This is a genomic window from Marinobacter sp. CP1, assembly GCF_001266795.1.
GTDB lineage: Bacteria > Pseudomonadota > Gammaproteobacteria > Pseudomonadales > Oleiphilaceae > Marinobacter > Marinobacter flavimaris.
The window spans coordinates 3,660,405-3,718,075 of sequence record NZ_CP011929.1 but is presented as its reverse complement, the minus strand read 5'-3'; the positions used below and the strand labels follow the sequence as shown (position 1 = coordinate 3,718,075).

At 53.8% G+C, this 57,671-nt stretch carries 45 protein-coding genes and 1 tRNA gene (1 of these 46 only partly in view); 23 read left to right on the top strand and 23 right to left on the bottom strand.

Annotation, left to right across the window (positions count from 1 at the left end; genetic code table 11):
• Positions 1-2,277, bottom strand: partial view of a GNAT family N-acetyltransferase gene (locus ACP86_RS17095; RefSeq protein ID WP_008171442.1) — the 5' portion only. 468 nt of this gene lie to the left of the window's left edge; only the first 2,277 of its 2,745 coding nucleotides appear in the window; it begins with the start codon at positions 2,275-2,277; its stop codon lies beyond the left edge, outside the window.
• 208 nt (positions 2,278-2,485) lie between these two features.
• On the opposite strand from ACP86_RS17095, the gene ACP86_RS17090 reads away from it, so the two are divergent.
• Positions 2,486-3,412, top strand: a complete 927-nt coding sequence (locus ACP86_RS17090; RefSeq protein WP_053114886.1) for a histone deacetylase family protein — start codon at positions 2,486-2,488, stop codon at positions 3,410-3,412.
• A 6-nt stretch (positions 3,413-3,418) separates the two neighbouring features.
• Here ACP86_RS17090 and ACP86_RS17085 read toward each other — a convergent pair whose 3' ends face one another.
• Positions 3,419-4,336, bottom strand: a complete 918-nt coding sequence (locus ACP86_RS17085) for a flagellar protein MotY (protein WP_053114885.1) — start codon at positions 4,334-4,336, stop codon at positions 3,419-3,421.
• 183 nt (positions 4,337-4,519) lie between these two features.
• Here ACP86_RS17085 and pyrC point away from each other — a divergent pair, with 183 nt between their 5' ends.
• Positions 4,520-5,551, top strand: coding sequence for a dihydroorotase (pyrC, locus tag ACP86_RS17080; RefSeq protein WP_053114884.1), 1,032 nt, complete (start codon positions 4,520-4,522; stop codon positions 5,549-5,551).
• 44 nt (positions 5,552-5,595) lie between these two features.
• Positions 5,596-6,252 carry a ribonuclease T gene (gene rnt / locus ACP86_RS17075; RefSeq protein WP_075267700.1) on the top strand — a complete coding sequence of 219 codons (657 nt, stop codon included), beginning with the start codon at positions 5,596-5,598 and terminating at the stop codon, positions 6,250-6,252.
• Positions 6,253-6,326: 74 nt separating this feature from the next.
• Here the strand turns inward: rnt and ACP86_RS17070 are convergent, their stop codons facing one another.
• Positions 6,327-8,573 carry a methyl-accepting chemotaxis protein gene (locus ACP86_RS17070; RefSeq protein ID WP_053114883.1) on the bottom strand — a complete coding sequence of 749 codons (2,247 nt, stop codon included), beginning with the start codon at positions 8,571-8,573 and terminating at the stop codon, positions 6,327-6,329.
• 157 nt (positions 8,574-8,730) lie between these two features.
• On the bottom strand, positions 8,731-10,716 hold the full coding sequence (locus tag ACP86_RS17065; protein ID WP_053114882.1) for an SDR family oxidoreductase: 1,986 nt from the start codon (positions 10,714-10,716) through the stop codon (positions 8,731-8,733).
• A 385-nt stretch (positions 10,717-11,101) separates the two neighbouring features.
• Here ACP86_RS17065 and ACP86_RS17060 point away from each other — a divergent pair, with 385 nt between their 5' ends.
• Positions 11,102-11,401, top strand: a complete 300-nt coding sequence (locus tag ACP86_RS17060; protein WP_008171428.1) for a hypothetical protein — start codon at positions 11,102-11,104, stop codon at positions 11,399-11,401.
• Positions 11,402-11,465: 64 nt separating this feature from the next.
• On the top strand, positions 11,466-14,288 hold the full coding sequence (locus tag ACP86_RS17055; RefSeq protein WP_053114881.1) for an insulinase family protein: 2,823 nt from the start codon (positions 11,466-11,468) through the stop codon (positions 14,286-14,288).
• Positions 14,289-14,293: 5 nt separating this feature from the next.
• On the opposite strand, the gene ACP86_RS17050 is transcribed toward ACP86_RS17055, so the two are convergent.
• Both ACP86_RS17050 and ACP86_RS17045 read right to left on the bottom strand, forming a co-directional pair.
• Entirely contained in the window at positions 14,294-14,926 is a 633-nt protein-coding gene (locus ACP86_RS17050) for a TIGR04282 family arsenosugar biosynthesis glycosyltransferase (protein ID WP_053114880.1), read from the bottom strand.
• Positions 14,913-15,620 (bottom strand): TIGR04283 family arsenosugar biosynthesis glycosyltransferase, encoded by a 708-nt coding sequence (locus tag ACP86_RS17045; protein ID WP_075267689.1) that lies wholly within the window; start codon positions 15,618-15,620, stop codon positions 14,913-14,915. Before ACP86_RS17045 ends, ACP86_RS17050 begins: the two co-directional genes overlap by 14 nt.
• A gap of 87 nt (positions 15,621-15,707) precedes the next feature.
• Between ACP86_RS17045 and ACP86_RS17040 the strand changes: the two genes are divergently transcribed.
• Positions 15,708-15,784 (top strand) — tRNA-Arg (locus ACP86_RS17040).
• A gap of 192 nt (positions 15,785-15,976) precedes the next feature.
• On the top strand, positions 15,977-17,203 hold the full coding sequence (locus ACP86_RS17035; RefSeq protein ID WP_082220580.1) for a tyrosine-type recombinase/integrase: 1,227 nt from the start codon (positions 15,977-15,979) through the stop codon (positions 17,201-17,203).
• Here ACP86_RS17035 and ACP86_RS17030 read toward each other — a convergent pair.
• On the bottom strand, positions 17,173-17,949 hold the full coding sequence (locus ACP86_RS17030) for a hypothetical protein (RefSeq protein WP_053114879.1): 777 nt from the start codon (positions 17,947-17,949) through the stop codon (positions 17,173-17,175). The genes ACP86_RS17035 and ACP86_RS17030 overlap by 31 nt on opposite strands.
• A 179-nt stretch (positions 17,950-18,128) precedes the next feature.
• Between ACP86_RS17030 and ACP86_RS17025 the strand changes: the two genes are divergently transcribed.
• From ACP86_RS17025 to ACP86_RS16965, 13 genes are all read left to right on the top strand, one after another.
• Complete coding sequence (locus tag ACP86_RS17025; RefSeq protein ID WP_144422725.1) at positions 18,129-19,445, top strand: hypothetical protein; 1,317 nt, start codon at positions 18,129-18,131, stop codon at positions 19,443-19,445.
• Positions 19,446-19,553: 108 nt separating this feature from the next.
• Positions 19,554-20,030 carry an AlpA family phage regulatory protein gene (locus tag ACP86_RS22490; protein WP_053114877.1) on the top strand — a complete coding sequence of 159 codons (477 nt, stop codon included), beginning with the start codon at positions 19,554-19,556 and terminating at the stop codon, positions 20,028-20,030.
• A 181-nt stretch (positions 20,031-20,211) separates the two neighbouring features.
• Positions 20,212-21,123: a protein rep gene (locus ACP86_RS17015; RefSeq protein ID WP_053114876.1), complete on the top strand. Its 912-nt coding sequence runs from the start codon at positions 20,212-20,214 to the stop codon at positions 21,121-21,123.
• Between the two features lie 177 nt (positions 21,124-21,300).
• Positions 21,301-21,510 (top strand): helix-turn-helix transcriptional regulator, encoded by a 210-nt coding sequence (locus ACP86_RS17010; RefSeq protein ID WP_053114875.1) that lies wholly within the window; start codon positions 21,301-21,303, stop codon positions 21,508-21,510.
• A 742-nt stretch (positions 21,511-22,252) separates the two neighbouring features.
• Complete coding sequence (locus ACP86_RS17000; RefSeq protein ID WP_053114873.1) at positions 22,253-22,927, top strand: TerB family tellurite resistance protein; 675 nt, start codon at positions 22,253-22,255, stop codon at positions 22,925-22,927.
• On the top strand, positions 22,927-24,285 hold the full coding sequence (locus ACP86_RS16995; protein WP_053113251.1) for an IS1182 family transposase: 1,359 nt from the start codon (positions 22,927-22,929) through the stop codon (positions 24,283-24,285). The genes ACP86_RS17000 and ACP86_RS16995 overlap by 1 nt, the downstream gene beginning before the upstream one ends.
• 44 nt (positions 24,286-24,329) lie before the next feature.
• Entirely contained in the window at positions 24,330-24,596 is a 267-nt protein-coding gene (locus ACP86_RS22710) for a J domain-containing protein (RefSeq protein WP_082220579.1), read from the top strand.
• Positions 24,589-25,527 carry a hypothetical protein gene (locus tag ACP86_RS16990; protein WP_053114872.1) on the top strand — a complete coding sequence of 313 codons (939 nt, stop codon included), beginning with the start codon at positions 24,589-24,591 and terminating at the stop codon, positions 25,525-25,527. The genes ACP86_RS22710 and ACP86_RS16990 overlap by 8 nt, the downstream gene beginning before the upstream one ends.
• 166 nt (positions 25,528-25,693) lie before the next feature.
• A complete protein-coding gene (gene mads1, locus ACP86_RS16985) occupies positions 25,694-25,882 on the top strand; it encodes a methylation-associated defense system helix-turn-helix domain-containing protein MAD1 (protein ID WP_053115558.1) in 189 nt (62 codons plus the stop codon).
• Between the two features lie 12 nt (positions 25,883-25,894).
• Positions 25,895-29,467, top strand: coding sequence for a helicase-related protein (locus ACP86_RS16980; RefSeq protein ID WP_053114871.1), 3,573 nt, complete (start codon positions 25,895-25,897; stop codon positions 29,465-29,467).
• Positions 29,464-30,828, top strand: coding sequence for an AAA family ATPase (locus ACP86_RS16975; protein ID WP_053114870.1), 1,365 nt, complete (start codon positions 29,464-29,466; stop codon positions 30,826-30,828). Before ACP86_RS16980 ends, ACP86_RS16975 begins: the two co-directional genes overlap by 4 nt.
• A gap of 1 nt (position 30,829) precedes the next feature.
• Positions 30,830-31,465: a retron Ec78 anti-phage system effector HNH endonuclease PtuB gene (gene ptuB / locus ACP86_RS16970; protein WP_053114869.1), complete on the top strand. Its 636-nt coding sequence runs from the start codon at positions 30,830-30,832 to the stop codon at positions 31,463-31,465.
• Between the two features lie 9 nt (positions 31,466-31,474).
• On the top strand, positions 31,475-33,838 hold the full coding sequence (locus ACP86_RS16965) for a DUF1156 domain-containing protein (protein ID WP_053114868.1): 2,364 nt from the start codon (positions 31,475-31,477) through the stop codon (positions 33,836-33,838).
• A 142-nt stretch (positions 33,839-33,980) separates the two neighbouring features.
• Here the strand turns inward: ACP86_RS16965 and ACP86_RS16960 are convergent, their stop codons facing one another.
• A complete protein-coding gene (locus ACP86_RS16960) occupies positions 33,981-35,297 on the bottom strand; it encodes an IS1380 family transposase (RefSeq protein WP_053113071.1) in 1,317 nt (438 codons plus the stop codon).
• Between the two features lie 139 nt (positions 35,298-35,436).
• Between ACP86_RS16960 and ACP86_RS16955 the strand changes: the two genes are divergently transcribed.
• Both ACP86_RS16955 and ACP86_RS16950 read left to right on the top strand, forming a co-directional pair.
• A complete protein-coding gene (locus ACP86_RS16955; RefSeq protein ID WP_053114867.1) occupies positions 35,437-35,985 on the top strand; it encodes a hypothetical protein in 549 nt (182 codons plus the stop codon).
• 58 nt (positions 35,986-36,043) lie between these two features.
• Positions 36,044-38,851: an ATP-binding protein gene (locus ACP86_RS16950; protein ID WP_200905073.1), complete on the top strand. Its 2,808-nt coding sequence runs from the start codon at positions 36,044-36,046 to the stop codon at positions 38,849-38,851.
• A 61-nt stretch (positions 38,852-38,912) separates the two neighbouring features.
• On the opposite strand, the gene ACP86_RS16945 is transcribed toward ACP86_RS16950, so the two are convergent.
• The 8 genes from ACP86_RS16945 to ACP86_RS16915 form a co-directional block, all read right to left on the bottom strand.
• A complete protein-coding gene (locus tag ACP86_RS16945) occupies positions 38,913-40,688 on the bottom strand; it encodes an ATP-binding protein (RefSeq protein ID WP_053114865.1) in 1,776 nt (591 codons plus the stop codon).
• Positions 40,675-40,833 carry a hypothetical protein gene (locus tag ACP86_RS22870; protein ID WP_158499464.1) on the bottom strand — a complete coding sequence of 53 codons (159 nt, stop codon included), beginning with the start codon at positions 40,831-40,833 and terminating at the stop codon, positions 40,675-40,677. The genes ACP86_RS16945 and ACP86_RS22870 overlap by 14 nt, the downstream gene beginning before the upstream one ends.
• Before the next feature lie 95 nt (positions 40,834-40,928).
• Positions 40,929-42,230 carry an IS1380 family transposase gene (locus ACP86_RS16940; protein ID WP_053113920.1) on the bottom strand — a complete coding sequence of 434 codons (1,302 nt, stop codon included), beginning with the start codon at positions 42,228-42,230 and terminating at the stop codon, positions 40,929-40,931.
• Between the two features lie 59 nt (positions 42,231-42,289).
• On the bottom strand, positions 42,290-43,444 hold the full coding sequence (locus tag ACP86_RS16935; protein ID WP_053114864.1) for a hypothetical protein: 1,155 nt from the start codon (positions 43,442-43,444) through the stop codon (positions 42,290-42,292).
• Between the two features lie 74 nt (positions 43,445-43,518).
• Positions 43,519-44,202 carry a hypothetical protein gene (locus tag ACP86_RS16930; protein WP_053114863.1) on the bottom strand — a complete coding sequence of 228 codons (684 nt, stop codon included), beginning with the start codon at positions 44,200-44,202 and terminating at the stop codon, positions 43,519-43,521.
• 360 nt (positions 44,203-44,562) lie between these two features.
• Entirely contained in the window at positions 44,563-44,925 is a 363-nt protein-coding gene (locus ACP86_RS16925; protein ID WP_053114862.1) for a hypothetical protein, read from the bottom strand.
• A gap of 286 nt (positions 44,926-45,211) precedes the next feature.
• Complete coding sequence (locus ACP86_RS16920; RefSeq protein WP_053114861.1) at positions 45,212-46,099, bottom strand: hypothetical protein; 888 nt, start codon at positions 46,097-46,099, stop codon at positions 45,212-45,214.
• Between the two features lie 62 nt (positions 46,100-46,161).
• A complete protein-coding gene (locus ACP86_RS16915) occupies positions 46,162-47,157 on the bottom strand; it encodes a YqaJ viral recombinase family protein (protein ID WP_176443097.1) in 996 nt (331 codons plus the stop codon).
• A gap of 202 nt (positions 47,158-47,359) precedes the next feature.
• Between ACP86_RS16915 and ACP86_RS16910 the strand changes: the two genes are divergently transcribed.
• Positions 47,360-48,661 (top strand): IS1380 family transposase, encoded by a 1,302-nt coding sequence (locus ACP86_RS16910; RefSeq protein WP_053114403.1) that lies wholly within the window; start codon positions 47,360-47,362, stop codon positions 48,659-48,661.
• A gap of 161 nt (positions 48,662-48,822) precedes the next feature.
• Here the strand turns inward: ACP86_RS16910 and ACP86_RS16905 are convergent, their stop codons facing one another.
• From ACP86_RS16905 to ACP86_RS16875, 7 genes are all read right to left on the bottom strand, one after another.
• Entirely contained in the window at positions 48,823-49,785 is a 963-nt protein-coding gene (locus tag ACP86_RS16905) for a DUF932 domain-containing protein (RefSeq protein WP_053114859.1), read from the bottom strand.
• A gap of 31 nt (positions 49,786-49,816) precedes the next feature.
• The gene (locus ACP86_RS16900) at positions 49,817-50,167 is read right to left on the bottom strand and encodes a hypothetical protein (RefSeq protein ID WP_053114858.1); all 351 of its coding nucleotides are present in this window, start codon (positions 50,165-50,167) and stop codon (positions 49,817-49,819) included.
• Positions 50,168-50,380: 213 nt separating this feature from the next.
• Entirely contained in the window at positions 50,381-51,058 is a 678-nt protein-coding gene (locus ACP86_RS16895; RefSeq protein WP_053114857.1) for a histidine phosphatase family protein, read from the bottom strand.
• Complete coding sequence (locus tag ACP86_RS16890; protein ID WP_053114856.1) at positions 51,055-52,731, bottom strand: methyltransferase; 1,677 nt, start codon at positions 52,729-52,731, stop codon at positions 51,055-51,057. The genes ACP86_RS16895 and ACP86_RS16890 overlap by 4 nt, the downstream gene beginning before the upstream one ends.
• The gene (locus tag ACP86_RS16885) at positions 52,724-53,755 is read right to left on the bottom strand and encodes a phytanoyl-CoA dioxygenase family protein (RefSeq protein WP_075267685.1); all 1,032 of its coding nucleotides are present in this window, start codon (positions 53,753-53,755) and stop codon (positions 52,724-52,726) included. The genes ACP86_RS16890 and ACP86_RS16885 overlap by 8 nt, the downstream gene beginning before the upstream one ends.
• Positions 53,752-56,103 (bottom strand): glycosyltransferase, encoded by a 2,352-nt coding sequence (locus tag ACP86_RS16880; RefSeq protein WP_053114854.1) that lies wholly within the window; start codon positions 56,101-56,103, stop codon positions 53,752-53,754. Before ACP86_RS16880 ends, ACP86_RS16885 begins: the two co-directional genes overlap by 4 nt.
• Positions 56,103-57,026 carry an NAD-dependent epimerase/dehydratase family protein gene (locus tag ACP86_RS16875; protein ID WP_053115557.1) on the bottom strand — a complete coding sequence of 308 codons (924 nt, stop codon included), beginning with the start codon at positions 57,024-57,026 and terminating at the stop codon, positions 56,103-56,105. The genes ACP86_RS16880 and ACP86_RS16875 overlap by 1 nt, the downstream gene beginning before the upstream one ends.
• Positions 57,027-57,671: the final 645 nt, after the last annotated feature.

Here is a 57,671-nt window from a genome sequence, read left to right as displayed (position 1 = left end):
CTCATGGAACGCCCGGTGGGCAGGCTCATCTTCCGCCAGTACCGGTCGAATGATGACCCGGCGCCCGGATTTGGGCAAAACAATCCATTCCTCCAGTTCCCGCGGGTAAGGCTGAATAATCGGCCGCCCCGGCTTGTCGGCCAGATTGATGGCAATATTGACAGCCACGGCCCCCTGCTCGTTGAACAGCAAGGGCGAGATCTCAAGCCCCTTGATTTCCGGAATGTCGATAACGATCTGTGAGAGGGTGACCAGGGTCTCGGACACCGCGCGGATATCCTCCTCCGGCTTCAGGCTGTGTTCTTTCAGCAGCTTGTACATGTAGGTACGGCGCAGAAGCTCACGGGCCAACACCATGTTCAATGGCGGCAGTGCGATCTGACGATCGGTCATCACGTTGATCTGGGCGCCAGCTGCACCACAAACCACCAGGGGCCCAAACAATGCGTCCCGGGTAATGCCGACACTGAACTCGATCCCACCCACGTGCTGGTAGGAACGCTGAACCGCAAACCCGAGAAATCCACTTTCCGGGAAATGGCTCTTGTATTCCTCCATCAGGTAGCGGCACGAATCCATGATGGCCGCCTCGCTGTTCAGTTTCTGGACCGTACCCTTGTACCGACGCTGGGTCGGACTCAGGTCCAGAAAAGGATGGCACGCCTGCTCATGAATGATGGTGATGTCGATGGGGCGCCGCTCAACCGCAAACACCTCCAGCACCTCTTCCATATCGTCGCAGTACATGGTTTCGATGGTGCTGATCCCGTAGTCCCGCACCAGATCCCGCGCTTCCCGGTTCGACAGGTGATACCGACCTGCCCGAAGGGCCCTGTTGACCACATGACGGGTATGGGTGCGGTCTGCAAAGTGGTCGGTAAAGGATTCCGGCGTTTCCGTAAGCAGCCGCTGAACCCGCTGGTGACGAACATGCTGCATGAATGCCATCACGGCTTTTTCGGGATTGAAGAACGACGGCAGCCCGGCCCGGTAAAACTCTTCCCGAGCATCCATGACCGTACTCTGGCCGAGCCAGCAGGTGAACACATTCAGACGTGTGCCCTTGGACGCCTGCACAACCGCGTCCGCAATCTGGAGGCTGTCCTCCGTCAGACTCGGGGCATACATCACCAGAACGTTTGCCACTTCCGGATCCTTTGCCAGGATCTTGATGGCCTGGCCGTAAAGTTCCGGCGAGGCATCGTAGTTAAGGTCAATGGGGTTTTTGCGGGTCCAGTAAGGTGGCAGCAGCTCGGCCAGGTTCTCAATGCTGGATTTCGACAGCTCTGCCAGTTCACCACCAAGATCCGCCAACCGGTCCACGGCCAACACCCCGGGGCCGACCCCATTGGCCATGATCGCCAGGGTTTCGCGGCGCAAGGGACGCATCCGCGTCAATGTCTCGAGCGCATCAAACATCTGGCCAAGGCCATCCACCCGGAGCACACCTGCCCTCTGAAGCATGGCGTCGTAAATCGGATCGCTGCGTTTCAGGCCATCAGGGAGGTCGTGGGGAAACCACTCCGACTCCGGCACCCGACCGGACTTCACCGCAATCACCGGCTTGGTGCGGGACGCCACCCGCACCGCCGACATGAAGCGGCGGGCATTGGGAATGTTTTCGATGTGCAGGAGAATCGCACGTGTCTGTGTATCCTGCGCCAGGTAGTCGATCAGGTCGTCGTGATCGATATCCATGCCATCGCCCAGGGTCAGGAAGTAGGAAAACCCCACACCACGGGCGAATGCCCAGTCGATGACCGAACTGGCGATGGTGCCGGACTGGCCAACGAAGGCAACCCGGCCAGGGATGGCGCCCATATGGGCGTAGGTAGCGTTCAGGCTGCGTGCCGGGACCATCAGGCCAATGGTGTTGGGGCCCAGAACCCGGATTCCGGTCTCCCGGGCCGCTTCACGAACGGAATACATCAGGGGCTGGCCGGTTTTACTGTGAGTACGTGACATGCCACCGGTCATAACGATCGCGGTGCGCACCCCGGCCTCCCCCAGCCGCTTGATGGTCTTGGCCACGGTATCCGGCGGCGTACAGATGATTGCCAGGTCCGGGGAAAATTCCATTTTCGAGACTTTCTTGACGCAGGGCACCCCGTGCACGTTGTCGTAATCGTTCTGGTTAACCACCAGTAACCGGCCGGGATAACCGCCCCCCATCAGGTTCCGCAACACCATACCGCCAAGGTTGTCTGCCCGCTCCGACGCACCGATCACCGCAATGGACGCGGGATTAAACAGGCTCTCCAGATACCGGGTGCTCAAGCTGACTCTCCTTTGTATGCGGCCGGCAGACCGTTGGGAAATAAATGTAATAAAACAGGTTACTTATGAGTGTAACTCTTATCTTAGGCCTTGATACCCCGATGTGAAATGACTATCGCCGTTATAAGACCAAAGAAACACGGCATCGTGCAGTTTTCCCTGATAAGCTTGAAGAAAATATAAGCATATCGAAGGCAGTCCGAGACGTATGACCACGGCATTCTTTTCCCACGATGACTTCATGAAACACAACATGGGGCCGGAACATCCGGAAAGCCCTGAGCGGCTGGCGGCCATCATCAGCTACCTTGCTGATACTGGCCTGGACCAGAAGCTGGACTGGGTGCGGCCGGAAGAAATCACCCGTGATCAGCTTCTGATGGTGCATCCGGAAAAATATCTCCATCAACTGGACCTGATGCAACCGACCCGCGGCCGCGTGTTTACCGACCCGGACACGGCCATGATGCCCGACACCCTTCGAGCCGCTCGTCTGGCAGCTGGTGCCAATATCCAGGCCGTGGATATGGTCATGAGCAGCCAGGTTACTAACGCGTTTGTGTGTGCCCGGCCGCCCGGGCACCATGCCGAGCGGGCGAAATCCATGGGGTTCTGTTTTTACAACAACGTTGCCCTGGCCGCCATGCGCGCCCTCACCTTTCATCATTTGGAGCGGGTCGCGATCATCGATTTTGACGTGCACCAGGGCAATGGCACCGTAGACATTGTCAGTGGCGACGAGCGTATCCTGATGTGCTCAAGCTTCCAGCATCCCTTCTATCCGCACTCCCACGTGCACCGGCAGGCCGACAACATCGTGAATATTCCGATTGAGGCAAACTGTTCGTCTGAAGAGTACCGGAAGCAGGTGGAGGCGGGATGGCTGAAGCGCCTGAATGAATTCAAACCGCAGTTGATCCTGATTTCGGCGGGTTTTGATGCCCACCGGCTGGATCCGATGGCAGAACTGAATCTGGATACGGAAGATTATCGCTGGCTAACAGAAATGATTGTGAGTGTCGCCAGTGAGCACAGCAATGACCGGATCATTTCAACCCTGGAGGGCGGGTACCATCTGCGGGCCCTGGCGGAAAGCGTCAATGCCCACCTGGAAGTACTGGATTCGGTTTACTGACGCCAATCAGCCCCTGGGTTCGCCGCCATAACCGTTAGCCTGCTGCAGTTCCGGGCGGTCACCGGCCCGTTGCAGGCGGATATTGGTGCGCCGGTTATCGGCGGGCCGGTTGGATACCGGGTACTGGTCGCCGTGAGCCCGAACGGTAATCATGTTTTCATCAATACCGCTCGCCTTGAGGTAGTCGGCCACCACATTGGCGCGATCTTCGGAAAGCGCACGGTTGTCGATCCGGCTTCCAATACTGTCACTATGACCATCCACGAAAATCCGCTCAACCGTGGAATCTGCGTTCACATAGGCCACGATGTTATCCAGTAGTTGCCTGTCGGCATCGGATAATTGCGTGCTGCCGCTGGCAAAGGGCACCCTCGAGCGCTGGATCTGATCAAAGTTTACCGGCAGTAGATTGGACGTACAGCGCTGATAACGCTGGTACTCGCCGGCGAAGTTAATGTTGGAGACCTGAACCCGCACCGGGCGGCCATCAAACCACGATTCCCTGGTTACCGTCGGGCGCATCCCGTCCAGAAGTCCATGGGCGACCACGAACGCCTGACGGGTATCCAGCGAGACCTGACGGCGATCATCCGAGACATTGACCGTTCCCAGGGGCTTCGGCGCCACACCCGGACGCCAGGCCGGTGCCTCGACCACAAGGCTGCCGCGCCCTGGTCGCATCAATGCGGAATCAGACTCCAGGAAAAAGCTGAGACTTTCACCGGCGCGATGATTGAACACCGCCCGACCGTAGCCGGGAACTTCGTGCACCAGCCGGCATTCAAATACCGACTCGGCGAGATACCACTGGCTGTTCTCGATTCCGGCGCCATAGCTGGCAGCCTGCGCGGTTGCCGGCAGAAGCACCACGGGCAACGTGGCAACCAGCAGAGTATTCAGGAGTTGTCCGGGGCGAAATCCCATAGAGCTAGCCATCAGTGTCCGGAGTTAGCAGAGTCAGACTGTTTAACGGCCTGAGCCGGAAGTTCTTTAGCCACCAACCGGAAAACAATCACCCGCGCCTTCTGGTATAATTCGCCAAATTTTTTCGGCTCCCAGAGAACCGGGCACAAGCTCGCCCCGCCAAAGGTATTTCGGACAAACGCCATGACAGACAAGCTCACGCTCACACGCCCCGACGACTGGCACCTTCACGTACGGGACGGCGACATTCTCAACGACGTGGTACCGGCTACGGCCGCCTGCTTCGCTCGCGCCATCATCATGCCTAACCTGGTACCGCCAGTTACCACCGCAGCCGATGCCACAGCCTACCGGGAACGCATTCTGGCGGCTGCCAATGGCACCGAGTTCGAGCCGTTGATGACGCTGTATCTGACCGAGAGCATGACGGCGCAGACCATCCGGGATGCCAGGGCTGCCGGCGTTGTGGCTGCCAAGCTTTACCCCGCCGGAGCAACGACCAATTCCGACTCCGGCGTGAAGGATATCCGCAACATCTACCCGGTTCTGGAAGCCATGGCCAATTGTGGCATGCTGCTGCTGGTACACGGCGAGGTAACCGATGCCGATATCGACATTTTTGACCGGGAAAAGGTATTTCTGGAGCGTGTCCTGGCACCCACTCTCGAGGCTTTCCCGAACCTGAAGGTTGTACTGGAACATATCACCACGGCCGATTCCGCAGAATTTGTCCGGCAGCACGCCGGTGACAACCTCGGTGCGACTCTGACGCCCCAGCACCTGATGTACAACCGCAACCACATGCTGGTAGGCGGCATTCGACCGCATCTCTATTGCCTGCCAATCCTGAAGCGTAACCGCCATCAACAGGCGCTCAGGGACGCGGTGGCCAGCGGCGACAAACGCTTTTTCCTGGGCACGGATTCCGCCCCCCATTCAAAGGATCGCAAAGAGGCAGCCTGCGGTTGCGCTGGCTGTTACTCGGCCTACGGCGCAATCGGTCTGTATGCGGACATTTTCGAAGAGCTTGGCATCCTGGATAAACTTGAAGCATTCGCCAGTTTCAACGGGCCGGATTTCTATGGCCTACCGCGGAATACCGATACCATCACCCTGATTCGTGACCCCTGGACCATGCCGGCAGAGCTGCCGCTGGCTGACGGAACCATCGTGCCCCTCAAGGCTGGTGAAACCGTTCACTGGAAACTGGCGTAAACCTGACTTATTCCTTCTCACACACGGCCAAGACCGGAGCTTGAGTGACTGACGAAAACAAACCACCGCATCCCATGTCCCGCCGCTTTCGCGGGTTTCTGCCTGTTGTAGTCGACGTGGAAACCGCTGGCTTCAATCCCGAGCGGGACGCCCTGCTGGAAGTGGCGGCAGTGATACTGACCATGGACGACGATGGCTGGGTGCGGCGCGCTGAAACCCACGTTCAGCAGATCGATCCTTTCGAAGGCGCGAATCTGGAGCAGTCCGCGCTTGATTTCACGGGTATTGATCCGTGGAATCCGGAGCGAGAAGCGGTACCCGAGCGGGAAGGACTCAGCGAGATCTTCAGCCCCATTCGCAAGGCGGTGAAGAACCACGATTGCAAGCGAGCCGTCCTGGTGGGCCACAATGCCACCTTTGACCATAACTTCATCTTTGCAGCCGCGCTGCGGGCCGACATCCGTCGTAACCCGTTCCATCCTTTCTCAACCTTCGATACCGCCACGCTGGCCGGCCTGGCCTATGGCCACACGGTTCTGGCCCAGGCCTGCAAACTCGCGGGCATTCCGTTCAGCAACAAGGAAGCCCATTCCGCCGCCTATGACGCGGAAAAAACCGCAGACCTGTTCTGTGGCATTGTGAATCGCTGGAAAGAACTGGGCGGCTTTCCGCCTCCGGTGATCCCCGAAGAGACCGAATAACCGCCATAAAAAAACCCGCCGCAGCGGGTTTTTTTCTGTGTGCCAGGCCTAAGTGTTGAAGGCACGCCTCATACTCAGCTGACTTTAAAGCGGGACAGAGAATCCCTGAGCTGATGAGACAACTCCGCCAAGTCACCACTGGCTTCGGAGATCTGGACCATGGCCTGTTTGGTCTCCAAGGACTTTTCAGCAATTGTGGATACGTTGCGCGTTACTTCTTCGGCCGTGGCTGATTGCTCTTCGGAAGCCGTAGCAATCTGCTCCGCCATACCGGACATCCGGGCAACCTCTTCCACTGCCTCGCGAAGCTGCAACACTACGGTTCCTGCCCGCTCAGAAATACCTCTGGCCTGGGTGCTGCAGCGGGTAACCACCTTTGAAGCACGCTCCGAAGAATTAACCAGAGTTTCGATGGAACTACTGATCTCCTCGGTCGCCTTCTGGCTGTTCTGGGCCAGGCTGCGCACCTCATCCGCGACCACCGCGAAGCCCCTGCCCTGTTCACCGGCCCGGGCCGCTTCAATAGCGGCATTCAAAGCCAGCAAGTTAGTCTGGTCGGCGATGGACTTTATCGAATCCAGAACCCTGGTGATGGATTCCATATTCTTTCGCAAGTCCTCTATGCCGGCTTCTGCTTCCTCCAGTTCCCTGGCCATAGCACGGGTGTCCTCAGCGGAGGATTCCACCTCGGTGGCGCTGCGGCTGACCGCCTCATCAGTGCGCCGGGCGGCGGCTGCCGATTCCGAGGTATTCTGGGACACCTCGCTGATGGCAGAGGACATTTCTTCAATGGCCGACGCCACCTGCTCAGTCTGCTCTGCCTGCTGATTCACACTGTCCAGAGTCTGCGAGGTGGTACCGGACAACTGTTCAGATGCACTGGCCTGGCGCTGGGACGCTTCTTCAACCTTGAAGATCACTTCTTTCAGGTCTGACACCATCTTGAGCATGGAGCCGTATACGCCCGTGGCCTTGTCACTGTCGGACGAATCAATGACCAGGTTACCTGCAGCTACCTGTTCCGCCAGTGCCTGCAATTCGGACGGGTCTTTGCCGAGGGGTTTCATGATCCGCACTGCGGTCCAGACCGCGACGGCCGCCACGGCCAAGAGCACAATAGCAATGGCTATCGCCGCCAGCGTCCACATTTCACGCACCGGCGCCAGGGCCTCGTCTTCGCTGATCTCCGCCACCAGCGCCCAGTTCAGCCCGCCTACGGTAACTGGCCTGTGGGCGGAAAACACTGGCTCGCCACGGTAGGACGTAACCACGCCTTCACCGGAATTTCCGGCCAGGGCCTCATCCACCGATGTCGAACTAATGCGTCCATTCTCCGGGTCGGCAAAGGAAGCGACAACACTGCGGTTTTCCGGATCCAGGTAGGAGTCTGACCGCATCAGGTTATCCGGCCCCACCAGATAGGCATCCCCGGTTTCGCCCATGCCATCTCGTTCCATCATGATGTTGTTCAGGCTGTCGATGGGGAACTGGAAGGCCAGCACGGCCAGCCGCTCATCTTTTTCGGAATATATGGGGGTTGCCACAAATCCGGCGGGCGCACCGTAGGACGGTACATACCGAGTAAAATCAACAAAAGTCGGCGCAGTATCCTGTCCGTCAGACATCGCCTGACGATAAGCTGCCGCCAGGCCAGAATCCGCGTAGGGACCGTCTTTCAGGGAGGTAGCAAAATCCACCTCTTTGGCTACGGAATAGATAACATGGCCTGTATCGGCATCAATCAGATAAATATCGTAGTAGCCGAACGCCTCCTGAAACTCCTTGAACGAGGTGTGCCACTGTTTGTGAAGAGTGTTATAAAACTGCGCGATATGGACGTCAGCCGATACCAATTCGTCTTTCTGCCCCACAGGATTCGGGTTGTCCACGATGTAACCCATCTGCAGAGCCAGGCTGTTTTTGCTGAGGGATGCAACGAAGTCCGAGGCTGAACGTCCGTTAGCACCACCATTTTGCTGCAAGGGTGGCAAAAAATTCTGCTGATAATAAGCCTCGACGTTTTCTCGTAAGGTCGACTGCTCCTCTTGTACCAGTTTTTCATAATTCTGGAATGCCAAACCAAACCCCTGGGCCGCCGTTCGGGTCCCGCGATTATTGGCCATGGCTTTCAGCTGCCGGGCAATAGTGCTGAGATAATCTTCAACACTATGCTGCTTATTGGTAGCCGCAATAGAGAGTTGTTGCAACGCCTGTTCCGTCAGGCTCTGTCGGGCAATTTCGGCGTTAAAAAACGAGATGGCAATGACGGGAAGCAGGCCAACCAGCAGCAAAGTCAGCAAAAGACGTTTCTTGAGAGTCATCAATAGCCCTTCTTTTATATTGTTCTTATGTTAACCATCGGCTATCGGCTGGTTTTCTTTAGCCCAGAACACTTTATAAAAGAGGCGAATCTCGTTTAACCCATTAATATGGGAGGGGAAATAACTCCCCCTCCCACTCGATTCGGGGGCAACTGCGTTACCAGTAGATGCCCCGCATGATGGCGGCGAAAGCCACCTGCTCGCTGGACACCTTCGGCTTCTCCCCGGAACGGCTACCAGCGGCGGCCGGTGAATCCGGGAACATCCGGTAACCGGTGTTCATGACGATCTCGGCCATCTTGGGCGCCAGGGCATGAAGCACTTGGGCAGAGATACCCAAACGGGTAGCGATTCGCTTCGGCCGGTAGACGATGGCATCAGCAACCATGGTTGCAGCCTCGTCCGGCGTTAGCGTGGGGACAGAATCGTAGATCTTTGTTGGCGCAATCATCGGCGTTTTCACCAGAGGCATGTTAATGGTGGTGAACGTGACATTGCGATCCGACCATTCCGAAGCGGCGCAGCGGCTGAAGGCATCCAGCGCGGATTTGGAAGCCACGTAAGCCGAGAACCTGGGAGCGTTGGTCAGCACACCGATGGACGAGATGTTGACCACGTGACCGCGGCGATTCTCCAGCATCTTGGGCGCAAAGCCCATGATCAGACGAACGGAACCAAAGTAGTTCAGTTGCATGGTGCGCTCGAAATCGTGGAAGCGGTCGAACGACAGATCCAGTGAACGGCGAATCGAGCGCCCGGCGTTGTTGACCAGCACGTCGACCTGGCCATGGTTATCCAACACGGTCTTCACGAACTCGTCGCAGGCATCCATATCGGAAAAATCGCAGGGATAGGCGTGTACGCTTGCGCCCCGGGACTCCAACTCTGCGGCCACTTCCTTCAGGCGCTCGAGTTTGCGGGCACCGATCACGAGGATCGCGCCGGCGTCTGCCAGTTTCTGGGCAGTTGCAAGACCAATACCGGACGTAGCACCGGTCACCACGCAGACGCGACCTTCAACCGTGCCCTTGAGCGTGCGGTCCTTGAACAGGTCCGGATCCAGATTGCGCTCCCAGTAATCCCAGATCACCGGCGCGTAGTCCGGCAGGCGGGGCACTTCAATGCCGGTGCCTTTCAGAACGCGCTCGGTTTCGCGGGCGTCAAAACGGGTCGGGTAATTGATGAACGACATCACGGATGGCGGAATGCCCATGTCATCAAGAATGGCCGACGTCAGACGCTTCACCGGTGGCAGGTTCTTCAAGCTCTGGCGAATGAATGGCGGAATAAAGCCGAACATGCGGGAATCGATCCGCATCCCCATCCGGGGTGCGTGACCAGCCTCGCTGAAGATGTTGAGAATTTCGCCAACCTTGTACGGATCGGTATCCACCAGGTGGAAGCACTTGCCGTCTTCACCCTCGAGATGAGCAATGTGATCCATGGCGTTAACCACGAAATCCACCGGCACAATGTTCAGACGCCCACCCTCGACACCAATGGTCGGAACCCACTGGGGCAGCGCGTGGCGGATTTTCTGGATCATTTTGAAGAAATAGTAGGGGCCATCCACCTTGTCCATTTCACCGGTAGCGGTATGCCCAATCACCATGCCCGGGCGGTAGATGCGGAAGGGAACCTTGCATTCCTCACGAACGACCTTTTCAGATTCGTGCTTGGTCCGCAGGTACGGATGATCCAGCTTCTCGGCTTCCTCGAACATGTCTTCGCGGAAGATTCCCTTGAACAGACCGGCAGCCGCAATGGAAGAAACGTGATGGAAGTGCTTGGCGCCCATCGCTTCCGCAGCATTCACCGCAGCGCGGGTGCCCTCGATATTGGTTGCCTGCTGGGCTTCTTCATCTGCGCCCATATCGTACACGGCGGCGAGGTGAAAGAAGTGGTCGATTTTCCCTTTCAGGGCTTTCATCGTCTTGGCGTCGATGCCCAGATTCTTGCTGGTCAGGTCGCCTATGAAGGCCTTCACCTGGGTTTCATCCGCGCCCCAGCGCTCACGCAATTTGTCCAGCTTGTCCTGGGATTGTTCACGTACCAGTACGTGGACAGTGCCACCACGTGCCAGAAGCTTCTCCACCAGGAAACGGCCAATAAATCCGGTGCCACCCGTCAGGAAATAATTCATCAATCTTCCACCCTGCCTGTTGCTCTGTTGTTGTCTATCCATGCCGGCACCCATACGACTAACGTCTTAGAGTTTTCCGGAAACGCCGGCATTGTACTTAATTGCAACCTTCATGTATCGAACTTTTTTAGAGCTTTTACTCTGTAAGCCTTTGTTTTGTATAGAGCTATTACTCTAAATTTTTGACCCGACAAGCGGGACATGCCTGTCCGGTTCGTCGACACAATGTTTTTGAGACTAGCACAGGAATTGCCCCGTGCATGCTCAATTTCCGGATTACCACAATGCAATGAAAGCGCCCGCCAGCAATGACATAATCGGGAACTTATCGCGCCTTTTGGCATCTCTTGTTTTCACAGGAACACCGACCTCCGGAACCCCTACTATGCAGAAAGACAATCCCAACGCGGAACGCTACATTTCGATTGCCCGGGCCTGCCTGAAGGCCATCAACGACACAGCCGATAACGCTGGTTCACGGGAAGAGAAAATTCAGGCGGTCTACGAGGCCATCGACAAGGCCTTCCAGGCCGAGTTCGCAGATTATCGCCAGTCCGTCGCCATCATGGCGACTGTTCTGGAGCGTATTGCCTCGGGCCAGCTGGACAGTGAGAAAGCCGCCGACCTGGCACGTAAAACACTTGACCAGCAGCCTGAAAGCACCCGCAACGCGCTGATGCACTGATTCGCAAACGTCTTCTCCGGATCCCAGAGGGCCTATGAACACACGTACCGTCAGGAAGAACTCCATGCAGAACCCGATCTCACGCCTGTTTTCCCTGCTCATACTTTTGCTGTTCAGCACCCTTGCTCTTTCTGCGCAGATTCCCGAGAAGAGCCCCAATGACGACAACCAGTACCGGTTTATCGAACTGGACAACGGCCTGAAGGTCATTCTGGTGTCTGATGAGGATGCAGACAAAGCGGCGGCCTCAATGAACGTTGCTGTTGGTAGCGGAGATGATCCGGCGGAGCGCGAAGGCCTCTCCCACTTCCTCGAGCACATGCTGTTCCTCGGGACCGAGAAATACCCCGATCCGGGCGAGTACCAGCAGTTCATCAAGAGCCACGGTGGCCAGCACAATGCCTTCACCGCGTTCCAGGACACGAACTACTTCTTCGATGTTCAGGCCGAATTTCTGGAACCGGCACTGGATCGGTTCGCCCAGCAATTTTCCGCGCCCCTATTTACCGCCGAACTGGTGGATCGTGAGCGCAACGCTGTGCACTCGGAGTTCAGCGCCAAACAGAAAGACGATGGTCGACGCTTCTATTCCGTCAAGAAGGCCGTTAGCAATCCGGATCACGCCTTCAGTCACTTTGCCGTCGGAAACCTGAGCACCCTTGAGAATACGGAAGCAAATCCCCTTCGGCCGGATCTGATCGAGTTCTGGAAGCAGCATTACTCCTCGAACATCATGAGCCTGGCGGTTTACGGGCCCCAAAGCCTGGACGAACTGGAATCCATGGTGCGAGGGCGGTTCGATGCCATTGAAAACCGCAACCTTGAGACCAAGCGTCACGTCGCCAGCCTGTACCGCTCAGATGAGCTGCCAGCCAAGGTCACAGCAGAAGCACTGAAGGACGTTCGAAGCCTGTCGCTCACGTTCCCTATTCCGTCCCAGGAAGCGAACTACCGCACCAAACCCGCCAGCTACGTGGCCAACCTGCTCGGCCACGAGGGCCCAGGCAGCCTGTTCGACGTTCTGAAACGGGCCGGTCTGGCGGAAAGCCTTTCCGCAGGTCTGGGCATGGATACCGGCGAGAACGCCACCCTCGAAATCAGCATTTCCCTGACACCGGAAGGACTGGCTCGCCATGAGGACATCCTGCCGCTGGTATTCGATTACATCGAGAAGATTCGCCAGAAAGGTATCAGCGAGCAGCGTTTCCTGGAAATGCAGAACCTGGCTCGCATCGATTTTCGATTCCGCGAACAGGGTAACCCCCTGCACGAAGCCATGCGCCTTTCTCGTTACCTCCAGGACTATCCCGCCGAAGACGTTTTGCGGGCGCCCTGGCTGGTTGAGCGCTTCGCGCCGGAACAGTACCGCGACATTCTGGACAGGCTGACGCCGGACAACCTCCTTACTTTTGTTCTGGCACCGGAGCCTGAACTTGAAAATCCGAACCGAACCGACTGGTACGAAGCGGCGTGGGCCCGAAAACCACTCGACCCGGCAACACTGAGGACCCAGTTCCTGCCAGAACTCGCTGCCCAGCTGCGCCTGCCGCCGGAGAATCCATTTGTGCCGGAAGATCTGGCGATGGTGCCCGGAAAAACCATGGCGCAGCCGACACAACTGGCAACCATCGAGGGAATGGATGTCTGGTTTGCCCGGGATACCCGGTTTGATACCCCGAAAGCCAACGTGTTTGTGGGCCTTCGTACGCCTGCCACCCGAGCGTCGGCACGCAGCTACGTGCTCACTCAGCTGCTGGTGGACGCTATCAATGCCAATCTGAACGCCTGGGCTTACTCCGCCAGTCTTGCGGGCCTGGATTACAGCGTCTATCCGCATCTCAGGGGTATCACGGTCCGGGTCGGCGGTTACGACGACAAACTCCATACCCTGATGAACCGGATTCTGCTCCAGGTGGCTGCACCGGAACTGACCGAACAACGTTTCGAGATCGCCCGGCAGCAGCTGATTGACGGCCTGCAGAACAAGGCCAAGGATCGCCCCGTCGAACAGACCTCTGAGTTTATCCAGACGTCCCTCATCGAAGGCGCCTGGCCCACCGACGCCAAGCTGAGAGCCGCCCGGGAAGTTAGCTTCGAGGAACTGCAGTCCTTCTCTGAAGCCCTGCTGTCACAGGTTGACCCGGTTATGATGGCGCACGGAAACCTTACCGAGGCCTCGACTCTTAACCTCGCGCGGCAAATTGACGCCATTGTTCTGGGCAACAGCGAGCTGGTCCGGGTAGCACGAAGCCAGGTGCGCCAGCTGCCAGATAATGAAACCCTCGTCTCCATCGACGTGGACCATCCAGACACGGGCTATACCCTCTACATGCAGGGAGACAACACCAGCTTTGAGGAACGGGCCCGATTCCGGCTGCTGGCCCAGATTATCAGCAGCCCGTTCTACGAAGAGATCCGAACCACCCGCCAGATGGGCTACATCGTTTACGCAACGCCTTTTGAAATGCTTGAAACACCGGCCCTGGGGTTTGTTGTGCAGTCACCTTCCGCTTCCCCGGCAGAGATTGACCAGGCTGTTCAGGAATTCTCCAACAGCTTTGAGGAAACCCTCTCCGCTTTGACAGCGGAACGCCTTGATCGGGAGAAACAGGCCGTTATCAGCAAGCTACTCGAGCGGGACCGGCAACTCGGCGAGATTTCCAGCCGCTACTGGCGTGAGATTGATCGGGGCATGGACACGTTTGATTCCCGCCAGCAGTTGGCCAACGCGATCAAGCAGGTCGGAAAACCACAATTGCTGGAAACCTTCAAAAAGGCCGTCCTGGAGCGCAAGCAGGCATTAGAAGTGGTTACAGGTGGGAATGGCCTGGAGGCAAACCAGGCGCTTGGCAGGCTCACCGAGCTGCCGCCGGTGCCCGCCAGCTAGAGTACTCAAAGAGTGCGCAGAAAGCGCGCCCAGTCTTCGGGCTCGTCGACATCCCAGCGGGGCTCCAGCAAACAATAGCTGAGCCCCGATGCTTTAAGGCGCTCACAGGTCTGGGTCAGAACCTCCGGCGTGCCCCAGGCAATGTCATCCAACATTCCCTCAGCCACTCGGGAGGCTCCAATCAGGACATAGCCGCCATCGTCTGAGGGCCCAAGCACAACGTCGTAGTCTTTCAGGAGCGCGACGGCGTTACGGGCGTAATCCGGATCGACCGAGGGGCAATCACTGCCCACCACCAATGCCCGGTCATAATCCTGAAGAGACAGACTCAACGCTCGATACATCCGTTGGCCCAGTGTGCTCCCCTCCTGAACGCCTTGCATCAGGCCGGCGGCATCAAGCTCTTCAATGATAGAGGCCGCCTCGCCGGGCCGGTCATCCACCGGTCTATCCCACCAGAATTCCACCGGATAGCCGGTCGCACACAGGTTATCCAGCACAGCCAGCGTGAGCCGAACATGGGCTTCGAGAGCCCCGACCGCACCCAACTCGGGCATCAACCGGGTTTTAACCCGTCTGGCTTCCGGCCATTTGGCAAACTGGAGAAAAACCGCCGCAGGCGGATTACTTTGAGGCATTGCGCACATCCGATCGGTAAATTTGGGCCAGGGACTCCGGCGATTCACCACGCCAATACCGCCAGCGCAGCTGCCACATCAGAAAAATCGTTCGCCAGGCACCGTATTTCTGCCAACGGCGGCTATCGGTAACGACTGGCTCTTTTATACAGAAAGGATGGGACACCAGGCAAAGACGGCGTGAGAATTCGACATCTTCCATGAGCGGCATCGGGTGAAAACCATCCAGGGCGTCGAAAACGTCCCGCCGTACGAAAATTGCCTGATCACCGGTGCAGATGCCTGACAGGCGCGAGCGCTGGTTCATGAACCAGGCAATAACCCGGAAAAGCAGCCGCTCACCACTCAGCCGCACATCGAACCGCCCCCAGGCGCGACGGGAATGGACGAAACTTGCGAGATGCTCCAGAGCTTCTTCCGGCAGGCGCGTATCTGCGTGCAGAAACAACAGTAGATCGCCCTTTGCAACTGCCGCGCCGGCGTTCATCTGAAGCGCCCGGCCCTTCTCTGACACAACCACCCTGTCGCAAAGTGGCCGGGCCAGCTCAACGGTTCGATCGGTACTGCCACCATCAACGACAACCACCTCATGCCCCCGGTTACGGATCGGTTGCAGGGCGCGCAGGGTGTCGGTTACACCTGCCGCTTCCATCCACACGGGAACAATCACGCTTAGCGAGAAAGGATCTGGCAAAACACACTCCGTGACATTCTCTGAAACCGGACCGAACCTTGAGCCTCAGGTCTTAGCCCGCTATCATACCGCCCTTCTCGCGATAATGCCCCCGTAGCTCATCTGGATAGAGCGTCCCCCTCCTAAGGGGAAGGTAGCAGGTTCGAGTCCTGCCGGGGGTACCAGTTGCCCTTCCGCATTGATCTACAAACAACCCCAACCTACTGTTTTAAGGGCTTTTTACTGAACATCAGCGTCCTTATCGATCTACAATATTCCGCCTGAGTCTACAGTTTTTGGGGGCACATCTGGGGTGCAAACTGAAACACACCCCGCTATAGTGGATTTTGTACCCCCAAGAAGAGCACAACCCTCGCATGCCAAAGCCTATCACCCCCCTAACTGACAAGAAGATCCAATCGGCAAAGTTCGAAAAATTCGGTAAACGCACCAAGCTCTCCGACGGAGCCGGACTGTATCTGGACATCCAACAATCCGGAAGGTATTGGCGGATGAAGTACCGATTTGATGGCAAGGAGAAAACGCTTGCACTTGGCGTCTACCCTGAGGTGTCGCTGAAACTGGCACGAGAGCGTCGCACCAAGGCCAGGGAGCAGATTGCCGATGGCATAGACCCAAACCAGGTCAAAAAGAAGCAAAAGGCGGCCTCAAAAGAGCAGGCTGACACCTTCAAGGCCGTCGCCGAGGACTGGCTCAAGCTGAAAAAAGGAGAACTTGCCGATAGCACGCTGAAAGTTGCGAAAAGAAGGCTCGAATCCTGGGCTTTCCCTAAGCTGGGCCACTTGCCGATCAAAGAAATCAAGCCGTTGACTGTCATGGAGGCCCTAAGGCCCATAGAGGAACAGGGCAAGCACGAGACCGCGCACCGAATCCGGCAACGCATCGGCGAGATTTTTCGTTTTGCAGTAGCGGCAGATCGTGCAGATATAGACCCCACAGCCACACTGAGAGGCCAACTCAAAACCACCCCAACTCGACACAGGTCTGCGATTACCAACCCGGATGAGTTAGGCAAGCTCCTGAAGGCAATCGATGCCTACGGAGGCCATGCGTCCACCATAGCCGCCTTGAAACTGGCACCGATGCTGTTCCTTCGGCCGGGCGAACTGCGAAACGCAGAATGGAACGAGATTGATCTAGACAAAGCTACTTGGGTCGTGCCAGGAAAGCGGATGAAAGGTACTCAGAAAGCCAAGAGAGCGGGACAGGTGCCAGATCACATCGTGCCCCTTTCGACACAGGCCGTCGAGATACTGAAAGAGCTCAAGGTCATCACCGGACATCAGGGCCTGGTTTTCGAATCCGTCAAACGGAAACGGCCACTATCAGAGAACACGATTAACGTGGCACTCAAATCGATGGGCTACGATGGTTCTGTCATGGTGGGCCATGGATTCCGGGCGACAGCTTCTACCCTACTCCACGAGCAAAACTGGCAACCCGAGGTAATTGAGCTTCAACTGGCACATAAACAGCGCAATCAGGTGGCTGCCGCTTACAATCGCTCAGCGAGGCTCGAGGAGAGGCGGGAGATGATGCAAGCCTGGTCAGATTACCTCTCCAAGCTAGCCAACAAGTCGTGATAGGGCCTTAGAAAGTGTGTTGCCTTTGATCGCCCTTGATAACTCAAAGGAGCCGGAGGCAGCGAGCCCTTCCGTCGAATAACCCATTGATTGAGCGCGCTCGCGTTCATCGCATCCGCGTAATCAGCGAGCAGCCGGGATATCAGATCCGTGTTGTTATCAACCGCCTCACCATATTCAAGAACCTCATTTTCAAGTTGCCCGAGTTCCTCGGCCCTGCGATTTAACTCTGCCTCCTGACGCCGTAACTCTTCCTCTCGTGCTTTCAGCTCTTTGCCTTTGCTCTCAGCCTCCTTCAGCTGCTGGCCCACTTTCTCCAGTCGTTTTTCCAACTGCTTTTGACTCATTTCCAACCAGGCAGTTGTCCTCCGTTCTTGATGATAATCAGAAACGAGCGTTTCGATGATTTGATACGCTGGCCTACCTTGATCCCGCTTCAAATACTTGAGCTTGGGGCCAACAGACTCACTCATGATGAACGAGTACGATTTCGTCCGCCCCTTCTTGTCATCACGTGTCTTCTTCTGAGTCCAAGCCCTCTTCATTTTACGAAGGTCATCTTCGTTATCACGAACCTCTTGGGCATCACGAATATGACTCACTAAGTAGTCATATTTCGACTCGTCAAGGCGCCTGCCACGAAGGAACCAACCTTTCTTCCCAAGGTATATAATTGCCCAGTCCTGCTGGTCCACGTTGTTCTTTCCCAACCAACTGACAGCTCTTTTTCTCCAGTCTTCTTGCATAACCACCTCCGATAAATTTTAGACAATTTACCTATCTCGTAGCTTAGTTATTTATGTTTTATGCATCTTTCTTGCCTGTGACTTAGTGGTACGCCTTAGTTTTACCACTAAGGCGTACCACTAAGAAATAGACGCAGACTTATTCGCGATATTACAGTGGTATTTTTGACACTTTATTAATGGACAGTGACGGTCAGGCATACTATTTTGGTCGCATGCTGATTGCTAACTTTTTATCCGATCTCTCCGGCCTATCACCGCAAGCGCGATATGCGTTGATGAAGCTGTGGCTGGAAAACGGCCACTCGCTTCCTGTGCAAATGAGCGTTGAAAATTGCGCTAGTCATATGGCAATACCACGGGCTAGAGCCGGTAAGGTGATTAACGAGCTAATCGACACAGGCCATATTGAACCCGATTACCGTATCGGTCAGAGGGGACGACCAAAACGATTTATCAACATCTCGGCAGCGACCACGGAGATGTTGCGCAACCTGACACCTACGCATCCTGGGGGCGTTCTTCACCTGGAATCCGTTCACAGTCTCCTAGCCCATCGAACATCCGATGCCGACGCAGATTCCTCATCGCTTTCTCCTGCCAACATTGTTTTTCTGATAGCCCTCTTGAGTTGCGCCAATGAATGCGGCGCAGTAAACGGCCTCGGAACCAGCAAACTTATTACCTACACCGGGATGACTGCCCAGAGGATCAACCTCCAAGTCAAAAAGATGAGAAAGCTCGGAATTATACTTTTTTCAGTGCCGGGCATGACAGGCGCACGAATTTTGGGGAAAACAACCACCACTTACTGGCTCGACCTGACCCACCCCCTGTTTATATTGCCCACTGGTTCAAAGCTTGTGAAAAAAATGTTCGTGAACCTGGGCTCTGGCGCTAAAGCTAATGCGATGTTTGATATCACCCACCAAATGACGGGCATCCAGCGTAAGCACTGGAAAACCTTAAAAAAGTCATTAAACAATCAACAGGCGTTCGATCTGGCGATAACAAAATTAGATGTTCAAGTGATAGCCCAAATCCCGAGCTTTGACATTTCGTCGGTCGAATGCTTCTTCAGAGAGGCTGCTAACTTCAATTTGCGGCTATCATTCCAGTTGGTAGTGGATAGGGTAGCCCGCAGCATTGCCCTTGCGCGGATCAGAACCTCATCGAATAGTAACCAAATCGCTCCCACCTTCAGCATGCTCAGGACGCTTTATAGAGAATTGCTGCCCAGACGCTTCCTGTCTCCCGGCTCAGAGACCGCCCCATCCAAGAAGAGCAGACGAATGCTGGTCAGGGTAGTACTTGAAATCGCGAACACTTTGGCAACGGAGATCGCTGCCGAACTGCGCGGTAACAGGTTCAAGCTTTCCTCAGTCACCTCATTTGAGCTGGCACCCATATCAAAGGTCTCAACCGATCGACTCCTAGTGGTCGCACTGAACGCGCCAGACCCTCCAAGCACCGAGAAGGAAAAAACAGCTGACTAAACCGACTTCGCTCTGCAATGGCAACGAGTCCGCGGTAGCCCATCACCGTCTATTAAGTTCTACAGGGTTCTACGAATGGTTTGAACGTAACCGTCCGGAGAACCACCCATGCAAATTTTACGGCTCAGAGACGTAATTCAAACAACAGGCCTCGGCCGCTCATCCCTGTATAAGTTTTCACGCCTTGGAAAATTCCCGTCCGCCACCACTCTCGGTGGCATGTCAGTTGGCTGGAACGCGACCGCGATAAATCGGTGGATTGCCCAACGCATCCGCGACCGCGATCAAGTGCCCTCCTGCTCAAACCACGTTACCCCCTGGGCAGTCACCATTACTGAGGATGATACAACCGAATCGGACCTCAGGGTTCTGCGAATCAGAAACGTCATGGCGCTGACAGGGTTGGCCAGGTCCACCGTGTACAAGTACATCGATGAGAAGAATTTCCCACACCCTGTTCCGCTGGCCGGGTCAGCCGTCGGTTGGATTCTGGCAGAAGTGAAACATTGGTTGGCGCAGTGCGCAGGTTCTGCGACCGACGACCAAGCGCCTGGAAGCCCTGACACACTGCCAAAAGCTGCATAACGCCCTCCTGTATTTAAATTAATAGACAACTTCTCTCGATCAAGAACCACCCCCTCAATACCTCCTGCATTAAGAAAATCCGAGGCAACTCTCGGCAAACTGGTCCAGTTCTGGGCCGCTCTCTGGCTGTTCGGCAAATAAATCCGAACATCCCAAAACCATTCAATTGGAGACTCGCAACATGAACAATGATCATCATGAAGGGACTACTCTGGAATACCTGAGCCAGCTAAAACTATCAGCTCAGGAAGTCGCCGGACACTTCTTAGCCGACAGCAACACACTGCGCGATGGCATGCGCATCCTCGAATGCGCCAATCGCCTGCAAACGTATTCGGACGAAGCCTACGGTACTTTTTTCGACACTTGGTACTGCAAGCATCGTAGTTGCCCAATTTGCCAATGGCGGAAATCCTTGAGGTACTGCAGTAAGGTTCACCGGACCTTAGACCAGAACCCGTCGCTTCTGCAGGACAAGTGGATTTTTCTGACATTGACCGTCCGTAACTGTGAGGTTGACGACGTCCGGACATCCATCGAGCACATGAATCAGGCTTTCCGGCGATTAATGAACCGGGAGTTTTGGAAACGGCATGTTCATGGTGGCATCCGGTTTGTGGAGGTAACCGAAAGCTTCTTTGGTAACGGCAGGCTCAATACCATGTCTGCCCACCCCCACTTTCACTGCCTCCTCAAGGTCAGTCCGTCGATGCATGCAGGAGTAAACTATGTGTCTGAAATGCAATGGGCAGAGGAGTGGCAACAAGCACTGCAGGCTCACTACCTGCCGATCGTCAACATTCGACGAATGGCTGGCGAGGGGCGGGATCTTAGAAACAAGATTGTCAGCGCTACTCGGTATTCAATGAAGCCGAGAGTGAATACACATGCTAGGTCTTGGTTTTTGGAGGCAGCGAGACAAATGCGAGGGCTGAGGCTAGTTGAGCCCTTCGGCGACATACGGGCACTTTTCACCGATCTGGACGATGAAGCATTGTCTGGCTCAGCTGAAGGCCACGATCAAATAAGACAAAACCATAGCCCTTCGGTCCACTTCTGGGATGATTCAAGCGGAAGTTACAGTCCATACTGATCCGTGAGGATCGAAATATAGTGCCCATGACCCCCTCGTACTTCCATGGGCACCAGTAGATGTAAACTTGGGAGCCAGGTCGATGACTCGGTGCTTCTACCTGGCTCCTCGTTCACTCACAACACGCAATTAACCTGCCTTCGGAGAGATCTTATGACGAACTGATGGAGTGCAGATATGAGAGTAATCAGATTAGCGGAAGTCAAAGACAAGACCGGCTTGGCAAAATCAACAATTTACAAATACGTGGATATGGGAATCTTCCCGAGGCCCATATATCTCGGGGGAAGATCGGTAGGGTGGATAGATTCCGAGATACATGCGTGGCTGCAGGAAAAGCAGGTCGAACGCGACATGACCCATGGTGCATCAAAAGGCTGGCTCTAACTTTCCCCCATAAACTATGTGGACAAGTATGGCCGTCTGCGGACTCCAAAAGTAGGTCAGAACCTGCTGTCATAGCTCCGCAATTTCACCGCAGAAAAAACAACTAAACGGAACCGTACTCTTCGGGTGTGCCCGTTTCGAGATGTCGGAGAAATGTGTGTCTGTCGACAGACTCATTGAAAGTGAATGTCACGCGGTCTCCTGACTGGGCAGTATGATCAATAGGGAGGCAATAATTGTCACGAAAGATCTGTTCCAATTTTTTCACAATGGCAGTGGAGACAGTCATTGTAATCGGGACAGTTGACACGTCATAGCTGATCAGTGGACCGTACTGACTCATCTAAATCTCCTGGCAGTTGATGGATAAAATGCTCCAGTTGAAGCCAGGAAAAGATATCATCTTTAAGCATTCAAATCCTTCTGCATACACCGAAGTACGGCAAATTGCGATGACGGCCTTTCAGCAGCAAAAAAATTATGGTTTGGGAAGCCAGTTCATTAGCACGAGCTGGCATGCCCGGTGGCAAGTCGAGTGATTAGCGGGTGGTTCCGTCTGCACATCTGGCAAAACGGCAGTACCATGATCAGGTCCAACTGGATAATGACTGAATGAATGCCATACTTCGTATGCGATTCACCCCACCGTAATGCGTGCTGACGACTCGTCAGAGTTCTTTCATGAACGGAAGCGGCTTCTGATGGGATTGATTGAACAAGCCATGGGTAAGAGGTCTCTGCAGTGACGGACCAATCTTTTACAGAATTTGAGCAGCTGTTTCTCAAAAGCAACAATCAGCTGGGAACCTCAATTCTGTTGATACTTGCTTGGATCGCGGCAAGCGACGGCAACGTTGATAAAACAGAAGCAAAACAACTTTCCGAGATTTCAGCAGCTGCTAAACATGGAATTTCAATCCAACAGCTCATCCGCATCGCTGAGAATCACGACCTCGCCGCAATTCACTTGGCCTGCGACATTGTTTCATCACATTTCAAAGGGGAAAAAGCTCATCTGTTCATGGAAATGGCGATCGGCATCTCCATTGCAGATGGGCTACTGCTTCCTTCAGAAAACCACATTCTCAGATTTCTTGCAGACCTCCTCGGTGTTAACCGATCGGGATTAAATGAAACCTTTGTCAATATGACCGGTCGGGAGATCCCCACTCCATCAGATGTCAGTTCCGCAAGATATTGGCAGGACCGTGAGAGAGCTCGAGAAGACTCGTCACAGCAATCAAAGGGATCTGATAGCACCAACAATCACCATGAACAACCCAGACACTCAAGCAAAGCAATCGCAGCGTACGCCACTCTCGGGTTAGAACCCGGTGCTAGCAGCCTGTCGGACTTAACCAAGCAGTATCGACATGAGATAATCGGGGCAACACGGGCCACAACCGGAATTCACTGATGGGACATTTCGTAATAGCTGACCGGGACACCGACTTCCTGCTTCCACCGTCTGTTCAAGACTGGTTGCCTGAAGACCATCTGGCCCGTTTTGTCGTCGAGGTCGTTGATCAGCTCGATCTGTCTGAGCTAACGCGGCAGTATGCCGGGCGCGGCTCACGGGCCCATCATCCTGCCGTATTGCTCAGCTTGTTGATTTATGGATACGCGACCGGCGTTTTCTCCAGCCGCAAGATTGAGCGCGCTACCCACGACTCGATTGCGTTCCGTTACCTGGCGGCCAACACGCATCCGGATCACGACACGATCGCCACCTTCCGCCGTCGCTTTCTTCCTCAGGTTGAGGCTCTGTTCGTGCAGGTCCTGCTGCTGGCGCGGGAAATGAATCTGGTGAAGCTGGGGCGGATCGCCCTGGATGGTACCAAGGTAAAAGCGAACGCCAGTAAGCACAAAGCGCTGTCCTATGCCCACGCAAATAAGATTGAGGCGCAGCTCAAGGCGGAAGTGAACGCACTCGCCGCTCAGGCGGAGGCCGCAGATCAGGCACCAGTACTTGAGGGTATGGATATCCCCGCCGAAATCGCCCGGCGTGAAGCCCGATTGGAAGCGCTGGCAGACGCCAAGCGGGCCATAGAGGCGCGAGCACAAGAACGCTTTGATCAGGAGCAGGCCGACTACCAGCAAAAACAGGCCAAACGGCAGGCCCAGAGGGACGCCGGAAAAAAGCCCCGGGGCCGGGCACCTAAACCACCGCAGCCCGGCCCTCGGGATACCGATCAAGTGAACCTGAGCGATGACGAATCGCGCATCATGCCCGTCTCCGGCGGGGGCTTTGAGCAGTGTTATAACGCTCAGGCCGGAGTGGATACCGAGACGATGCTGGTTGTCAGTACCCACATGACCCAGGCGACAAACGACAAACAGCAGATTACTCCAGCCCTGACCCAGATAGGTGCGTTGCCGCAGGCCCTGGGCACCGTCACTGATCTGCTGGCCGACACGGGCTACTTCAGTAAAACCAATGTTCAGGCGTGCCGGGAAAATAACATCCAGCCGTCACTGGCGGTGGCCCGCGATCAACACCATCTGTCCGTATTTGATCGATTCGCAGCCGATGAACCAGCGCCTGTCACGAACGACCCGGTGGTGCAGATGAAACACCGGCTCACTACCCAATCTGGGCGAGCGCTGTACGCCTTGCGAAAACAAACAGTGGAGCCCGTGTTCGGAATTATCAAGCAGGTGATGGGCCTGAGGCAGTTCTCGATGAGGGGGCTGAAGAAGGTTGCAGGCGAATGGACGTTAGCCACGCTGGCATGGAACGTAAAGCGTATGAGCGTGTTGAAAATGGCGGTGTGAGGGCCTTTTGCCGCCATTTTAAGGCCTTTCATGGTGTACTTTAGGTGCCATTGAGGCCAATCTGTGCACCCCGATGGCCACTTGCGGTGAAAGTCGGGAGCCAAGCGAACAAGATCACTTTAAACGCTGTCTGTCAGGTGCAAGTCCGACAGGCTGCTAGCAAAGAAGAAATTAAACAGTCATACCGCAGGCTTGCCCAGATTCACCATCCGGATCGATTTTCATCTCTAGGCGAGGAGTCTGTCGCCGCAGCATCCCAGACGTTTGTTCGAATTCGTGAAGCTTACGACTACCTGGTGAAATATGCGTGACCTATACCGCCGGCTCGGAGTCAGCCCGAAAGCGTCGCTTCAAGAGATTCAAAAAGCCGTTCAATCCTGCAGTGATGCCAGGCTTAAGGAAGATGCAACCGAAGTGCTGCTCAGCGAAGGCCGGAGGAAAACGTATGACCAAGTGCATACCGCGCTGAGCGACATCGGAGCACTTAGAGCCAAACTGGGACTTACTCATGGGGACAATTGGCAGGGGTTGCAGTCTCAGGACTTTGAAAAGGGAAGCTGGACTCCAACATCCGCCAGCCAAGCTTTCGAGAAAAAAATAAAACGACACAACGCTAAGGCATCCGCCAAATCTCTGCTTCGGTCTGTCGTTGAATTCGTTAGCCCATTTATTGTAATCGGCCTCGTGGTAGGCGGTTTTATCTACTACAAGTCCGCGAACAACGCTTCTACCTCAACTCCCACTCCGCCATCGAGTACGACTTATCAGCAACCTGTCGCTGGCAACGGAACATCTAGCTCCGGTACTCAGTCTGCAAATGAGTTTCTAGACGAGCCCGCTTTCAGTGAACCAAAACTCGCTCTTCCTGAGACCGGGACTATTGACCGCTACACAAACGAATCCGGTGAAGCCCCGCTGCAGATCAAGACAAGTTCAGGAGCAAATTACCTGGTCAGATTGGAGAACATATCCACTGGAAGGAATGTCCTCGATGTTTTTGTGCGCGGTGGGACGACCGTTGATCTCGAGGTACCCCTCGGGACTTACCAACTGAAATATGCCTCAGGTCAAAACTGGTATGGCACGGAGCACCTCTTTGGTCCTGAAACAGCGTACAACAAAGCAGATACACCTTTCCGGTTCTACATCCAGGGCCAACAAATAAGCGGCTATACCGTTACGTTGTACAGGGTAAGCGACGGGAACCTCAGAACCAGCAAGCTACCTCCTGACCAATTCTGAAAACTATCATTAGTTGCTGAATTTATAGCCACTGCCTCACCCCACATTTCCGTGACTAGAAGGGAACACCTCTGACATAATCCGGTGAAAGCCGATCAAAACCGGCAAAACCTGAAGTTCCACGCACACACTCGGACCCGAAACCATGAAAACCCAGGACAACAACATGGTCGATATGGCAGATCGGTGGCTCTCGATCAGCGAGATATCCCAGTATCTGGGCGTTTCCAACGACACTGTGTACAAGTGGATAGAGCACAAAGAGCTTCCAGCCCACAAAATTGGCCGACTCTGGAAGTTCAAGAAGGATGAGGTCGACGAATGGGTCCGCTCTGGTAAGGCTGCCGAAAAGTAGGGAAACAGCAACATGCTCAAATTGGAAGATATAAAAAAAGACGCGCAAGTTCGTGGCATCCAGGGCGATGAAGTTGTCCGTGTCGTACAGACAGAGCAAGTGGGCGAGCACGCTCTCACGGTTTATTACAAAGACAGCCAGGGTCGCCTTAACGAGCAAATGCTGTTTCGTTCTGATGAATCGCGCCTGGAACTGGCTGAGACTGGTCGCCCGTGGGCATTTGATGCGCCAGGTGCGGACTTCAAGCTTGGCCTTGAAGCCTACCGTATAACTCAGGCCGCGCTGTTTGACCCCATGATGGCGGTGCACACCTCAAACGTAGAGCCCCTGCCCCACCAGATATCGGCAGTCTATGAAGCCATGCTGCCCCGGCAACCGTTGCGATTTGTGCTGGCCGATGACCCCGGCTCCGGTAAAACCATTATGGCTGGCCTGCTGATCCGGGAACTGCTAATGCGCGCGGATGCCAAGCGCATCCTCATTGTTTCGCCAGGTGGCCTCACCGATCAGTGGCAGGATGAATTGCTGGAAAAGTTTGGCGTTCAGTTCGAAATATTCAGCCGTGAAAAGCAGGAACAGTGCGCCTCCGGTAATTTTTTCGACGAAGCCAACCAGCTTATCTGCCGCCTGGACCAACTTTCCCGCAACGAAGATTACCAGGAGAAACTCAAAAACACTGAGTGGGACCTGATCATCGTTGACGAAGCTCACAAGCTTTCAGCCAACTACTTTGGCAACAAGGTCAACAAAACCAAGCGCTTCCAGCTCGGCGAGTTATTGGGCTCAATCACCCGTCATTTCCTGCTAATGACCGCTACACCACACAACGGGAAGGAAGAGGATTTTCAGATCTGGCTCTCCCTGCTGGACGGTGACCGTTTTTATGGCAAGTTCCGCGAGGGGGCTCACAAGGTTGACGTCTCCGACATGATGCGTCGCATGGTCAAGGAAGAACTACTCAAATTTGATGGTACGCCACTGTTCCCCGAGCGCCGCGCCTACACGGCAAATTATGGCCTCTCAGACGCTGAAGCAGCCCTTTATGCAGAAGTGACAGACTACGTCCGCAACGAGATGAATCGGGCGGACAACCTCGATGGGAAGCGTAAAGGTACAGTCGGTTTCGCGCTGACCATGTTGCAGCGCCGTCTAGCCTCAAGCCCAGAGGCCATTTATCAATCTCTCAAACGTCGGCGAAAGCGCCTTGAGTCTCGCCTGGATGAAATGAAGCTAGTAGCCCGGGGCGAAGGGATTAAGAAGTCCGGACAGAATGGTGTCGCGGAAACACTGGGCGAATACCAAGTCACGAAACAGGTTGATGTGCCCGAAAACATCGATGAGATGGACGAAGAGCTGAGTGCCGAAGAGTATGAGATGGTCGTCGATCAGGTGGTTGACCAAGCCACAGCCGCTGAAACCATCCCAGAGCTGGAAGCCGAAATCCTGATTCTTAAAGACCTGGAATACCAGGCAATGACGGTTGTTCAATCTGGCAACGACAAAAAATGGGAAGAGCTCTCTCACCTACTGCAAGACCGGCCCGAAATGTATACCGCCGGTGGCAGCCGCCGCAAGCTGATCATCTTCACCGAACACAAAGACACCCTAAACTACCTGGTCCATCGCATCAGTGGTCTCTTGGGCGACCAGAATGCTGTGATCACCATTCACGGTGGCACCAACCGTGACGCTCGACGCAGAGCACAGGAAGAATTCAGAAACGATCCGGATGTACTGGTGCTGGTCGCAACGGATGCTGCAGGCGAAGGTGTAAACCTGCAGAACGCCAGCCTGATGGTTAATTACGACTTGCCATGGAACCCAAACCGACTCGAACAGCGTTTTGGCCGTATTCACCGCATCGGTCAAACCGAGGTCTGTCACCTTTGGAATCTCGTCGCCAACGAAACCCGGGAGGGCGATGTATTCCAGAAACTGTTCGACAAGCTGGAAACCGAAAAGCAGGCACTAGGCGGCAAGGTCTTCGATATTCTCGGCGAGGCATTCGAGAACAAATCGCTGAAAGATCTGCTCATTGAGGCCATTCGTTACGGCGAATCACCAGAGGTCAAAGACAAGCTGAACCAGGTGATAGACGGTGCCCTGGATACCGATCACCTCAAGGAGATTCTGCGCCGCAATGCCCTCGTTGAGCAGCACATGTCGCTTGATGACTTATACGCTGTGAAGGAAGAAATGGAAAAGGCCGAAGCGCGCAAGCTTCAGCCCTACTTTATCCGTGCCTTCTTTACCGAAGCTTTCCAGATACTCACGGGAGAGATGCGTCCTCGGGAAGCCGGGCGTTATGAAGTACGCCATGTGCCAGCAGCCATTCGCGAGCGAGATCGCATTATCGGTGAGAGTCGCACCCCGGTTTTGAAAAAGTACGAGCGTATCTGCTTTGAGAAGCAGATGGTTCGAGTTACCGGAAAACCCATGGCCGATCTAATTCACCCCGGCCATCCACTGATGCATGCAGCAACTGACTTAGTGCTTGAGGCTCACCGCAGCAAACTCAAGCAGGGTGCCGTGTTGGTAGATCCGAATGACGACGGTATTGAGCCGAAGATTCTATTCATGGTCGACCACACAATTCGCGAAGGCATCAATGATGGTGGCGACAAAGACAGCGGAAAATCCACTATCGCCTCTCGTCGCTTGCAGTTTGTGGAGATTGATCAGCACGGCGAGACTTTCCATGCCGGGTGGGCACCTCATCTTGATTTGCAGCCCATCGATACATCTGACCACAAGCTGGTTCAGGACATCCTGAATGCCCCGTGGATCACCGGAAACCTTGAAGGCCTGGCGCTTAGTCATGCTTCCCAACATCTGGTCCCAGAGCACTACCAGGAAGTTAAAACCCGCCGAGAACGACAGGCAGACAAAGTACTAACGGCAGTCAACGAGCGGCTAGTGAAGGAGATCAGCTACTGGTCTGACCGGTACATCAAACTCACCGACGATATGGCCGCAGGCAAACAGCCCCGGATGCAACCAGAGATGGCACGTCGAAGAGTCGATGAGCTGACCGAGCGATTGAACCAGCGCAAAAGAGAATTGGCAGCCATGAAAAACGTCGTCTCCAGCACACCTGTTGTGATTGGTGGAGCCTTGGTGATTCCGCAAGGACTGCTATCGATGAGAAAAGGCGAAACCACCTTTACTGCGGATGCTCAGGCTCGCGCCCGCATTGAGCAGGTTGCCATGACTGCGGTTATCGACAACGAGCGGGCTCGCGGGCACTCAGTGAAGGATGTCTCTGCTGAAAAGTGCGGCTGGGACGTGACGGCGAGGCCGCCGGCAAACTCTGATGGCTCATTGCCACCTGACCGGCATATCGAGATCAAAGGCCGCGCCAAGGGCCAGGACACCATCACCGTTAGCCGCAACGAGATTCTTTACGCGCTCAATCAGGCCGAAAAGTTCTGGCTCGCCATTGTGGTTGTCGACGGTGATCAGTATGAAGGCCCCTACTACGTGCGAAACCCTTTCACAGTAGAGCCAGATTTTGGCGTCCCATCCGTCAATTATGAATTGAAATACCTGCTATCCAAAGCAGAGCCCAAGGAGCTAACCCCATGAAGCTCGAAACTTTACAACTCACTAACTTTCGACGCTTCAAGCACCTGGAAATCAGTTTCCATAAAAACTTGACAGTGTTGGCGGCGCGAAACGGACAAGGCAAAACGTCAGTGCTTGATGCCGCAACTATTGCGCTGGGCACTTTCGTAGGTGCTTTCGATTTGGGTAAGGCCAAACATATTGAACAGAGAGACGCCCGCTACAAGCGCGAGAAAAACAAGCCAGAGAGTGAGCAACAGTTCCCTGTTGAAGTGAAAGCATCGCTTTCGGGTCTTAAGAACCCCGTGCTGCGGAAACTCAGCGGCGCTAAAAACAAGACCACGACAAAGGATGCGGTTGAACTCGCGGCACTTGGCAAGAAGATGATGACTCAAGTGCGAAACCTTGAGCCAGTTGCTCTGCCCCTGCTCGCTTATTATGGCTCTGGACGGTTGTGGAACGTACACAAAAACGTGACCCGCAAGTCAGTGCTCAGCGAGAGCCGTACCATGGGCTATGAGGACTGCTTCAGCTCTGCTTCCAGCTTTACTCAGGTTCAGCAATGGATGACCAAAGCCACCTTTGCAGCACTGCAACAGAAAAGCATGCAGGCCTACGAAGGTTACAACATCGCTGACCAAATCGAGGGCATTCAAGAGACGGTAAATACCGTGCTTAGCATCGAGGGTTGGAGTGGATTCCACTACAGCGTCCACCATGAAGAACTCGCTATGACTCACGAGGAACTGGGCGTACTACCGGTTTCTCTGCTCAGTGACGGCGTTCGCGCCATGGTCTCTCTGGTAGCAGACATGGCCTGGCGTTGCGCCAAACTGAACCCCCAGATGGGCGCAGATGCTCCCATGAAAACAGAAGGCATCGCTTTCATCGACGAAGTCGACATGCACCTACACCCCAAATGGCAGCAAACTGTGATTGGTTCTCTCCGCGCTGCCTTTCCGCGAGTGCAATTCATCGTCACTTCTCACAGCCCCCAGGTGCTGTCCACAGTGAACTCTGAATCCATCCGACTCATTCGTAGTGAGCAGGACCCTGAAACCGGAGAGATTCAATCAGACGCGACAATACCAACCATGCAGAGCCGTGGCGTCGCCAGCAACGAAGTAATGGCTGAGCTGCAAGGGATTGACCCCATACCTGGCGTTGAAGAGGCTCAGTGGCTCAAAGACTACAAAGTACTTATAACGTCAAGCCAGAGTTCGCCTGAAAACGAGAACACTAAGCAGAAACTCAAGGCCAAGATTCTCGATCATTTTGGTGAGCAGCACCCCGAATGGCTGGAGTGTCAGCGTCTTGAACGTTTGCAGCAAATGAAAACCAAGCTGAGAGGGAAAACCTCCGCTGGTGGGTCAAAGGACTGATATGCACCAACTCGACAGACCACCAGCACCAGATTGCCTCAGCAATTATCAGCATGGCCGCGATAACTGGGGCTGCGTTACGCCTGCAGCTAAAACCGAAATCTGGGCCAGCCTAAATGTGATGCAAGGTAACCGTTGCGCCTACTGCGAATGTCATATTCGTACCGAGCCCAACAGCCACCACGCCCATATCGAACATTTTCGGCAAAGAAGCCGCCATCCCCAGGGAACATTTGACTGGAACAACCTGTTTGGATCCTGTAACCGCCCAGACAGCTGCGGCAAACACAAGGATGGGCAGGCTTATCAGCCTCAAGATCTCATCAAGGCCGACCAGGAAGACCCAGAATACTACCTGCGCTTTTTATCAGACGGCCAGGTTGCGCCTGCAGACAACTTAACGGAACAAGAACGACACAGAGCCGAGGAAACAATCCGGATATTCAATCTAAACGGGTCTCTACGCCAAATTCGAGAAACCTACGTGATGGGATACCGGCATACCGCCGAAGAATTTTTGGCCCTTGCGGATGAATTTGACGAAGACGAGTGGCGCCCGTTACTGCAGCAGGAGCTACAAGACATTGCTGGACAACCCTTTGAAACCGCCATTCGCCACGTTCTAAAGATTGATTAAGAGAGCATTATGACCGACATCAAGTCCCCCAAAAAACTCATTGAAGTAGCGTTACCACTCGATGACATCAATGTTGCCGCAGGGCATGAAAAGTCCGTTCGTCAGGGTCACCCCGCTTCGTTACACCTATACTGGGCTCGCAGACCGCTTGCTGCTGCTCGCGCGGTTCTATTTGCACAGTTAGTTAACGACCCAGGCGGCGAAAGAGGTTGGGGGCCAGGAAATACCAAAGCTGAAGTCGAAAGGGAACGAGAGAGACTCTTCGACATAATCCGAGAGTTAGCCAAGTGGAAAAATGTAAATAACAAAGGGTTATTGAAAAAGGCCCATGCAGAGATAATGAAGTCATGGGTAGAAACCCAAGAAATGAACCGCGGGAAACCAGATTCGCTTTTCGCGGAGTTTCCCAAGATACAGGATCCCTTCGCAGGAGGTGGTGCGATACCCTTAGAAGCTCAACGACTAGGCCTTCCAACAGTAGCTACCGACTTGAACCCGTTGGCTTTAATGATCAACAAGGCCATGATCGATTTGCCTGTCCAATTTGTTAATCACCCCCCTGTCGCAGCCAATGATGCCAAACAGAAGCCCTTTGATTTTGAAGTTTCAGGAGTCAGCGGCCTTTGCCAAGACCTAATTACTTACGGGCAGAGAACAAAAGATATAGCTGCGGAACTGATAGGTAAATTTTACCCTGAGGTCAAAAATTATAATAGCGGCGAATCGCACACTGTTATTTCGTGGATTTGGGCTCGCACGATCAAAAGCCCCAATCCTGCTGCAATGGGACAGCATGTACCTTTAGTTAAATCCTTTGCGCTATCCAAGAAAAAAGGTGCCGCAGCTTGGGTTGAATATGACGTCAACCCCGACATGAGCTACGAATTCAAAGTTAAAACCGGTCAGTATTTGCCCGAAACGACAACTGGAACTGTGGGTAGGAAAGGCGCGCGCTGTATACTGACAGGAAGTCCAATTCCGCTTTCATATATACGTCAGCAGGGCCAGGAAGGAAAAATTCAGTACCGCCTAATGGCGATTGCGGCAGAGGGAAAACGGTCAAGAGTTTATTTATCTCCCGATGAAGAGCATGAAAAGTTAGCTAAAAGCATAGTTCTAGATGAATATCCATCTATTCCAATAGATCATTGGGCTGGGAGTACGAATTGCGTAGTCTACGGCTATAAAAATTTTGAAGATTTGTATACCAGACGTCAGCTGCAAGCCTTAATCTCTTTCTCTGACGCAATCATTGAGTTAAAAGAAGAGATAAAAAGTGATTTTATAAAAAACTCCCCTATCCAGGACTCTGGAAAAAATGAAAAGGCTGATCAATACTCAAAGCTCATAGCCACGTATTTGACCTTTGCTCTCGATAAGATGGCTGACTTAGGGAACGCATTTTGTGGATGGGAACCTATAGCCCAGTGCCCCAGGCATCTATATGGAAAACAGGCAATCCCTATGGTTTGGGATTTCGCCGAGGCAAATCCCTTCTCAAATAGTTCAGGTTCCTGGTCTACATTTATCAGTGGCATTGCGAAATCTCTTCCTAAAATTGCAGCAGCAACTACTCCCGTGCTTGAACCAGCGATTGTTAAGCAAGGTGACGCCCAGAATCCCTCAAGCATTTTTGAAAACAGCGTGATATCTACTGATCCTCCATACTACGATAATGTGCCCTACTCGAATCTTTCAGATCTCTTTTATATGTGGATGAGGCGAACGCTACGGTCCGACTTTGCAGATATATTTGAAACTATTCACGTTCCTAAAATGCCTGAGCTTGTTGCAAACCAATTTCGTCATGGAGGCAAAGAACAAGCAGAAAAATTTTTCCTCGATGGAATGACAAAAGCGATGGGCAATATGGCTGAAAAAGCCCATCCTGCATTCCCTGTAGCCATTTACTATGCTTTCAAGGCATCCGAAACGAGGGGCGCCAACACATCATCTTCCGGTTGGGAAACTTTTCTGGAATCGGTTATTGAGTCCGGATTCAAAATAACCGGAACTTGGCCTTTAAGTACGGAAAATGCATCACGTATGAGGGGGCAGAATTCCAACGCACTTGCATCTTCAATAGTCCTCGTTTGTAGAAAAAAACAACATTCTTCGGATGTGATTTCGAGGCGAGAATTTCAAACACTACTCAGGAGAGAGATGCCGTCGGCGCTCGAGGCAATGATAGGTGGAAGCACTGGCACAACACCGATCTCGCCAGTTGACCTCGCACAAGCGGCACTTGGCCCTGGAATTGCCTTTTTCTCAGAGTATGAATCGGTTCCTGAATCAGTGACTTTGCAGGCCAGTATACTCCGCAAAGCGCCATCGGCGCTAACGGGAGCCATCACTTGGTCAAAAGCAGGTTGATAATGCCGGAACGTGCAGTCTGACGTCGATCAGCGGCCAAATTTGGGCGCGTTTTGATCAACTTCTGGTCGTCAGGCAATAGCGGGTTGCCCCGGGCTGGTTTTCCGGGTGGCTTTAAGGTAGCGGCTGTTGTCGGACTTGCTTAACCGGAGGCGGCAAGGCTTCCATAGAGGTCGCGGTAAACGGCAAAGCCCGGACAGTGCCGACCAAAGCGCAGAATCCACTGCCGGCCGCTGTGCACCAGGCGGCAGGCCATGGTCATCAGTTCCTGCATCACCGTTCTCAGGCGGCGGCGCTTGGCCGGATGGCGCACTGGCGCATCTGGGGCGGTCAGTCTCAGGCCCATCCAGCGCAGCACGTTGTAACCCATGGTGGCGAAGGCCATGACCAGGTTGTTGGTGTCGAACTTGCCGGAGGGCAGGCGCTCCAGGTCCAGGTCGGTCTTGAACTCGCTGTGAAATTGTTCACTGGTGGCATGGTCGCTGTACAGCGCCATGATGTGTTGCTCACTGGCCACGTCAGCGGGCAAGGAGGTAATCCAGCCTTCGATGCTAACTTCTGGCTCCAGGTACAGCTGACCGGAGGCATCGCTGGTGCGAACGGTGACCTTGACGATGCGACGCAGGCCGGGTTCATCGGGAAGGTCTTCTGACAGAACCGCTTCCATCTTGCCGTCGCGGTCCAGCGACCAGACTTCCTTGGCCTGGGCCTTGTTTGCCCAAGCCAAGGGATCCTGCTTGCGAGGGTTCCACTTGATCAGGAAGTCGATCTGGTCCTGCTCGCGCAGGAAGTCGCGATTGTCACGGGCATCGTGTGCACTGTCCAGACGCAGCAGGATGGGCTTGTCCGTCAGTGACCGGGCCCGGGGCAAAACCCGTTTGAGGGTATCCAGAAAACCGTTATTGGCGTGCTGGCTGCCAGGGCGTAGCTCGCAACCCAGGCACCAGCCTTCCTGGCCCAGATACGCGGCAATGGGTGCATAGCCGTCGTAACCCTTGTAGGTGTAGCTGACACCCTCTTTATGGGTCTGGCTGTTGTCCATGGGAAAGACATCCATATCCAGGGCAACATGGCCCATCGCCAGTGGTGACACCGGCGCTTCGACGGACTGAAGAAATTCAACGCTGGCATCCTCCAGCAATGGCGTCAGGGCTTGGGCATCTTCATCAAATCGCTGGCGCAAACGGGCTGAAGATGGCGACTGCTTGATGCCCATCGCCGATTTGAAGAACGGATCTGTTCGTACCGGCTCGGCCGCCTCGAAATCGCTCTTGCCCAGCGTGATCAGGCCCAGGTAGGTGCGGATCAGCTCAATGTTCGGAATACCGTGCCGCTTGACGACTGTGCGAGCGGTTTTGATCAGCGACGTGTGCCGGTTCAGGCAGTGGCCCACCAGGGCCAGTCCGCCGTGGGGTGTATAGACTTCGGTTCGGGATTGCTGGAGAGTGAAAGTACGCATGAGCTAAATGCACTGACTGGGTGAATGGATGTCAGGTGCTATTATATCGCCCAAGGCTTTGTTATTGCAGGCTTTGGATACAGTTTCAGCCGGTTGAACTCACGGATTCAGGTCGGTTCTTAATCAAGATGGCAGTAAAATGAGCGTTCACGATGCTCTAGTTCTGATTAACAGAGCTGTTACCGAATTTCTTAGTCCTGATTCTGGCGACTTCGATTCTGACACACAGTTTTGCTCAAGCTGGTTCGAACAATATGCTTGGGACAAAGGGTCTTACGGCGAGGCGGATACTCTTTCTAGAGCCAAAGGTACAACTGTTGACGGAGTTGTTTCTTCCGGTATCGCCGATTCGGGCAGCGGTAAAGTACGCCTTTTGCGATGGACCGAGTATGAAACCGAATGGGATCCTACCAAGGACGACCGTACCCCCGTCTGGGAAGCCTGCCACCAGATGATCCGCCGCTTGAACAACAGCGGGGAGTCCGCTGCTGGGGAACTGCTGGCTAAAATGCCGGAAAAAGGCGAAGCCATCCGCCAACTGGCCTATCACCTATACACCCTTTGCGAGCGCAAGAAGTGGGCCGAAGAAGCCCGCGCTTACAATGAATTAATCGCGTCTTGGCACGCAATTGTGGCGGCATCTCATGATGTTGGTCACAAAGGTGAACAAACCGGACTGGATTTTTAAGGAGTAATTCATGAGTTTGAAACCCTGGAGCGAAATAGCCCGCCCACACAAAGACGTATTGGAGGGTTCCTTCAAACAGTCCGAATTTGCTGCCGACATCACTCAGGTTGCCAGCGGGACAGCGCCGGAGGAATACCAGAATGCGGAGAAGTTCTTCTCTCGTACCTATATAACCGAGGGCATGCGGCTTCTGCTGATTTCTGTGGCTCAACGCTTAGCTGGTCAGGGCGGTGATCCGGTTGTGCAGCTTCAAACAGCATTCGGCGGTGGTAAAACCCACACCATGCTGGCGGTTTATCACCTGGCCAACCGTGAGGCTAGTACGGACAAGCTGATGGGCGTTCCTCCAATTCTGGACGAGGCAGGCATCAGTGAACTACCGCGAGCCCGTATCGCCGTTCTAGATGGCATCCGCCAGTCCCCCAGCCAATCCAGCACTTATGGATCGATTACCGTAAATACGCTCTGGGGTGAGCTTGCTTGGCGGCTTCTAGGTCAAGAAGGGTATGCCTTAGTAGCAGACAGCGACGCGGACGGAACCTCTCCCGGCAAGGAAGTATTGAAAGAACTGCTTACCAGGGCTGCTCCGTGTGTGATCCTGGTTGACGAGCTTGTCGCCTATATACGTCAGTTGGAGTTGGGCAAGCAGTACAAAGGTGGCACCTTCGACAGCAACATTAGCTTCATTCAAGGGCTCACCGAAGCTCTTAAGGCCGTGCCTAACGCTATCCTGCTGGCGTCCTTGCCAGAATCTGAACTGGAAGTGGGCGGCACCATGGGCCAACGTGCTCTCAACTCCCTGGAAAAATACTTCGCCAGGGTGGAATCGGTCTGGAAGCCAGTGGGCTCCAGCGAGTCCTTTGAAATAGTTCGAAGACGCCTGTTCGAAAGCTCTGGTGAACGCGGCGAAGTAGAAGGGATCAGCCGCCAGTTCTCGGATTTTTATCGCCAGCATGCAGACAAGTTCCCGGTTGAAACCCAATCCAACGAATACTTTGAACGCATGTGTTCCTCGTACCCTATTCATCCCGAGGTATTCGACCGTCTGTATGAAGACTGGTCCACGCTCGACAAATTCCAGCGGACTCGGGGCGTGTTGCAGTACATGGCCATTGTTATTCATCGGCTTTGGAACGATGGCAACAAAGACGCGCTGATTATGCCTGGCTCACTACCATTGGACGATGCCAGCGTTCGCCACAAGAGCATTCATTATCTAGCTCAAGGCTGGGAGCCAGTAATCGAGAAGGAAGTTGATGGACCTCGATCTGTTCCTGCTGATATTGATGGCCACCACACCCTGTTTGGGGGCGTTCAGGCTGCCCGTCGCACGGCACGTGCCATTTTCCTGGGCAGCGCGCCCTCGTCTCAGGAACAAATGATTCGCGGCATTCAGACCGAACGGATTTTGCTGGCAACCGTGCAGCCTGGACAGACCATTGGCGTATTTGAGGACGTGCTCAAGCGCCTTAGAGATCGCTTGCACTACCTCTATGCAGAACAGGATCGCTACTGGCTCGATACCAAGCCCAACCTCCGCAGGGAAATGGAGAGCCGTAAGCAAAATATCAGTGAACGGGATGATTTGATTCCGCTACTTAAAGACCGGGTAAGCCGGGTATTTGGCCGGAATCACCAGTTTAGTGGAATCCATGTGTTCACGCCCTCTGCAGACGTTCCGGATGACTATGGCACGGGCCCTCGCTTGGTTGTACTGCCCACAAATGCCGGTTACAGCCGCACCGACACGAACCAGGCGTTCAGTGAAGCGGAGAAGATTCTACGCAACCGTGGCGACCAACCTCGCCAAAAACAAAACCGGTTAATCTTCCTGGCGCCTGATTTTGATGTCGTCAGCCGCCTGAAAGAGCAAGCGCGCATTTATCTCGCCTGGCGTTCAATCGTGGCGGATATCGAAAGCGGGACACTCAACCAGGATTTGTCTCACCTGAACCAATCCAAGCGCAGCCGAGATGGCGCCGATCAGTCGCTAACCCAACTGATCCGGGAAACCTGGAAGTGGCTTTTGGCTCCGGTCGAGGACTTTGTGAAAGGCCGCCCGGAACTGAAGTGGGAAGTGGTAGCCATCGCTCCGACAGCACAAAACCTTATTCAAAGCATTGAGGAGAAGCTTCGGGAAGAAGAGTGGATGGTGTATGAGTGGTCACCGATTCATTTACGCAAGGTCCTCGCGGACTGGTACCTGAAAGATGGGATCACTGAAATCAGTGCCCTCAAGGTTTGGCAGGACTGTTGTCATTACCTTTACTTGCCTAGATTGGTTAACGACCAGGTATTCCGCAATGCCATCGCTGAAGGTGTCGAAACAGAGGACTTCTTTGGCTTTGCAGCTGGCAAGGAGGGCGACCGCTTTCTGGGATTCAGTTTTGGAAAGAATTCACTGGCATCACTCGACGAATCCTCACTACTGATCGACCGAGAGACTGCAGCGGCTTACGCTGAGAAACTCCGAGCGGCCCAACCACCCGGCCCTCAACCTGAGCACCCGGACACTGGTGGAACTGGCACCGGCAACACTTCTGGTGCCAGCGGTATTGATGACAGGCTAACTCCGCCGACAGACCCCATGAGTGTACATGGCGGCACAGGGCACGATTCGGCTGCTGCAAACAAAACACACTTCTACGGCACAGTGGATCTGGATGCGGTTAAAGCCAAAATGGACTTCGCCACTATTATGGATGAGGTGATCCAGCAGTTTACTGCTCAGGTTGGCGTTGATGTGACCATTTCCGTCGAAATTGAAGCCCGAAAGAAGGATGGATTTGACGAATCGCTGCAGCGGACGATCAAGGAAAACTGCAATGTGTTGAAATTCAGCTCTTCTGAGTTTGAGGAAGATTAGGATTGAATTAGGAGCGGATAATACACCGGCTTATTAGTGGCCGGTGTATTATCGTGGATGATTATTCCTTCCTCCAACGACTTATCACTTCTGTAAATGTGATATCCCGCCACGGCTCTTTCCACTCATTGTGAAAACCAACGCTATGTGAATGCGGCTCAGGCTTGGGCAAGGGCATCTGAACAACGGCTGGAAGCAGAACGGCATCCCCCACCACGACACATTCGCCCGGAGCAAGATTGGGGAGAATATCAGTAATCCCGCTGGAGTTATCTGGGAAAAGCCTTTTTACGTAATTTTGATCTGCATTGTTAGTGAGCCGAAGTGCTACAAAGTTGTTGCACTGTGCAAATATTGTTTCAGAAACCTCTGACGGTCGTTGACTTACAACCATGAGACTAAGGCCATATTTCCTTCCCTCCTTCGCGATACGCTCGAGCGACTTTCGCGATGCACGATATGCTGCATTATCCTTCTGCGGAATGTAATTGTGCGCTTCCTCGCAGACGATCATGACGGGAACGTCATTCAGAGATTCCTCTTTATGTCGCAACTTGGAGTAATGGAAGGCAAAGTCAAAGATCAGCCGTGAGACAAGGCTTACAGTTATGCTCAGGACTTCAAAAGGAATTCCACTAAGATCTATAACGGTAACGTTTGATTTATTAAGGTAGCCGAGGAACTGTTTGATGATTTCCTCAAAATCCGCCGTTTCGAAAGCAGCCCCGTCAGATTTAACCGGGTCTAGCAAAAAGCGCAAACGCTTGTCACCAAGTTTAGTTTCCAGTCGCGATACAAAGCGATTGAACTCACCATTGAATGGGCCATTTGTTGCCTTCGTTGCAGCTGCGGTAGATGGGGCGACGAATACGCATTTTTTGTCAAAGTAATAGTCTTCTCTCGACTCAACAAGTGTTCCGTCCTCGAGTTTTGGCCTGTCCTCGCCCGCTAAACGCCCAATCACTTCACGGTTGATGTTCTCGATGTAGCGATATACTTCCTGAATCGAGAAGTAGACTGGAGTGTCGTACGTCATTTCTTTGATTTCGGGGTTTTTCCGCTCTTTATTAAGAATGACTGCCTGTTTGAATTGGCTCACCTGGTTGTGCGAGTTCTGCTCATTGCTTTCAATGAACATACTCTCTAATTCCTCGGAGTTCATAAGCCAGTACGGAAGCTGGAGACAATCGATATCCAATCGATTTAATGTGAAGCTTTGCTCAGCCCCCAACGTAAATGCAGCCGTATACTCATCGTGAATGTCAAAAATAACAATGTGAGAATTGTTCTGCTTTCCAAGGTTTGAATTTTTGTCGTCAGCAATTCCTACTACGTCTTGGAGAATCCGAGAGACTGCACATGATTTTCCCGAGCCGGTAGAGCCAACGATGGCAATGTGCTTACTAAAAAAGCGATCCCCATGAACTTTCATTGGTGTCGTCTTGTTCAGCGATAGTCGACCGAGAGGAAACTGGTAGTCCGCATCTTCGGCGAAGAGTTTATTGAGGGTTTCCTTGTCTGCCGGAAATGCTTCCTCAGTAGGCACGGGCAGCAGAACGCTGCCGCGCTCAAAGGTCTTACCGTCAATAAGGGTACCGACCGCTTGACATTCGATGTGAAACTGCCACTTGGGATTGCCCTCCGAGTCGTGTCCGTGAACGCCACGGATGTTGCGGATAGAGGCAATAGTGAAATCATGGTTTCCTTGGGCGATCTGCACATACCTACCTACCTGGAGGGCCGCTTTATTCTCTTCGAACATTTGAAGGTCATCAACAAGAATGATGATCGCCTCTGGAGAACACGAAAGAACTTGGCCTATGCTATTCGTAGACATTACTTACTCCCATGACATACTTGATTTCCTTCATCGTGGCACCCGCTAGTCGCTCAACGTTCACATCCACGGTATCTAGCCCGGATTTCTCATAGGTCCCCAGCAAGTCTCGCAGACTGTGCGGGTTACCGCCATTACCGCTCATTGGCGGCCGTGACTGATCAATAATCGATCAATTCCTGTTGTCCGGACACACGGCCCCCTTTCCCCCATTGAGTCGGGCCGGGGGAGCCCGGGCTTCTATCCCGGAACCAGTTGACGCACCAGGTCAGAGAGTTCGTCTTTGTAAGGATAGGCATCGCTCATCAACACCCGTATGCGCCGAGTGTTGCGAATGATGACCGCGCCCACCTTGATCAGCTTCAGCCGCAGGTTACTGGCGCTCATTCTCTCGAAGGGCGTCTTCTTCAAGTGGGCCCGTAATCGCTCGAACAGCGTGTAGGCAAAGCCCGACAGGAGCAACCGCCACTGATTGGTCCACCACCGCGTGCTGGAGGTGCGATCTGCGAACAGACACAACTGCTGATCCTTGATCCGGTTTTCCATGTCACCCCGGGCACAGTATTGCTCGTAGTAGAGTTTAACGCCGTCGTCGTAACGGGAACTGATAATGAACCTGGGGTTGGCACCCAGTTCGCACTCCTCCAGACGCGCGATCACCCAGCGGGGGTGTTTCCAGGTTCGGGCCTGGTACTGGAACCGGTAGGTGGCGGAGACTTTTTCACCCAGTTCGTTGTGAGCCTTGCGAACCAGCATCGAGGGTACGTCTACCTCCTTGAGCAGCCGGCTGTTCTTGCTGATGCCGACCAGATAGTCCACGTTGTTCCGGTCGCACCAGCTCAGCAATCGGGGACGGTAAAAGCCGCTGTCACCCCGGAACACGATGCGGGTATCCGGCCAGTACTGCCGGATGAACTTCACCAGCAGGGCCAGAATGGCCCAGCTATGGCGGCTGTCGCTTCGATTGCTGGTGCGCAGGTAGCTCACCAACAGGTGACGGCCGCAGAACACGTACAGCGGGAAGTAACAATGGTGATCGTAGTAGGCGTTAAAGAACTTGCCGGGCTGGTCGCCATGCACCGGAACGTCGGTGCCATCGAAGTCCAGCACGATTTCCTTGGGTGGGGCGTCGTGCTGCTCAATGAAGTGATGCCACATCAGTTCGTGGGCCTTGACCACGGCCTGCCGGTCCACGCGCTGCTCCATTCGGCACAGTGTTGATTTGCCCGCTAGAATGGCCGCTTCGCCAGTCGCGGTCTGAAGTGCCTGGTCAGCGCGTAACGTTTCGTGATCGTTCAGATCTTCGTATCCGGCGGCTACGCCAAAGACCCGTTGCCGGATCATGGTTTGAAGCTTGTGGCGAACCAGTACCGGATTACGGGCATCGTCCAGCACCGTAGCCAGGCGCTGAGTGAGCTGGTGTTGGTTGTCGACTTCGCGAAGCAAAAGCAGGCCGGCATCGGAGGTGATATGACCACCGGAGAAATCGGCTTCAATTTGACGGCGAGACAGTGGCGAGAAGGTCAGTTTTTCAGGTACCATTTTGGATAGCGGCTGTTGGTGCTTGGTGAACGGTGTAAGGTCCTGAAACTATAGCACTTTCAGCCGCTTTCTTTTATCCCCTCATGAGAAATCCGGGCTAGTGCATTACAGTCTGGCTCTCCGATGATGAAAAGATCATCACATTTCCGATCATTCAAGACCTTGCCGCGATCCCCCCAACTCAGTATTCGAATACTGAATTCGCGCTTCATTTCGCCTCTAGAACCTTTCGAACACAGAGGCTCCCGAAAGAAATAAGACTCTTCAAACTGGCCACCAATATAACCATCTGTCGTAGAGATACCTTTTAAGTAAAGCCGATGCTGTATTTCTTGAATTTCGCTTCGATTTGCGCAGATACAAAAAATGGGAGTGTGGATGTGCGCAGGTTTAAAGTGGTACCTGTCTATGTAATCTGAGACAAAAAGAACTATTTCAGCGCCGTAGTCCTCGATGCTGTTTGGGTCGATAACGAAGTAGCGCAGCCGTGCATTCTTATCCAAATGTACCTTGAGCTGCTTACGGCGCGCTTGGATCAGCTTCTCCCTAGTCTTGAGAGCCAGCGTCCAGCGAGAAATGGCCGTCGTGCGGATAGCCATCAAATCAGAAATGAACTTCTTCTTCGTGGTCTGCCGCTCAAGTGGGTTATGTTTTACGCTAAGTGTGGCAATAATTTGTATCGCATTTGGATATGCCAATGTCTCGACGTCGCCCTTTGGCATGCCATTGACCTCAAGTTCATCGCCAACGGACTTTGTGATCTCATCGTAACTGGGGCCGGACTCTACAATGAACCTCTCTAGAAAGCGATCGAGGTCAATGTCTGATGGAATGCTACTGATGTGCTTCGCAAAAGCTTTATCTCTGGAAGCCAAGGCTGCTTCCAGTGTTGCCTTTTCGATACTAGGAGTCTGAGTACCAGTTCCAGAAAAATGAGCAAAGAGCACGTAACTTATGTTTGCAAACTGGTTCTCGGAAAAGTGTTTCAGCATTTGGAGCAGTGGTTTGTATACCGCGCTTGCAGTAAATGATGCCTTCGCTTCGTGGTACTTACACTGGATGGCGGTCATAGCCTCGGGCGTAACCACCTCTATATCTTCGACAATACCTTCAACCGTTACTATGTCATCATCCTGCGCGCGCAGTATCTCTAAAGCAGTCTTATTAAATTGATACAGAAAGCCTTGGATCGTATAGTCAGCTGTCCGCGACATGTTATCTTTCCTTCATTTTAGCGTCTCACTCCTGCCTGGGCGCAGTCGACACTTGAGCGTCCGCTGAAAGATCGCTACCCATTGCGCCTAGACCAGGGGTCTTGAGCCATTCGATCTTCTGACCACCTTTCATCTAATGAAATGGCCAAACCGTCAGAAAAAATAATAAAGTCACCATGCTGATGTGGCTCAGGCCCCTGATTTGGAAACCGCATTTGTTCATTTCGGAACACATTTCGGCTAATCAAGCTTTCCCTCAAGTCTTGATCTATTCCGATAGTCACTCCAATTTCTGAGAGCTCCTGCACTAAGAATTTACGATTGCCAATAACTCTGCTCTGACGCTTTCCAGTCGCTATGAGCGGCGCTGAGTAGTATGAGTTTATTGCGCTTTGAAGATTAAACCGTAGATCAGGCGCATCCTCATCATATTCTTCAGGGTCTTCAATAGCCCAATGAAGTCTCGGATTGAACGATGCCTGGATGGCTACTCGAAGGGATGGGTACTGACCATTGATGGTCCGCAACTGGCGGGTCTGTAATTTTGCCGCAGCCATAGCTGAAGCGCTATAACCCCAAGTACGTCCTTTCGCCTCAGCGACTATCCACTTCCCATCATGCCGAAGTCCAACCAAATCGGGCTCTGATTTTGCCTTAAGTACAACAGACCCTCCGAGGGCATGAACCAATGAGACATGGAAAAGCCATGGCGTACCAAGAAGGCGTGCCCCCAAAACTTTAGCTGCGACCATGCCCATGAAATAGGACACTCCGCTCTTTTCTGTGGGATCCAATCCTGCGTAAAGACTGCTTTTTGCAATATTATAGTTAGGGGTTTCCCGCAAGTTAGCGTAAACGGTGTGGCTTCGAACGACTAGGTCACTGATAGAATGCCACCCATGTGACAACAAAAACGCAACACCGGGTTTTCCCATCGTCATAGCTGCCCACACAATTTCATTCCACGTTAACGTTAGATCATGGCTACCGGTTAGCGCTGCCCCCCAGTGAGGGCCAAAATTTGAGGCTGAATATGGAACTATTGGCATATCACCACTCTTTGGCTGACGATTACGTGAATCCGTCGATATGTTGCGTATTCCAGACCAAGGTTGCCTCTAATTCCAGGCGAAGCCTACCACCCATTCCACGCGAAAGCTGCCACTTGCCTTTCGAGACTCAGGAAATGCTTGTATAGCGCCCACAAAAGCGCCCCCCCCAACTGTCATACCCTTAACATCTGCTACCCAGTAAGAATTCTCAAGGTCGCCGACCTCATCACCAGAGAGAGCGGGCAGCCGCGCGATCCGAAAAAGATTCAAAAGAATAGTGTAAAGCTGAAGAAATTTGACGGGATCATTAAAACACAGCACCGAATCCTCGATTGCCCCTGCGGCAAAAGCTCTTTCTCCAACGATTACCTCCCCAACATTCCAGTGAAATAATCGTGTTTGAGTTTGATTAAAAATTGTTTGTCCCATGACACTTTCAACTCGGCTTTGGGATCTTCGCATTCCCGACTTCACGCCGCCAACAATTGACGACGATCCACTGCGTCCGTAGGTAGAAGTGACCCCCTCAGCCCGTATTAGGTCCACCCAGAGTTAGAAAAATCCAGCTCCAGTTGTTGCCGTTTTCGTCTCAAAACCGCATGTTCCCTGACATAGTCAGCGGGGCAGATCGTATTTTACAAACAAATTATCCCAAAAAATTAATAACATACGTTTGATCGAGACGAGCGGCCGAACCCGGCCACTCGCCCAATATCTACCCAGAAACTGACCGGGCAGAATCCAGGTCTTCTCGCAATTTCGACACGATGACAGCATTCCCCGTCGAGCCCTCGACTGCTGCTGACGGATAAAACTCCTCAACCACCTGACTCATCTCATCCTCATCATACTCAAACAACGCATTACCGAATCCCCTCGCTGCAGCCGCATCCAGCGCAGCCTGGTCAATGCCCTCTTCCTTCATCTCCTTAGATTTTTCCCTTGCCTCGGCCACCGCTTCCTGCAGTAACAACCCCTCCTTGACCACCAGATCCACATAGTAAATCGGCGTGCGATGACTCTGCGTCGTGCTTTTCCCTCGCAGCTTCAGTTCCAACGGCATGTACGCCAGCAGACCACCAGAGACTGCCTGGTAGTAGCTCAGCCTGGCTGCAAGGGTCCGGATGCTGTTGTAGCCGGTCGTGCGAAAGATGAAGGTGCCGAGATCATCGTCTTCACCAATCTTCACGTTCAGACGGCCATAGGGCTTGCACAGGCCACCTTTGCCGAACTCGCAGAGTGTTGGCCCCGGGCACGGCAAAGACTGTACTCCTGACTGCGTCAGGCGCTTACATGTGTCGCCATTACCGACACACATAGGCCGCCCGCTTTTACGGTCGAACATTGTGTACTCAGCCCGCAGATTCAGGTCAGCGTCGTTGAAGAGCATGCGCACCGGGATGGTCCGCAGCTTGCCGTTTGGCGCATCCTTTCTCAGTTCCTCGTCCATGGGGTGAAGTACCCAGCCATCCTTTTCCTGGATCTGGGAGGTGATGGTGAACTGATCGTCTTTCTTTGGTAGCCGGATGCCGTTCTTTTCAACGACCCGACCGATGCTAATACGCCCCAACACGGGAGGCGTGATGGCTAAACCTTTAATCATGATGACTCTCCTGGAAAAAGGACCACGGGGCACTCGTCACGCCCGCGTGGCCAATGGGGAATTCATGCTTGGATGAGGAATCGACGGCTTCCTGGCTTGGTGAGGGGATACTGATCCAGTAGTTCTGGCTGATCCTTCAGCAGTTGCTTCACATTGAGCCCCACGGAGTCCTTGCTACGCTTCCAGCTCACACTGCCACTTGGAAAGGTTGCCTTTGAGGCTTCGCCCATCTGGCTCTCGATGCGCTGTTTCAGGTGGGATTCTGTAGAGCTAAGGGCTTCCATTTCCTTACGGATAGCCAGCAATTCGTCGAACGCATCGGAAAGCTCCTTGCTCTGGCTGAAATCCAGGGTCTCTCCTCTGTCCACTGGGTACAGATGCCGCAATGCACGTTCAGCAGAATCGGTTCCATCGACCGGTGGCGGGGTATCCGTTTCCACGAAATCCCAGAACTGACGCTCCAACACGTAAAGTGCCTCGATGAGCTCCTCGTTTCGTTCAACGCGATAGATCTTTAACTCCTGGCCACACAACAGAACGCACACGTCCGCTGCCTGTTTGCCGGTGACAGCCAACTGATGCTGCACCTGGCACTGGATGTAATCCGGCACACCCTCTTTCCATAGACGCGACCCGAACTCCCCTGCCGTTTTGCATTCCAGGATCTGCACGTCGTCATCAGCCACCACGGAGTAATCTAGATTGGCCAACATCCAGTGCTTTTCCGGATCTGGATGCTGCAGTACCGCATTCACCCGGCGCACTTTCCGGCCCGTCTGCTGGCTGTACTGCTCGGCCACAATCGGTTCCAGGATATGGCCCCAGTAAACCGGTGAAGTCGGATCGTCCGAATCCGGCTTTGGTAAGCCAGCATCTCTGCCGGTTTTGACCATCCAGAGTTCCAACTGGGATTGATAAGGGTTCATGCCAACGGCCGCAGCGGCATCGCTACTGCCAATGCCCTGCTTACGTACCTTTAGCCATTCATCCCGGCTGAGGCCCTTGGTGGAGACCAGGCGCAATGCCGGTCGCTGTTTCTGAACTGTGTTTGCACGCATGCCCATGGTTTTTCCTCCAGACATAAAAAAGCCCACCAGAGCATCAGGCTCCGGTGGGCTTTATGGCGGTTTTGAGTTTTGTAGGATTGGCTTAGCCCGGATTTCTCATGAGAGGGTAGCGTAAGGAGGAAGGGAGCGGCTGAAAGTGCTATGGTTTCAGGACCTTACACCATCACCACTGAACCAACAGCCGCTATCCAAAATGTTACCTGAAAAACTGACCTTCTCGCCACTCTCTCGCCGCCAAATTGAAGCCGATTTCTCCGGTGGTCATATCACCTCCGATGCAGGGTTGCTCCTGCTTCGGGAAGTCGACAAACAGCACCGTCTGACTCAGCGCCTGGCCTCGGTGCTTAACGATTCACGGAATCCAGTGCTGGTTCGCCACAAGCTGGAAACCATGACTCGGCAACGGGTCTTCGGCGTGGCTGCAGGATACGAAGATCTGAACGATCATGAAGCGCTGCGTTTTGATCAGGCTCTGCAAACCGCGGTCGGCAAAGAGCGCGACTTGGCCGGCAAGTCCACGCTCTGCCGAATGGAGCAGCAAGTAACCCGTCAGTCGGTGGTCAAGGCCCACGAATTGCTGTGGCAGCATTTCATCGAACAGCACGAGACACCGCCGAAGGAAATCGTGCTGGATTTTGACGGTACCGATATCCCCGTTCATGGCGACCAGCCCGGCAAGTTCTTTAACGCTTATTACGACCACCACTGCTACTTTCCGCTGTACGTGTTCTGCGGCCGTCACCTGCTGGTGAGCTACCTGCGCACCAGCAGCCGCAGTGACAGCCGCCACAGCTGGGCCATTCTGGCCCTGCTGGTAAAGTTCATCCGGCAATATTGGCCCGATACACGCATCGTGTTCCGAGGTGACAGTGGCTTCTATCGGCCTCGCCTATTGAGCTGGTGCGACCGGAATAATGTGGATTACCTGGTCGGCATCAGCAAGAACAGCCGGTTGCTCAAGGATGTGGAAGCGCCTTCACGACTGGTCCGGGACACGCACCAGAAAGTCGGTGAAAAAGTCTCTGCCGTTTACCGATTCCGCTATCAGGCGCGTTCCTGGAAGTTCCCTCGCTGGGTGGTGGCCCGCCTGGAAGAAGGCGAGCTGGGTTCCAACCCTCGCTTCGTCATCAGCTCCCGCTACGATGACGGCTTCAAGCTCTACTACGAGCAGTACTGCGCCCGAGGCGATATGGAAAACCGGATCAAGGATCAGCAGTTGTACCTGTTCGCGGATCGAACATCGAGCGTCCGGTGGTGGACCAATCAATGGCGGCTGATCTTGTCCGGCTTCGCTTACACCCTGTTCGAGCGATTACGAGCGCACCTGAAAAAGACACCCTTCGAACGAATGAGTGCTGGCAATCTGCGACTGAAGCTGATCAAGGTTGGCGCAGTCATCATCCGCAATACCCGTCGAGTCCGGGTGCTGATGAGTGACGCCTATCCTTACAAGCACGAACTCACGGATCTGGTAAGTCGCCTGGTTCCGGGATAGATGCTCGGGCTCCCCCGGCCCGACGCAATGGGGGAAAGGGGGCAGTATGTCCGGACAACAGAAATTGATCAATTATCAGGCTGTGATGGCTTCATCTGAGCGGTCATGGCGGTAAACCGCTCAGTCTGCGAGACTGGCTGAGTAGCTATGAGAAATCCGGGTTAGGCCACAAGTGACATGGCCTGCTCTAATGCACGGTTCTTCAAGGCTGCACCGGTGCCAAACCAGGCTGAATCCAGTCGATGGTCGACAGTTTTGGCACGGCGCTGGTGATCGATGAATTCCGTCACTGCATTCAGAAGCCCGTAGGCTGTGCCGTCCGATGAAGCCAACGTGGCACCCATGCCCTCGCCTTCGTACAGACCCAGGGCTTTGGCCATGGAACGCTCGTTGGTTTTGCCAACCCCAGCACTAGAATCGTCCGTGAACACCTTGAGGAAGTAGTTCCTGGCCTCAGTGGTTTTCACTTTCCGCTCACTCAGGGTCTTCAGGCGGTACATGAAGTCATCCCATGCGCTAACGGATATGCCGAGCTGTTTCTTAACCAGGTCCGCGTCGAATGCGGTGTTGTGCTTCACCTTGACGGCGTTGGCAGTGGAGCCCTTCAGAGCGACGGCCAGAGTGTTGTTACATACAACACGAATACTCGTGAACTGAGCTGTCGTGGCCATAGTGCCGTCACAGGCGGTGGCCAGCAGCACGTAGGCATTGGTTTGATCGTTGCCCTTGAGCATGCCCGATTGGCCGGTGCGAGCCAGAGCCCACATCTTGCGGCCACCTTTCAGGACACCAGCTGTTTCCAGCTCAAAACCGGAGACTTCAGTCAGGTCACGGTAGAACTCCAGGATTTCCTCGGGCTGAACGACCTTGAAACGGTTGCCAACCACCGACAGCGGTGCCCTTGTATCGGAGCGGTAAAGCACTTTGGAATCCGGATAGGACAGAATCTCGCCCAGGGTGCCGCCAGAATTAGTGACATAGCGGACCGGGCTTTCCTGGATCTTCCAGTCCAGACCGGCTTGCTTTGCCCAGACCTCCAGGGGCTGATTCGAGGTGAGTTCGTTCCCCAGGCCATGCCACGGGGTTTGGCCAACATAGGCCATTTGCTCGATGAGATGAGCCATGGTTGTTCTCCTTTGAAGTGCGCGAAGGGAATTAACGGATGTCGTCTGGGGAGTCAGGGTCGACGCTGAAGGAATAGCCGCAATCAAGGCAGCGGTAGTTGTCGAGCACACGGTCATCCAGGACGTCGCCCAGAATCACGCCAGCGGAAGCGCCAGTGGCACCACCCAGCAACGCACCAATGACGGCACCGCCGATACCGCCAACAGTCGCACCGATAGGACCGGCAACGATACCGAGGGCAGCACCCGCTTGGGCTCCGGCCGTAGCAGCCGCATAGCCGCCGTAGGTACCGGCAGACGCGCCGACCACACCAGCGGTTTTCTTGCCGTAGTTGTTCTTGCCAATCCGCCGGGACAGGCAGTTGGGACATTGTTCAGACATTAGAGATTACCTCTGTGAATTGGGAGGGAAGACACTGTCAATGCCTTGGTTCACGGAGGTGATATAGGTTTGAAAAGTTTTAGGATCGTATACTCAGAACATTCCTTATTGGCCAGAGTTCTGCTTGCGAAGCCAACCTTCTGCTTGAACAAAAGGTCGGCCTGGCCCTGGCTGCCAGCTCAATGCGGTGCAGTTCCGGTAATAGCTGAGGTGTTATAGACCAGCTAAAAGCGGCTCTCTAACAGAGAACCAACTTCTGTACGCAGTATGGATACCACCATCGCCCTGCCAGAAAAAAACGCCTTCAAGGTAGTCCGGGTAAGAGCCCTGATCCAGCGGCTCCCCCAGTAAACGTGCAGCGGTGGCCATCACCAAAGAGTCGTGCGTGACGAAAACATGCACCCCCAGCCTATTCTCTGAGGCTGCCAGCATATGACTCACCAAACGATGAGCCGCCTCACCGGGTCGCGCCATACCAGGAAGAGCATCATTCTCCGTGACCAAGTGTCGCATGACCCCTTTAGATCCAAGCCGCTCCCAATTGGACCAGGCTATTTCGCCATCAATGACAAATGCCCCCGGATCGCCAAGCAATCGGTCTTCGGTGATGGGTAGGTCCAACCCAGCGCCCTTATTGAGGGCCTCAGCTGTTTCTACGCATCGCGCCAGCGGACTACTGTGCAACGTCTTTAAGCGATCGCCCAATATTTGACCAAATTTTGCCCCCTGCTGCTTCCCCTCTTCGGTAATGGGAAGCATATAGCCAATACCGTCCGGCGGCAGTTCGTCCCGAATCGAATGCCGAAGCAGTATCACGACAGCTCGATCAGAGGGCACTTTTTCAAGCAGATCGGCGGTAACGGAGTAATGTTGATATGCCAACTTGTTCATTTGGCTATCCCCACCAATACCGAAGGCAACGCTGCCAGATTCTTAACCTGGAGAAACTCAAAACCGGATGCTTCAAGAAGCTTCTGGTACTGGCTTGCTGTTCGCTCCTCTCCCCCTGTCGCCATCAACAAATGCAAGTCACAAAGGCCTCCCGATCCGCCCTCTTCAGGCAACAGCATTTCCACCACAAATAAACGGCCACCCGCTGACAATGACGCCCTGGCATGATGCAGAATCTGTATGGCATCGGAATCATTCCAGTCATGGAGAACCCGGGACAAGATCACACCGTCAGCCTCCACGCCCCATGGCTTAAAAAGGTCCACTGCTTTCCACTTAAGCCCCTCACGCTCGGGCTGTTCATGACTGCCCTGCGCAATGACTTCACTTCGGTCCAGGACCGTTACCTTTATTCCCGGGTGCGCATCCAGCATAAAGTTGGCCAGCGTACCCAGGCCTCCTCCCGCATCGAGAATATGTTCATTACCACGAAGCCCCAAACTTCTTGAGACAGCGGGATAATCATGACGGGCATAGCTTCGCAGCATGCGATGGTGCGATGCCACGCGTTTTGGATTCTGAGCCACTTCACCGAAGACATCAGGTGCTTTCCAGTTCCCATCAATGCGCAGGGCTTGCGTCAGTGAGGACCACATAGCAGATAGTGGGCCAGCGTATTCAAGGGCTGCATCGGCCAGAGTCATCCGGTGATCAGCCCGTAGAAATTCGCCGCGCGCAGTGAGGTGCCAGCTTTTATCCGCGTGATGAGCGATATGCAGTTCTTCAAGTGCGCGCATGAGCCGGCGAGTGGCCTGGGAGGAGAGGCCACATTGCTCAGAAATACCGGCCTCCTGGAGCGGGAGTACTTCAGGGATACCCAGTTCAATGGCAGTAGCTATCGTCTGCGTTTTCCAGAACCCCACCATATCGCCAGACAATGCCGCGAATTCTGACTGGCGTGGGAGGCACAACGTAATTAGCGTTTTTCCTGCTTCTGAAATTATCTCCCGCCCACCATCAAGACGCTCTACCCGCGCCTGCCCGTTATAGAAGGGCTCAACTGCAGCAAAGCGCCTTTTATAGACTGCAGCCCCGTTGCTGTCGATGTGCATCCATCCTGCGTCGTCACGGGCTCGCGCAAAACCCTTGTGGTAAACATCCAAGTCAAGAAACCAGTGACCATGAGTGGGACGACCCTGTAAATCCACATGCGTAGATTTACCATCCTCTGCCTGCACAACCGCAAGACCATCACGATAGTCACCGGCATAGCGCCAGTGAGTATCAGATATTTCAGCACCTAGCTCATCAATGTGGCAGTACAAACCAGTATGTTGACGCACCGTGCATCGCCTTTCCTGAAAATTGCCACACCATGCATACCGCTGTGAGTAGATTTCCTCAGCAGATGCATCAATGTGGTGCCAGCCGGACTCATCACAAACTGCGGCAATTCCACCATAGAATCCAAAGGTCTTTAAAAAGCGGCGAGAATAGGCCGCCGTGCCGTCAGGGTTGATGTGCCATGCCGCCAAGTCACGCAGAACAGGCGCCAAGCCTGGCGGATGGAAAGCCAACACTTCATCAAACCGCTCGCTATAGGCAGGCTGCCCTTCAGGATTGATATGATGAGTTTTGCAAGCGGCAGGACGTAAGTTGCGCCAATCACTCATGCGAACTCCTCCTCTTCTCGAACCTGGCACTGAGGGCGGGAATAACCCGATCTCTCACACCCAACCAAAGATCCGGATTAGGGCGAGCACCATGAGTTGACTCAATTTGTAACGCCTGGACGAGGTCTTCTAGCACTTGTTGGGCAAGAGGGTATACAGGCTCATTATTGGAGCTACACCAATCAAGCATTACCTCGATTTTTTCTGCTAACGTACCTGCTTGCTCGAAGACAGGTAATGTGGGGTAAGCACGTAAAAAAGCATCGAGTAATAGGTTCCCCGATGTGTCTATTCCAAAGCATTCGGGATCAACTCGGGGAACAGGAATCTCAATTCTTCTCTCGTATTGGTCTGCATAAGACCAACGGACTGCCAGCACACGACGAGCACCCTGCCCCGTAAATGCATCTGCTGCATGCCAGGTTTGTGCATCAAAAATCACCACATCTCCAGCTGTGACAGGAACAGGAATAGCGCACTCCGCCCATTCATCGCTTGTTGCGTGATCACGAAACTCAGACGCGAGAAAGTCCTGGCGCACACTGATCTTTTTGTAGTGTGATCCAGGTAGAAACGAAAGTACCCCTCCTTTTTCCACACAAATATCATCAAGTGCCAGCCAGGTCGTCAAGCCATAGCGAGCTTCCGGCCCTCGATTCCACCTGTACGCAATATCCTGATGAGCATGGGTTGCACTTCTTGCCCAAGGAGATTTTATGAAAAGAGTGGCATCAACAGGCTGTGGGTGAACCTCTGCCACCTTGCTTGCCACTGCTTTGAGTTGCGGCATGACCGCCGTCACCATAGCCTTTACAAAAGTGCTATTGATTCCCCATGCAGAAGCAAGGTTTTTCATTTTTTCTAATTGAAGCTGGTTAGCCTTCGATGCATCGGCGATGCCTGATTCGGCCATTGTTTGCAAGTCATGAACTTGTCGACTTAATAACACCCCAGGATCACAAACAAAGCCATCAGCTTGAAATGAAGCACGGATGTCTCGGGCGTTATGAGTGGGATCAGTCATGCACCACCCCCAGCCGGCTTCCGCATATTACAACCGCGGCATAGGCTCCGATTACGGTAAGTCGTTGCTAGTTCACGATAGGCTTTACCATTCCAGATCTCCATAATCGGCTTTTCGTTCAGGTTGCCAAAGTCACCGAGTGTTTTGCGCTGCTGATCAGGCGCACAGCAGGGATTGAAGCGCCCCTGAGCGCTGATCCAGGCTTCCTGTCCCAGAAACGGACAAGCCCCTTCAGGAGCGAGATTTTCAGTTGCCGTTTCGTCCAATAAAAAGATGTTCTCAAGCAAAATATAACGCCCATTGGGCAATGTGGCTGCTGAAGCTGCAGCCCGTGCTTCGATAACAGCTTTATTCCAGCGCAGTATCGATTCCCGGTTACGCCGCATAGACTGATCATCAATTTCTTTAAAGTGCGCCCAAAGGTGGTGCCCTTTTACTCTGTCCACACCGCACTCTATGGCGAGCCGAACGATGTCTGCGAGTTCTGCCACATTGGCTTCCAGAAAGGTTAATTGCAGGGTAACTCGACACCGATTTCCACCGTCACTTGCCTGTGCGTCACGAACGGAAATAAAGGTGCGCAAATTCTCAAGTACTGTCTCCCATCGCGCGCCCAGCATAATCCTCTCATGGGTTTCTTTGGTGGCCCCATTCCAGGAGAATTTCACGTCCGAAGTGACTGGCACGATCTTTTCTGCCCAAGCCTGAGCACCAAGTCGAGGAAAGGTCCCATTGGTGGTTAAATTGAGTTTGACTCCATAGCGTTCACAGAGCTCCAGGATGCCCTCGAACTGTTTGTATAGAAGCGGCTCACCCATTGTTGAAGGGATAATTTCCTGCAACCCGTGGGGAGCTGCATCAGCGATGACCTTTTCGATCATCTCAAAGGGCATGAGGCGCCGTGGCCGGCCCTCTTTTCTACGCTGGGTTTGCGTCTGACTGTGCGGTGAATGGTCCTCACACATGATGCATTTCATGTTGCAGGTGTCGGGATTCGTATCAAAGGTAATGCGCCAAGGCCCAGGATTATGCTGAATGCGTGTACTGTCACGCCGCCGTAAAACCTGCTCATACAGTTTCTCTATTTCCTCAACATGGGCTCCGATGTCAGGGATATCCCCCGTGTCGCTGAACAGATAACCTCGATCACCCAGTCTTCTAGCCAGATCCGGGTCATCAAGAAGACGTTGCATCTGATCCGATAAAGCCGTGAAGGACCGATGTTCGAAGAGAAGCCCATTGACTTCATGCTCTACGTATTCGGCCATGCCACCAGCATTCGCCGTTATTACCGGCACACGGGCCTGCTGCGCCTCATGAATAACCAGTGGGGAATTCTCCACCCATACGGACGGCACGACGATGGCATCACAGCGATTGAACACATCCGGTACCAGATGCTGATTCCTGTACTCGGGGCACCACTCAACACGTTCGCTCAGTCCTTCCGGTAGTGCAGCGATCATCCCCTTCAGCGCTTCAGTATCCTGCCCTCGCGGTTTCCCCCAGATTTTCAGCATTGCACTACCTTCAAGGCGGCCAAATGCACGAATCAGGTCATGAATTCCTTTCGCCGGAATTTGTGTGCCGATGTAGCCAAAAGTAAAAGGCTCTCCGGACGATCTTTCCCTACCGGCCATCCGGGCCCGGTCAAAGCCGTAATCCAGGTAAACCAGTTTGCCCTGAGGCAAGCCAAAGTCCTCGCGGTAACGGTTGCTTAGGTATCGGGCGGGTGCCACAAAGAGATCAACCAGTTCCGTCATTTCACCGACATGCCGCATACGCCGACCTACCCAGTCAGACCAGTAAGCGACATCCGCCTCATATTCATCCGGTGCACCACTGAAATAGCGGGAATAACAGCGTTCAGCGCATTTACGGTCTTCTTGGCCGTCACAAGCGGCCCAAAGATCGGTTGGGTCCTTAGGCGAGGTTTGCATAAATTGCCCACGGGGACACATGATCCAGTAATCATGGAGCGTATAGATAATAGGGATATCCCGCAGGGCAGCCTCACGTAGCAAGGAGGTGGACAGATGATTAAGGTGCCCCACATGAACCAGATCGGGCTGAACCTTATCCAGTACCTCCGCAAAGCGCTGATCAATACCCGTGGCCCGGTAGCGATCCTTCAGTCGCGGGTTGTTTACGAGGTGGATAGTAATCCTGGGGTCGTCAGGGTCCCGTTCTGTCCGCAGCCGAAAGTCAGGCGCAAAGGAATCTTCTTCCCGGGTGAAGACATGTACTTCATGACGTTCAGCAAGCCCATGACAAAGTGTCTGGCTATAGACTTCTGAACCGGCGTTATAGCGCATGGGATAGCCATGGATGACTTTGACTATTTTCATTAGGATGCGATCTCCTGCTTTGAGGCAGTACATTCTTTGCGATAGTCATATATAAGCCGTGCGAGCCCTTCACGAAGACTTACCTCGGGAGTCCAGTTCAACAATTCCGCCGCTCTCGAGCGGTTACCAAAAAACTGTGCAACATCGAAATTCCTCGGAGCCGCATGTGCAATCTCTGATTGGCTGGCAGCAAGTTCGATCGCCAATTCGGCAAGTTCACCGAGAGTCGTGGGAACACCACCTACAAAATGGATGGGGGGCGGCGCCTCGCCCCCGTCGATCAATCGCTTCGATAGCGTTAAAAGACCCCGTGAAACGTCGTCTATGTGGGTAAAGTCAAAGGTGTTACCGGCACCTTCAAGGTGTAGCGTATCGCCTGTAGCGGCAGCCTTGGCAAATGCGGGAATAACTCGATCTGCATGGTCGGCTGTAGAGCCGTAGACGTTGGATAGACGAACGATACTGGCTCTTAAACCTGCCGCCCTGGCAACTTCGATCAGGCGCTCTCCTTCGACCTTGGAGCGACCATAAACATTGACCGGACGTAAGGCACAGGTTTCGTCCACAGGCAGGACATCCGGCTCCCCGTAAACCTCCCTACTGCTGGCAAAAACCACCCATGGCTTGCGCTCCAGGCCTACTATTGCTTCCAGTAAATTGTTGAGCCCGCCAACATTGGTAGCCCAGCAAAGATCAGGATCTCGCTGCCCCCAAATCACCCGGGACACTGCCGCGAGATGGATAATTCCGTCGCAGCCTTCTACTGCCTGACGGACCTTAAGTGGATCTCGAACATCTCCTTTACACTGGTTTTTCTCATTTAAATCAAACTTCCGAACTTCTACGTCCTGTCCAAGAAAACGGTGAATCAGGGATGTGCCGACAAGCCCGGAAGAACCTGTAATCAAAATTTTTGCAGTCATGATTTTTTCCAAAAAATGGCTATTCAAACCAAACCGGATAAAGCTCGAATGCCTGACTATCAGAAGGTTAAATCCATACGGCAATAAGCCGCCTACTTTAGGGAGAGTCCTCGTGATAGCTAGCCACCACGAGGCCATGGCCCTTAAGTCAGGATCTCAGGATTTGATGGGAGCAATTCGAGATAAAGAGGCGTGCCTATCAGCCTTCTCATCGGAAAAACCACGAGATTTGTAGAAAGCCGGATCACACGGATTGAGCTGCCTGGAACGGTTGTCCACGGATTTTTTCAGGTGGGGCTGGTGCTGGGAAGAAGTCATATTTGCTCTCACTGGTTCGTACAAGAAAAAGCTGACAACACACCCTCCAGAGGTACTGATCATGAAGGTGCCGGAGCACAGGCTGCGTAGAACGCTGTGAAGTCAACTTAGCTGTAATTGGGTTGTGTCCATGCTAGATACACCCCACCAGAAGTACTGGCACTCCCAACCCACCGGGAGACTTTAAGAGGTGTAGCTAACTTTTCCCATTCAATGGCTTTTTCGGGCGTATGTCAAATAGGCAGGTGTAGTTCCAGACCTCTCGATAAACACCCTGGTCTGGATTTTCCCAATATCTCCCTGCACATAGAGGAGCTCTGGTCAGAG

What these genes read in the sequence shown, in the direction of transcription:
- ACP86_RS17050 (WP_053114880.1), bottom strand. Translation starts at nt 14,926, where the DNA reads ATGCCTCAAAGTAATCCGCCTGCGGCGGTTTTTCTCCAGTTTGCCAAA.
- ACP86_RS16905 (WP_053114859.1), bottom strand. Translation starts at nt 49,785, where the DNA reads ATGGCTCATCTCATCGAGCAAATGGCCTATGTTGGCCAAACCCCGTGG.
- ACP86_RS16990 (WP_053114872.1), top strand. Translation starts at nt 24,589, where the DNA reads ATGCGTGACCTATACCGCCGGCTCGGAGTCAGCCCGAAAGCGTCGCTT.
- ACP86_RS17060 (WP_008171428.1), top strand. Translation starts at nt 11,102, where the DNA reads ATGCAGAAAGACAATCCCAACGCGGAACGCTACATTTCGATTGCCCGG.
- pyrC (WP_053114884.1), top strand. Translation starts at nt 4,520, where the DNA reads ATGACAGACAAGCTCACGCTCACACGCCCCGACGACTGGCACCTTCAC.
- ACP86_RS17090 (WP_053114886.1), top strand. Translation starts at nt 2,486, where the DNA reads ATGACCACGGCATTCTTTTCCCACGATGACTTCATGAAACACAACATG.
- ACP86_RS17030 (WP_053114879.1), bottom strand. Translation starts at nt 17,949, where the DNA reads ATGCAAGAAGACTGGAGAAAAAGAGCTGTCAGTTGGTTGGGAAAGAAC.
- ACP86_RS16965 (WP_053114868.1), top strand. Translation starts at nt 31,475, where the DNA reads ATGACCGACATCAAGTCCCCCAAAAAACTCATTGAAGTAGCGTTACCA.
- ACP86_RS16955 (WP_053114867.1), top strand. Translation starts at nt 35,437, where the DNA reads ATGAGCGTTCACGATGCTCTAGTTCTGATTAACAGAGCTGTTACCGAA.
- ACP86_RS16910 (WP_053114403.1), top strand. Translation starts at nt 47,360, where the DNA reads ATGTTACCTGAAAAACTGACCTTCTCGCCACTCTCTCGCCGCCAAATT.
- ACP86_RS16995 (WP_053113251.1), top strand. Translation starts at nt 22,927, where the DNA reads ATGGGACATTTCGTAATAGCTGACCGGGACACCGACTTCCTGCTTCCA.
- ACP86_RS16975 (WP_053114870.1), top strand. Translation starts at nt 29,464, where the DNA reads ATGAAGCTCGAAACTTTACAACTCACTAACTTTCGACGCTTCAAGCAC.
- ACP86_RS16945 (WP_053114865.1), bottom strand. Translation starts at nt 40,688, where the DNA reads ATGTCTACGAATAGCATAGGCCAAGTTCTTTCGTGTTCTCCAGAGGCG.
- mads1 (WP_053115558.1), top strand. Translation starts at nt 25,694, where the DNA reads ATGGTCGATATGGCAGATCGGTGGCTCTCGATCAGCGAGATATCCCAG.
- ACP86_RS16885 (WP_075267685.1), bottom strand. Translation starts at nt 53,755, where the DNA reads ATGACTGATCCCACTCATAACGCCCGAGACATCCGTGCTTCATTTCAA.
- ACP86_RS16895 (WP_053114857.1), bottom strand. Translation starts at nt 51,058, where the DNA reads ATGAACAAGTTGGCATATCAACATTACTCCGTTACCGCCGATCTGCTT.
- ACP86_RS16900 (WP_053114858.1), bottom strand. Translation starts at nt 50,167, where the DNA reads ATGTCTGAACAATGTCCCAACTGCCTGTCCCGGCGGATTGGCAAGAAC.
- ACP86_RS16940 (WP_053113920.1), bottom strand. Translation starts at nt 42,230, where the DNA reads ATGGTACCTGAAAAACTGACCTTCTCGCCACTGTCTCGCCGTCAAATT.
- ACP86_RS17035 (WP_082220580.1), top strand. Translation starts at nt 15,977, where the DNA reads ATGCCAAAGCCTATCACCCCCCTAACTGACAAGAAGATCCAATCGGCA.
- ACP86_RS16920 (WP_053114861.1), bottom strand. Translation starts at nt 46,099, where the DNA reads ATGATTAAAGGTTTAGCCATCACGCCTCCCGTGTTGGGGCGTATTAGC.
- ACP86_RS17055 (WP_053114881.1), top strand. Translation starts at nt 11,466, where the DNA reads ATGCAGAACCCGATCTCACGCCTGTTTTCCCTGCTCATACTTTTGCTG.
- ACP86_RS16880 (WP_053114854.1), bottom strand. Translation starts at nt 56,103, where the DNA reads ATGAAAATAGTCAAAGTCATCCATGGCTATCCCATGCGCTATAACGCC.
- ACP86_RS17015 (WP_053114876.1), top strand. Translation starts at nt 20,212, where the DNA reads ATGAACAATGATCATCATGAAGGGACTACTCTGGAATACCTGAGCCAG.
- ACP86_RS16935 (WP_053114864.1), bottom strand. Translation starts at nt 43,444, where the DNA reads ATGTCGCGGACAGCTGACTATACGATCCAAGGCTTTCTGTATCAATTT.
- ACP86_RS16915 (WP_176443097.1), bottom strand. Translation starts at nt 47,157, where the DNA reads ATGCGTGCAAACACAGTTCAGAAACAGCGACCGGCATTGCGCCTGGTC.
- ACP86_RS17085 (WP_053114885.1), bottom strand. Translation starts at nt 4,336, where the DNA reads ATGGGATTTCGCCCCGGACAACTCCTGAATACTCTGCTGGTTGCCACG.
- ACP86_RS16890 (WP_053114856.1), bottom strand. Translation starts at nt 52,731, where the DNA reads ATGAGTGATTGGCGCAACTTACGTCCTGCCGCTTGCAAAACTCATCAT.
- ACP86_RS16925 (WP_053114862.1), bottom strand. Translation starts at nt 44,925, where the DNA reads ATGGGACAAACAATTTTTAATCAAACTCAAACACGATTATTTCACTGG.
- ACP86_RS16980 (WP_053114871.1), top strand. Translation starts at nt 25,895, where the DNA reads ATGCTCAAATTGGAAGATATAAAAAAAGACGCGCAAGTTCGTGGCATC.
- ACP86_RS17025 (WP_144422725.1), top strand. Translation starts at nt 18,129, where the DNA reads ATGGACAGTGACGGTCAGGCATACTATTTTGGTCGCATGCTGATTGCT.
- ACP86_RS17065 (WP_053114882.1), bottom strand. Translation starts at nt 10,716, where the DNA reads ATGAATTATTTCCTGACGGGTGGCACCGGATTTATTGGCCGTTTCCTG.
- ACP86_RS17010 (WP_053114875.1), top strand. Translation starts at nt 21,301, where the DNA reads ATGAGAGTAATCAGATTAGCGGAAGTCAAAGACAAGACCGGCTTGGCA.
- ACP86_RS22870 (WP_158499464.1), bottom strand. Translation starts at nt 40,833, where the DNA reads ATGAGCGGTAATGGCGGTAACCCGCACAGTCTGCGAGACTTGCTGGGG.
- ACP86_RS16875 (WP_053115557.1), bottom strand. Translation starts at nt 57,026, where the DNA reads ATGACTGCAAAAATTTTGATTACAGGTTCTTCCGGGCTTGTCGGCACA.
- ACP86_RS17070 (WP_053114883.1), bottom strand. Translation starts at nt 8,573, where the DNA reads ATGACTCTCAAGAAACGTCTTTTGCTGACTTTGCTGCTGGTTGGCCTG.
- ptuB (WP_053114869.1), top strand. Translation starts at nt 30,830, where the DNA reads ATGCACCAACTCGACAGACCACCAGCACCAGATTGCCTCAGCAATTAT.
- ACP86_RS16960 (WP_053113071.1), bottom strand. Translation starts at nt 35,297, where the DNA reads ATGCGTACTTTCACTCTCCAGCAATCCCGAACCGAAGTCTATACACCC.
- ACP86_RS16930 (WP_053114863.1), bottom strand. Translation starts at nt 44,202, where the DNA reads ATGGGCATGGTCGCAGCTAAAGTTTTGGGGGCACGCCTTCTTGGTACG.
- ACP86_RS22490 (WP_053114877.1), top strand. Translation starts at nt 19,554, where the DNA reads ATGCAAATTTTACGGCTCAGAGACGTAATTCAAACAACAGGCCTCGGC.